Origin of the sequence: Protofrankia sp. Cr2 (assembly GCF_963555885.1) — a bacterium.
Taxonomy (GTDB): domain Bacteria; phylum Actinomycetota; class Actinomycetes; order Frankiales; family Frankiaceae; genus Protofrankia.
This window is the reverse complement of record NZ_CAUVXG010000025.1, coordinates 1-47,494: the sequence shown is the minus strand read 5'-3', so window position 1 is coordinate 47,494 and position 47,494 is coordinate 1. Positions and strand designations below refer to the sequence as shown.

General features: G+C 66.8%; 38 protein-coding genes and 1 pseudogene. 26 read left to right on the top strand and 13 right to left on the bottom strand.

Going from position 1 to position 47,494, the window contains the following annotated elements; all coding sequences use genetic code 11:
* The coding region (locus U9978_RS13450; RefSeq protein ID WP_322761448.1) for a hypothetical protein at positions 1–281 on the top strand (281 nt) is incomplete at its 5' end.
* Between the two features lie 1,005 nt (positions 282–1,286).
* On the top strand, positions 1,287–1,961 hold the full coding sequence (locus tag U9978_RS13445) for a hypothetical protein (protein ID WP_322761447.1): 675 nt from the start codon (positions 1,287–1,289) through the stop codon (positions 1,959–1,961).
* Positions 1,962–2,303: 342 nt separating this feature from the next.
* Here U9978_RS13445 and U9978_RS13440 read toward each other — a convergent pair whose 3' ends face one another.
* The 4 genes from U9978_RS13440 to U9978_RS13425 all read right to left on the bottom strand — a co-directional run bounded on the left by U9978_RS13440 (position 2,304) and on the right by U9978_RS13425 (position 7,392).
* Complete coding sequence (locus tag U9978_RS13440; protein ID WP_322761446.1) at positions 2,304–3,173, bottom strand: M48 family metallopeptidase; 870 nt, start codon at positions 3,171–3,173, stop codon at positions 2,304–2,306.
* Between the two features lie 137 nt (positions 3,174–3,310).
* Positions 3,311–4,018, bottom strand: coding sequence for a response regulator transcription factor (locus U9978_RS13435; protein WP_322761445.1), 708 nt, complete (start codon positions 4,016–4,018; stop codon positions 3,311–3,313).
* A complete protein-coding gene (locus U9978_RS13430) occupies positions 4,009–5,610 on the bottom strand; it encodes a sensor histidine kinase (RefSeq protein WP_322761444.1) in 1,602 nt (533 codons plus the stop codon). Before U9978_RS13430 ends, U9978_RS13435 begins: the two co-directional genes overlap by 10 nt.
* Before the next feature lie 303 nt (positions 5,611–5,913).
* Entirely contained in the window at positions 5,914–7,392 is a 1,479-nt protein-coding gene (locus U9978_RS13425; protein WP_322761443.1) for an ATP-binding protein, read from the bottom strand.
* A 188-nt stretch (positions 7,393–7,580) separates the two neighbouring features.
* Here U9978_RS13425 and U9978_RS13420 point away from each other — a divergent pair, with 188 nt between their 5' ends.
* The 3 genes from U9978_RS13420 (at position 7,581) to U9978_RS13410 (ending at position 10,112) form a co-directional block, all read left to right on the top strand.
* A complete protein-coding gene (locus U9978_RS13420) occupies positions 7,581–9,188 on the top strand; it encodes a phage tail sheath family protein (protein ID WP_322761442.1) in 1,608 nt (535 codons plus the stop codon).
* 82 nt (positions 9,189–9,270) lie between these two features.
* Positions 9,271–9,711, top strand: coding sequence for a phage tail protein (locus U9978_RS13415; RefSeq protein ID WP_322749273.1), 441 nt, complete (start codon positions 9,271–9,273; stop codon positions 9,709–9,711).
* Positions 9,708–10,112 carry a hypothetical protein gene (locus tag U9978_RS13410; RefSeq protein WP_322761441.1) on the top strand — a complete coding sequence of 135 codons (405 nt, stop codon included), beginning with the start codon at positions 9,708–9,710 and terminating at the stop codon, positions 10,110–10,112. The genes U9978_RS13415 and U9978_RS13410 overlap by 4 nt, the downstream gene beginning before the upstream one ends.
* Positions 10,113–10,209: 97 nt before the next feature.
* Here the strand turns inward: U9978_RS13410 and U9978_RS13405 are convergent, their stop codons facing one another.
* Both U9978_RS13405 and U9978_RS13400 read right to left on the bottom strand, forming a co-directional pair.
* Complete coding sequence (locus tag U9978_RS13405) at positions 10,210–10,695, bottom strand: hypothetical protein (RefSeq protein ID WP_322761440.1); 486 nt, start codon at positions 10,693–10,695, stop codon at positions 10,210–10,212.
* Between the two features lie 703 nt (positions 10,696–11,398).
* The gene (locus tag U9978_RS13400; protein WP_322761439.1) at positions 11,399–11,554 is read right to left on the bottom strand and encodes a hypothetical protein; all 156 of its coding nucleotides are present in this window, start codon (positions 11,552–11,554) and stop codon (positions 11,399–11,401) included.
* 117 nt (positions 11,555–11,671) lie between these two features.
* Between U9978_RS13400 and U9978_RS13395 the strand changes: the two genes are divergently transcribed.
* The 8 genes from U9978_RS13395 (at position 11,672) to U9978_RS13360 (ending at position 18,660) form a co-directional block, all read left to right on the top strand.
* On the top strand, positions 11,672–12,283 hold the full coding sequence (locus U9978_RS13395) for a hypothetical protein (RefSeq protein WP_322761438.1): 612 nt from the start codon (positions 11,672–11,674) through the stop codon (positions 12,281–12,283).
* Between the two features lie 32 nt (positions 12,284–12,315).
* Positions 12,316–12,741: a phage tail protein gene (locus U9978_RS13390; RefSeq protein WP_322761437.1), complete on the top strand. Its 426-nt coding sequence runs from the start codon at positions 12,316–12,318 to the stop codon at positions 12,739–12,741.
* Between the two features lie 28 nt (positions 12,742–12,769).
* On the top strand, positions 12,770–13,444 hold the full coding sequence (locus U9978_RS13385; RefSeq protein ID WP_322761436.1) for a LysM peptidoglycan-binding domain-containing protein: 675 nt from the start codon (positions 12,770–12,772) through the stop codon (positions 13,442–13,444).
* 4 nt (positions 13,445–13,448) lie between these two features.
* A complete protein-coding gene (locus U9978_RS13380; protein WP_322761435.1) occupies positions 13,449–15,176 on the top strand; it encodes a VgrG-related protein in 1,728 nt (575 codons plus the stop codon).
* A 73-nt stretch (positions 15,177–15,249) separates the two neighbouring features.
* The gene (locus U9978_RS13375; RefSeq protein WP_322761434.1) at positions 15,250–15,642 is read left to right on the top strand and encodes a PAAR domain-containing protein; all 393 of its coding nucleotides are present in this window, start codon (positions 15,250–15,252) and stop codon (positions 15,640–15,642) included.
* A gap of 5 nt (positions 15,643–15,647) precedes the next feature.
* Positions 15,648–16,082 carry a GPW/gp25 family protein gene (locus U9978_RS13370; RefSeq protein WP_322761433.1) on the top strand — a complete coding sequence of 145 codons (435 nt, stop codon included), beginning with the start codon at positions 15,648–15,650 and terminating at the stop codon, positions 16,080–16,082.
* A 7-nt stretch (positions 16,083–16,089) separates the two neighbouring features.
* Complete coding sequence (locus U9978_RS13365) at positions 16,090–18,105, top strand: putative baseplate assembly protein (RefSeq protein WP_322761432.1); 2,016 nt, start codon at positions 16,090–16,092, stop codon at positions 18,103–18,105.
* A gap of 9 nt (positions 18,106–18,114) precedes the next feature.
* Positions 18,115–18,660, top strand: a complete 546-nt coding sequence (locus U9978_RS13360) for a phage tail protein (protein WP_322761431.1) — start codon at positions 18,115–18,117, stop codon at positions 18,658–18,660.
* On the opposite strand, the gene U9978_RS13355 is transcribed toward U9978_RS13360, so the two are convergent.
* The gene (locus tag U9978_RS13355; protein ID WP_322761430.1) at positions 18,661–21,615 is read right to left on the bottom strand and encodes a winged helix-turn-helix domain-containing protein; all 2,955 of its coding nucleotides are present in this window, start codon (positions 21,613–21,615) and stop codon (positions 18,661–18,663) included.
* A gap of 653 nt (positions 21,616–22,268) precedes the next feature.
* Here U9978_RS13355 and U9978_RS13350 point away from each other — a divergent pair.
* Positions 22,269–22,853: a hypothetical protein gene (locus tag U9978_RS13350; protein ID WP_322761429.1), complete on the top strand. Its 585-nt coding sequence runs from the start codon at positions 22,269–22,271 to the stop codon at positions 22,851–22,853.
* 29 nt (positions 22,854–22,882) lie between these two features.
* Here U9978_RS13350 and U9978_RS13345 read toward each other — a convergent pair whose 3' ends face one another.
* Together U9978_RS13345 and U9978_RS13340 are read right to left on the bottom strand one after the other, a co-directional pair.
* Positions 22,883–25,237: an ATP-binding domain-containing protein gene (locus tag U9978_RS13345; RefSeq protein WP_416210957.1), complete on the bottom strand. Its 2,355-nt coding sequence runs from the start codon at positions 25,235–25,237 to the stop codon at positions 22,883–22,885.
* Between the two features lie 138 nt (positions 25,238–25,375).
* Positions 25,376–26,809, bottom strand: coding sequence for an ATP-binding protein (locus U9978_RS13340; protein WP_322761427.1), 1,434 nt, complete (start codon positions 26,807–26,809; stop codon positions 25,376–25,378).
* 168 nt (positions 26,810–26,977) lie between these two features.
* Between U9978_RS13340 and tyrS the strand changes: the two genes are divergently transcribed.
* Positions 26,978–28,375 (top strand): tyrosine--tRNA ligase, encoded by a 1,398-nt coding sequence (gene tyrS, locus U9978_RS13335; protein WP_322761426.1) that lies wholly within the window; start codon positions 26,978–26,980, stop codon positions 28,373–28,375.
* 21 nt (positions 28,376–28,396) lie between these two features.
* Here tyrS and U9978_RS13330 read toward each other — a convergent pair whose 3' ends face one another.
* On the bottom strand, positions 28,397–29,314 hold the full coding sequence (locus U9978_RS13330; RefSeq protein ID WP_322761425.1) for a prephenate dehydratase: 918 nt from the start codon (positions 29,312–29,314) through the stop codon (positions 28,397–28,399).
* A gap of 290 nt (positions 29,315–29,604) precedes the next feature.
* On the opposite strand from U9978_RS13330, the gene U9978_RS13325 reads away from it, so the two are divergent.
* The 6 genes from U9978_RS13325 (at position 29,605) to U9978_RS13300 (ending at position 40,929) form a co-directional block, all read left to right on the top strand.
* Complete coding sequence (locus U9978_RS13325) at positions 29,605–32,358, top strand: serine/threonine-protein kinase (protein ID WP_322761424.1); 2,754 nt, start codon at positions 29,605–29,607, stop codon at positions 32,356–32,358.
* A 338-nt stretch (positions 32,359–32,696) separates the two neighbouring features.
* Positions 32,697–33,257, top strand: coding sequence for a Uma2 family endonuclease (locus tag U9978_RS13320; protein ID WP_322761423.1), 561 nt, complete (start codon positions 32,697–32,699; stop codon positions 33,255–33,257).
* A gap of 273 nt (positions 33,258–33,530) precedes the next feature.
* A complete protein-coding gene (locus tag U9978_RS13315) occupies positions 33,531–34,295 on the top strand; it encodes an SDR family NAD(P)-dependent oxidoreductase (RefSeq protein ID WP_322761422.1) in 765 nt (254 codons plus the stop codon).
* Between the two features lie 1,183 nt (positions 34,296–35,478).
* Positions 35,479–36,894 carry a family 2B encapsulin nanocompartment shell protein gene (locus U9978_RS13310; RefSeq protein WP_322761421.1) on the top strand — a complete coding sequence of 472 codons (1,416 nt, stop codon included), beginning with the start codon at positions 35,479–35,481 and terminating at the stop codon, positions 36,892–36,894.
* Positions 36,895–36,943: 49 nt separating this feature from the next.
* Positions 36,944–39,175 (top strand): family 2 encapsulin nanocompartment cargo protein terpene cyclase, encoded by a 2,232-nt coding sequence (locus U9978_RS13305; RefSeq protein ID WP_322761420.1) that lies wholly within the window; start codon positions 36,944–36,946, stop codon positions 39,173–39,175.
* Between the two features lie 596 nt (positions 39,176–39,771).
* Entirely contained in the window at positions 39,772–40,929 is a 1,158-nt protein-coding gene (locus U9978_RS13300) for a hypothetical protein (RefSeq protein WP_322761419.1), read from the top strand.
* 22 nt (positions 40,930–40,951) lie between these two features.
* On the opposite strand, the gene U9978_RS13295 is transcribed toward U9978_RS13300, so the two are convergent.
* Positions 40,952–42,505, bottom strand: coding sequence for a glycosyltransferase family 39 protein (locus U9978_RS13295; protein ID WP_322761418.1), 1,554 nt, complete (start codon positions 42,503–42,505; stop codon positions 40,952–40,954).
* Positions 42,506–42,838: 333 nt separating this feature from the next.
* Here U9978_RS13295 and U9978_RS13290 point away from each other — a divergent pair, with 333 nt between their 5' ends.
* From U9978_RS13290 to U9978_RS13275, 5 genes and pseudogenes are all read left to right on the top strand, one after another.
* Positions 42,839–43,042, top strand: a complete 204-nt coding sequence (locus U9978_RS13290) for a hypothetical protein (RefSeq protein ID WP_322761417.1) — start codon at positions 42,839–42,841, stop codon at positions 43,040–43,042.
* Positions 43,043–43,162: 120 nt separating this feature from the next.
* Positions 43,163–43,948: pseudogene (locus U9978_RS24060) on the top strand (sterol desaturase family protein); the annotation flags it as partial.
* Between the two features lie 168 nt (positions 43,949–44,116).
* Positions 44,117–44,650, top strand: a complete 534-nt coding sequence (locus U9978_RS24055) for a DinB family protein (RefSeq protein ID WP_416210956.1) — start codon at positions 44,117–44,119, stop codon at positions 44,648–44,650.
* Between the two features lie 144 nt (positions 44,651–44,794).
* Positions 44,795–45,664: an SDR family NAD(P)-dependent oxidoreductase gene (locus tag U9978_RS13280; protein WP_322761415.1), complete on the top strand. Its 870-nt coding sequence runs from the start codon at positions 44,795–44,797 to the stop codon at positions 45,662–45,664.
* Positions 45,665–45,703: 39 nt separating this feature from the next.
* Positions 45,704–46,519: a mycofactocin-coupled SDR family oxidoreductase gene (locus U9978_RS13275; RefSeq protein WP_322761414.1), complete on the top strand. Its 816-nt coding sequence runs from the start codon at positions 45,704–45,706 to the stop codon at positions 46,517–46,519.
* A 221-nt stretch (positions 46,520–46,740) separates the two neighbouring features.
* Here the strand turns inward: U9978_RS13275 and U9978_RS13270 are convergent, their stop codons facing one another.
* Positions 46,741–46,989 (bottom strand): transposase, encoded by a 249-nt coding sequence (locus U9978_RS13270; protein ID WP_322761413.1) that lies wholly within the window; start codon positions 46,987–46,989, stop codon positions 46,741–46,743.
* A 286-nt stretch (positions 46,990–47,275) separates the two neighbouring features.
* A partial coding sequence (locus U9978_RS13265) for a winged helix-turn-helix domain-containing protein (protein ID WP_322761412.1) occupies positions 47,276–47,494 on the bottom strand: 219 nt, incomplete at its 5' end.

Sequence of the window (47,494 nt, the reverse complement as noted above, 5' to 3'; positions counted from 1 at the left end):
AAGCGATCTACCGCATCTCCAACGACATCAACGCCGCAGCTGCCGGATACCCCCGGCGGCCTGGATGGAATCGGCGATCTCCGGGTCGAGTGGTCCGGTTCCCTGGGCGTGCGGTGCGCTGTGGAAGAGTGCCGTACCGCTGGCTGAGGTCAGGTTCTGTGTTCCGCGGAACGCACTGGTTTCGTTACATCGGTGTCGAGCGCTACCAGGACACCGATCCGAAACGTTACCTGCGGGAACGCATGCGCGACCGGTCTCTGCCCGCCGCCACGCACCCCTGATCGGTCGTGTGCGGCTGATCGTGGAGCTGGTGATCGGCGTTTGTTTGTTGTTAGGTACGGTTTTCGGCCGGATAGGCGTACCTGACGACAAACTCGCGACGATCTTGTCGACGAATGTCAGATCTCAGCAGAAGCTGCACAGTCCGTCGGTGGACTCGACCGGTCAGTGCGTCGCGGTGAATCCAAACTGAAAGGGATGTCCTTCTGCCAGACTTGGGCAATAATATGACGGATCCCATTGGGGTAAGAGGTATGGCGGCGATGAGGCCGGAAGATGCCCGGGCTGTAACGTCGCGTGCGGACCTTGTCCGATATTTGATCGACCTCGCTGATCGAGTTCGTGATGGTCGCGTGCCGGTAGAGAACGCGTCTTCGTTGGAGTTCATTGAGGCTGCAGGGTACTGGATGCAGGCACTGGACGGTTTTTTCAAATCGGGGCGAAGAGATGCCGGACGCGCCGTCCTGGGAACTGATTGCTATGATCTTCTCGGCTGCTTTGGTATATGAATAATGGGCTCAACTGACCTCATCGTGGTCATCGACGAGCTGCCCCGGTTGTACCGAACTCGTCGACCTCGATGGGGAGCTCGCCTGGCGGGCCCGGACCACCCTGTGGGGCGCCGGCCCGCCATCGTCTTCCGCCGGTGGTGGCGTCGACTGCCCGCTACGACTCCACCGACCCCCTCGGCCTCACGCCCGCTCCCAATCCTCACACCTACGTCGACAACCCCCTGGGTTGGCTCGACCCCCTCGGCCTCGCGCCGTATAGTCTCCGCGGCCAGTGGCTGTCGCCCAAGGAGTTCGCTGACGAGGAGATACGAGAGGTCCGTAACACATTCCGAACGCGTGTGGGAGCTACGGAGACCGGCCGGCATGGTGCAGGGCTCAGAGCCGCTGGAAATGATCTTCGAAGAAGGGCGTCGGAAAATGGGTATCTGCCTGAGGTAAATCAGGATCTACTTGATGCTGCCAAGCGCTTCGAAAACAGGGCACGAGGTATAGATCATGGGATGCAGCGAGGGCGTTGAATATCAAAATCGATCGGTGAGGCGGCTGATTAACGACGCCGAAGGAGAGCCGTTCGGTGGAAATCGTAGAGGAATCCTGACGAGAGCCATTCGGGATCTTGATGCTTCACAGGAAGAGGACCCTGAAGCGCGTGCGATTGTATTGGCGATGCTCGCCCAAGAGAACCCCGGGTATCTCGCGGAGGCTGGCAAGGCGTTTGAAGAATCGGTCACGCGATGCGTGCAGCTGAATTGGATACGACTCCACCTTGCGGAAGCATGGCATAAGGCGGGTAATCTGGTCGAAGCTTTCCGATTTTCTTCGTCGGTGCAGCGCGAATACTTCGATGGACGTGATCTGCACTGGCGTTCCGTGCGAATGGGAGAAATTAACGCTGTTGCGTTGTTGCGCCTAGGTCGAATGAGTGATGGGGTTGCGGCGGCGCTAGCCATTTGCGATGAATTTTCTTTTTGCGGGGATATTGATGATCTTGCTCCGCCCTATGATCTCATGGAAACCGCGGCATTCATCGCCACCGGGGATTCGAATGACGAGATAAAAAGGGCTGGCTGCAGCATACTTCGCACCTTCTCTCGTTCCGTTGAACTAGCCTCCTGGTTTAATCCGGTTTTTGTTCAGCGGATAAGTGCCGCGATGGTTGGCTGTGAATAGTCCCGGTGGATCTTCGGGCGGGGATCGCCGCTGACCGTGAACGTGGGGAGACAGTCTCCTGGGGCGGCTTGTAGGCCGAGCTCGACCGTCCATGATCTATAAGGCGAATATGGGCGTTGCCCGCCACGGATGGCAGGATTTCGTTCGCGGGGCGGGCCTCCGGCGCACGCCCGACCTCGTTGCGGTGGGCGGTTCCCGTGGTCAGCGGGCCGTCCAGAGCCGTCCACCGTGTGAGTATGGACCGTCCCACGCTGGAAACCACCCCGCGTGGGACGACTGCCGGGGCACCGGTACCTGCCCGAATGGATACTCATAGGGTCATGCACGTGGCGGGACCCGCAGTCACGGCTTATCTGATTGCCCGGACTTCCGGAGAATGCGGTCGGTCGTCTTCTGCCGGCGGGTATCCTTCGCAGCCTCGAACTGCTCGCGCAGAGTACCACGCACCGTAGCACTGGAATCATCGGATCGCAGCGGGTACTGGCCCTGCTCGACGACGCGAGCGTATTCTCCGCGACGCACCCAGCGGTCCAACTCCGCGGCCCGCAACACCAGGATCGGATGGGTACCGGATGGCAGCAGATACTTGTAGATGCGGTTACGGATGCCGCCCGCATCCAGCTCGAACTCGGCAGCCTGCTCCATGAACTCCGCAACGTTCATCTGGTCGAAGTGTGAGCCGGCGGCAAGCTTCATCAGAGTCCTGATCGACGCCCCGAAATCCTGCGCAACGAGTAGTCCGGCACGGTCGCAGGAGAGCTCCGACTTGCGGGACCAGTCCATCAACGCGGCTTCCGCGGCGTCCAACGCCAGGCCGGCGATGGGAAAGGAACTCAAGCCCGCGCTCGCGATGATGCGCCCCATCGTCAGATAAAGCGAGTGCCCGGATACGGCATGCCCCAGCTCATGGCCGATCACGAAGCGCAGCTCGTTTTCGTCCAGCAGGTCCAACAGGTCGGTGCTGATCACTATGAAGGGTCGATCCATACCAACCGTGAAGGCGTTGACCTCGCCCATTTTACGGACATAGAGCTCGGGTTCGTCCGCCATATCCAGAATGGCGGCAGCCTCTTCCTTGATTGCATGTAACCGGCTGAACTGTCGTGGACCGACCCGGACCGCCGAGGTGAGATGCTGCATGCGCACGACCGGCTCGCCCACCATCGCGTGTATCTTCTTCAACAGCAGGTCGAATCCTCTGACCCGCCTCATCGCGGTCAGGGCGGTCAGCGCCGACGGGTGTTCGTACGCTCGGTGAGAAATCCCGGGAAAGCGTATCCGTTTCACCACAGGTGAGATAGGTGAGGAGGATCCCGTCACGGCGGGAGAGGGCGCAGGACGATATTCTTTCATTCGCTTCGACCCCATCTGAGGTATGCGAGCACGGCCATGACGCGTCGGTTGCGGCTATCGAGATCATCTTCTTGGCCCGCCTGTGACGACGGGGTGGTCACCGATATTTCGATCTTCTGATAAATCGAGCCCACGTGCCCCTCGACAGCGCTCTGGGTCAGATGCAGGCGCTTGGCGATAGCCTTGTCGGAATAGCCGTGGGCGATGAGGGTGAAGACTTCGAGTTGCCGGGGGGTGAGACGATCGATTCGGTCGTTGTGGCGCTTGCGCGCGACGAGTTTCGCAACGAGTGACGGATCGACCTGCGTGTCGCCTTCGGTGACTGCACGCATGGTGTTGATCAGTTCGGGGATGTCCTCGATACGATCCTTCAGAAGATAACCCGTGCGCGGTCCCAGCTTGATGATTTCTTCCACCCAGGGCACCTCGGCATACTGCGACACGGCCAGTAGCGCGATGTGCGGTCTCGTCCGACGGATCGTCCGGGCGACTTCGAGACCGACGCCTCGGTCTGGGATGCTGTCGGATTGTCCGCGAGGCATGCTGAGATCGAGCGTGACGATGTCCGGCTGAGTGGATTCGACGAGGCTGAGCACGGCCTCTGCTGTTCTGGCGACCCCGACGACATCAACTCCTCGTTCTACCAGACCGTCGGCGAGCATGGAGCTGAGAAGACCCCAATCCTCCGCGACGATCACTCGCATGGCAAGGTCACACGCACAGTGGTTCCCCTTTCTACTTCGCTCTCGACATGCAATGATCCTCTGTGTGCGGCCACGCGGTCATGCATTCCTCGAAGGCCGCCTCCGCGGTCTTTCAGCTCGGCTCCACCGATACCGTCATCCTGAATCTCCACCACCATGGCGTCATCGACCGATAGTAGTCGAATGGTTATGTGGCTGGCGGCGGCATGCCGCAATGCGTTTCCGACCGCTTCGCTGATGATGAAGAACGCGGTTTCCTCCACCTTCTCGGGCCACTGGCCGGAATCCGCCTCAATGATTAGTGGTATTGGCGATTTCTCAGCGAGCGTGTCGAGCGCTTGCGCCAATCCGTGCATGCGGAGTGTCGACGGATACACACCTTGAGTTACCTCCCGCAGATCCAGCACGGCATCTTGCACCATGGTATCGAGCTGCTGTAACCACTCACGCTCGTTCCCGGTAGCCGCGGTGCGTCTTTGTCCAATTATGATCTTGATCGCAGAAAGGTGATGCTGAGGCCCGTCGTGCAGTTCTGCGCCGATCTTCTTTCGAGTCTGCATCTCGACGTCTACAATACCTTGAAGGTGAGCCCGGTTCTCCACCTGCAGGAGGAGCTGGGCATTGCGGATGGCAAGCTCGGCGGCTCCCACGAGGGCGTCCAACTTCTCGCGTTGTCGAACATGCCGACTGAGGTATGGATCATGCGTGATGGCCGCGAGCGGGGCCGTCGAAGCGCCGATGTAGGTGATCGTCCGGCTGGTGTCGTCGAGGGGGAGCGGTGCTGGAGTTCCATGAAAATCCACGTAATCGCCCGAGTCTGCGCGTCGATAGTGAAGTGTCAGCGTGGGGTCGACGAGCGCATCGGCGAGCCCGTCGCGTAACCAGCCGTTGTCGTCGGATCCCGCCTGTAGGCGACCCAGCAGAATCGATACCTGGCGGTGGCCTATCTGCATCCGCACCGAATTGGTCACAGTAGCCAGGCCGAGCATCAGCAGCGCGATCGCGTATGCGACCAACAGCGCACCGGAAACGGAAATCGGTGCGCGCGCGAGCTGGGCCAGCGATAGGCAGACCAGGACGATGCCGATCATCGCTACCGCGGGCCAGAACAGCCCACGCGCATGGCGCAGCGCGGGAGACTCGGTACGCCAGCGCTGGACGACCAGGACAACGATGATCGCGATGATGATTACCGCCAGAACGCTGCCGATCGGTGCCCAGACGGAGATTGGCGCAGTGGGTCTGCCCCAGCCCTGGGGCTCCAATTGTCGTTCTGAAATCATTCGCATACCCTGTGTGATGACTGCAGCTCCGTAGCCGGCGCCCACGGCCGTTCGCTCGAGTCGACTCTTGAGGTGACCGTCGGGGGACGCCAGCAGGACATGGGCGAGTACCACTGCATTGAGATAGAAGCAGCAAAACCCGATCTTGAACAGTATGGTGTTGTGGCTCCACTGCAGGTCCCCCAGGTACCAGGTGAATCCAACCGCCCACAACAGACCGCCCATCCGGGCGACCTCGGGCTGTCGTACCCATACGTACAAGCCAAAAGCGAGAAATACCACGCCGACGGGTTGGGTCAGCAGGTCCACCCACCCGGGCAACGGGCTGCCGGTGCGAGGTAAGCGCACTGCGAATGTCGCGAACGCGGCTCCTGCCGCCCCTGCGACCACCGGGCCGACTACCCCGACGGGCCGCCCCGACCAGACCGGAACGCCGGTTCCGCCGCGGGGGGAGAAAGCCACGTCTCTTGATAAGGTGCCGTCACGCCCGTGTCCAGGGATTTTCCGAGCCGACCCTCGATTCCATGGAAAACCCCTGGGGCAAGCAGCGGATTACCCGCTGGAAACCGTCGGGGGGCAGCTGGGCGGCCGATGAGCCGATCGGGCTGGCGTTCAGGAGCCGGTGTAGAGGCGGTCGAGGTCGACCAGCTCGACGTCGGGGGCGGCGGCAGCGTCCGCGGTGAGGGTGGTGGTGAAGCCGGCGCGGGAGAACAGCAGGAGTTTCACGTTCTCGGGTGAGCCGGGCACCATCGAGCGGATGTGTCTGAGCCGGGCCAATTCGTCGACGTCAACCGGGGTGGCCCGCCACTTCGCTTCGCCGATGGCAAGTACGCGGTCCGGTTCGTTCGGCCGGACCTCGATGACGACCGTGTCGATCTCATGCTCGCGGGCCGGGCATGCGGTGTCAGGGCACCGTAGGGTCGCCGGGTGGACGCGGCTCGCCCGTCCACCGAGGGTTTCGGCGGAGGCATAGGCCAGCGACCAGATGCGGGCGATGTCCTCGAAGTGCGGTCCGTAGATACGGGTGGACACGGTGTCTGCGAGTTCGGCCCAGACCTCGGCGCCACGGCGCAGTGACAGCTGGGTCTCCTGGGGGCGGATCACCAGTTGGTGCAGACGCAGCACCGGTTCGGCGAGTGTGAAGCTCGCCCGGCGGGCATGGAAGGCGTCCTGGTGGACGGTGACCAGGTGCGCGTCGGTGAGCACGGTCAGGGCGTGGTGGATGCCACCGGTGTCCCGGCCCAGTTCGTTCGCGATCTCTCCGCGTCGGGTGCGGCCGCGGGCAATGGCGGCGAGTACGGAATAGTATGGCGCCGGGTTGGTGATACCGGGTTCCTCGGCGAGCAGCACCCTGCCTTCGCGGAACATCGCCCCGGCGGGGTTGAGCAGGCGGCGCACCACCCACGGGTCGACGTCGCCGGCATCCTCGGGTGCGTCGCGGGCACAGAAGTCCCGGTAGGCCGGGGTGCCGCCGACGAGAGCGTGGACGCGCACAGCGACGTCCGGTTGCTCGGTCAGGCCCCACAGGCCGGCGGCGTCGCGGAAGTCGAACGGGTGGAGCATGAGCTCGGTGATGGCCCGGCCGCGCAGCGGGGCTGATGCGGCGAGTAGCCCCCGCATGAGGGTCAGGGCGCTGCCGCACAGGATCAGTCGGGTGCGGGAGTGTTGACGGGCCCGGCCCCGTGGGCTGAGCGCCTTCTGGATCAGCGATGGGATGGCGCTGTTCTGGGCGACGAGGTAGGGGAACTCGTCGAGCATGACGGGAAGCGGGGTGTCGCGCTGTTCGCCTAGCCGGAACAGCGCGTCGACCGCCTGCCCCCAGTCGGTGAAGGCCACCGGGTAAGGGGAGTCGGTGAACCGGGTGAAGGCGGCGGCCAGATCGGCGAGGTTCTGGGCGTCGGACTGCTCGACGCCGGTGACCATGAACCCGCCGACTGCTTCACAGAGCAGTTCGAGGAGGAGGGTCTTGCCCTGACGGCGCCGTCCGTAGACGAGTGCGAGGGTCGCGCCCGGCGTCGGGTCGCCGGTGAACGCGGTGAGCTCGAACCACTCGGCGTCACGGTCGAACAACGCGGACGGCTTGACAGGCATGATCGCACAACCTTCGGCCATCTAAGGATCGTTGACTTATCATAAGTCTACGATCCTTAGTTTCCACACCGCCGGCTGCCCGTTCGGGCCGGGTTGTGTGCCCGGCGGACGGCGCTGACGGACGTTGGCGTGGCGGTGGCGGCAGGCCAGGCTTGATCCGGACCCTTCCCAGGCGAGGAGAGCGCGTCATGCCGAATTACCGGTCGCCCGGTGTGTATGTCGAGGAGGTCGAGGCCGGGGCACGCCCGATCGAGGGGGTGGGAACGGCGATCGCCGCGTTCGTCGGCTTCACCGCCCGCGGCCCCCGCAACGAGCCGGTCCGGCTTGCCAACTGGGGCCAGTTCACCCGCGTGTTCGGTGACTTCGTTCCTGGCGCCTACCTGCCGCTGTCGGTGTTCCACTACTTCAACAACGGTGGCGGTGCCTGCTACGTGGTCAGCGTCGGCTCCGGCGCTGCCGATCCGGCGGGTGTGCCGTTGGCCGAACTCACCAGTGCCACCCGGCCAGGTGTGATCACCTACCGGGTCGAGGCGGCCGACCCCGGCACACCCGCGAATCTTGCGGTCGAAGTGACCTCCGCCGAGCGGGCGGCCGGGGACGGCTCGTCGACGACGGGTGGCGCGCCGGGCGGCGCGACGAGCGGTGAACCGGCTGCCGAGCCGGAGGCGCCCGGCGGCACGTTCACCGTGGTGGTCAAGCAGGACGGCCGGCCGGTGGAGAGTTTCGAGAACCTCACCGCACGACGCGGCCGGCGCAATGTCACGACCATCGTGAACGAACAGTCCCGGTTTGTTCGGGTGCGGGAGGTCGACGGTGTACCCGTGGCCGACCGGGTGCCGGTTGTTGGTGAGGTCGTACTACGCGCGGCCGAGCCGGCGGCGACGCCGAGCGCCGGCTCGGAGGACTACGTCGGCGATGTCAGCGCCCGCACGGGTCTGGGCGGCCTCACCGCATGTGACGACGTCACCATCGTGGCGGCGCCAGACCTGATGTTCTGTTACGAGCAGGGCCAACTTGACCTGAACACCGTCCAGGCGGTCCAGCAGGCCATGATCGACCACTGTGAGAACATGGCCGATCGGATGGCGATCCTCGACCCGCCGCCCGGTTTCAATGCCCAGCAGATCAGGGACTGGGTGCGGGAGAAAGCCCGATACGACTCGAAGTTCGCCACCATCTACTGGCCGTGGGTAGCAGTTTTCGACCCGGTGGAGGGCCGTAACCGGTTCATTCCTCCGAGCGGTTCGGTCGCGGGTGTCTGGGGGCGCAGTGATGACAGTCGGGGCGTGCACAAGGCGCCCGCGAACGAGATCGTCCGTGGCGCGCTCGATCTGGAATCGAACATCACCCGGGCCGAGCACGACGCACTGAACCCGGCCGGCATCAACGTCATCCGAGCTTTCCCGGGCCGCGGTATCAGGATCTGGGGAGCCCGCACTCTTTCCTCCGACCCGGCCTGGCGTTATGTCAACGTCCGCCGCCTTTTCAACTACCTTGAGGCGTCGATTCTCGGTGGCACCCAGTGGGCGGTCTTCGAACCGAACGACCTGGAGCTCTGGCAGCGACTGCGGCGAACCGTGGGGTCGTTCCTGCTGCGGATGTGGCGCGACGGCGCGCTGTTCGGAGCAACCGCGGACCAGGCATTCTATGTGAAATGCGACGAGGAGACCAACCCGCCGGAGGTCGTCGACGCCGGGCAGGTCGTCATCGAGATCGGTGTGGCCCCGGTCAAGCCCGCTGAGTTCGTCGTGTTCCGCATCGCCCAGTTGAGCGGTGGCGGCGGCGTCGACGAATAGCGGCTCGAAGAATAGCCGGTCGACGAAATCAGGATAATGCTCCAGCAGGACGATGCTCCAGTAAGACGACAAGGAGACGCCGATGCCCATCGGTGAGGACGCGCTCGGTAATTACGCCTATCAGATCGAGATCCAAGGTGTGGCGATCGCCCAGTTCAAGGAGGTCTCCGGGCTGAGTGCGGAGATCCAGGTGATCGAGCACAAGGAGAACAAGAAGGGTGGCATCCCGGTCATCAAGAAACTGCCCGGAGCCCGCAAGTGGGGTGACATCCAGCTCAAACGGGGTAAGACCGATGATCCGGCCTGGTGGAAATGGATCAAACTGGTCCAGGAAGGAAAGATCGACGATGCCCGTAAGGACGGGTCGGTCGTTCTTTATGACTATCAGCGCGGCGAGAAGGTCCGGTTCAACTTCCGCAACGCCTGGCCGTCCAAGGTGAGCATCAGCAATCTTCAGGCCGGCGGGAGCGAGATCGCCATCGAGGAGGTCACGCTCGTCCACGAAGGGCTTGAGCTGGCATGACCACGGTGGCACCCACGGAGTCACAGCGCGGGCTGACGACCGAGTTCGCCTTCGAGCTTCCGCGTGGCTACGTGGACGACTCCGGTCAGCGCCACCGCGATGGAGTGATGCGGTTGGCGACCGCCCGTGATGAGATCATGCCGCTACGCGACCCCAGGGTCCGGGACAACGAGGCATACCTGACCGTCCTGCTGCTGGCCCGGGTCATCACCCGGCTCGGTTCGGTCGGGGCCGTCACCCCGGCGGTGATCGAAGGCCTGTTCGCCCCGGACCTCGCCTTCCTTCAGGACCTGTACCGGCGGATCAACCAGGAGGGCCATACCCACGCCGCCGTGACCTGCCCGTCGTGCAGCCACGCGTTCACCGTCGATGTGGCCGGTGATGCCCCGGGGGGATCCTGACGTACGCGGCCGACCGCCTGCTCGACGAGGTCGCGTACGTCGCCGCCTGCTTCCACTGGTCGCTGGAGGAAATCCTCGACCTCGAGCACCCCGACCGTCAGCACTTTCTCGCTGCGGCCCGGACCATGACCGACCAGCCGGTATCCGGAGAGGAGTAGCCGATGTGGGGACTTCCGTGGCGCCCACGGCAGCGCAGCGCCGCCGGGTCCGCGCCGCGGGCATCCGTGGCTGCCCCGCCGGCCGCGGCGACCTCGGGATGGGAGGGGCTTGCGCCGATCACCCGCTCCGCTGGGCCGCATCCGGTCACGGCCGATCCGGTCGGTTTCGCGCGTGGCCTGGGCAGCCGGGTGCCCGCGCCGGTAGTCCTGCAGAGACTCTCCCATGAGGTCAGTCCGATGGCCGCCGGTGGCTCCTTTCGGGCGATTACGACCATCCCCGTGCCGAGCATCATTCCGGTGCGTTCGGGGACGGCACCGTTGCGCCGGAAGGCCGTGGACCGCCGGAGCGGGGAGACGGTTGCCCGTGGGTCAGGCGGGGTAGGTGTGGCGCCGACGGTCGAGGTCCCGGCCACTGCCGTGGCCATCGATCCCGCGTCCGAGTTGCTGCCCGCGTCCGAGATGATGCCTGTGCGCGACGTGACGACCGGAACCGATGCTCTGTTCCCGGCGGCATCTGTCGGCGACGCACCCGCTGACGAGCATCACGGCGGGGTTGGTACCGCCTTCCCCGTCCGGCCGCTACCGACGGTGCGCGCCCGTCCCGCAGGCGAAAGCGCTGTCGCCGGTGTCGCAGGTGTCACGAGCGTGGCGCGGGCGGCCGCATCGCTGCCTGCTCCGCTGGTCCGCAGTCTCGGGCCACGTCCTGTCACGAATGATGGAGAGCCAGCTGCTGTCGATCCTGCCGTGCATCCGCCGGTGGCTTCCACGTCCGGGGAGTCCCCGGCCGGACTGTCGATCATGCGTTCCGCGGAGCACAACCGTTCCGCGGAGCACAACCGTTCCGCGGAGCACAACAGAGCAGAACGCGACGGAACCGAGCCCAACGGACGGCCTGACATCGGACGGCCTGACATCGGACGGCCTGGCTCTGGAGTTCCTCGGGTCGGATCCGGGCGTCCCCGGCGTGGCCGTGTGATCGAGGTTGCTAACGGCGGCGTGTCTCCCGCCCCGAGCGTCGCGCCGGTGCTCCGGCGGGGTCTCGGGCTACCTGTCACGGTCCGGCCTGAGGTCGCCTCACCTGACGCCGACGCACGCGGTCCGGGTAATACCGTCCGCTCTCGGCCGGTATCAGGCACTGAGCGAGCCAGCCCCGAGCGAGCCAGCCCCGAGCGAGCCAGCCCCGAGCTGCGGGCTGCGGCCATGCCGCCGGATGTCGCTGCAGATCGCTCCGACGACCGCGCCGGTGACGATCGTAGCGATGACGATCATGCCGATGACGATCATGCCGATCGCAGCTACACAGTTGGTGAGCCCGTCGGACCGACCGGCGAGACGCATGGTGTAGCCGCGAGTCCAACCGGACCATCTCGGTCGACAGCTGCCAGCGGTGCGCAGCCGTCGGTGGTGACGAAGCCGTCGGTGGTGACGCAGCCGTCGGTGGTGGCGAAGCCGTCGGTGGTGGCGAAGCCGTCCGTCTTCGCGGTGGCACGGAGCGCTCAGCCGTTGATTCCGGATGCCTACCGCGTGGTGCCGGCCGCGGTGATACCAGCCGCGGATCGTATCGATGGCTCGGTGGACGCAGGCAGCGACGGCCGCGACCCACGGCTGCCCGCTGAGCCGCTTGCAGTGCCAGACGTGCCGCGAGACCGGCGGCCGGTCGGCCTCGGTCCGATCGTCCGGGACGGGGCGATTCCAACCTTCGCGCCGAGGCCGGCTGTCCTGCCGAGGCAGAGTGTCGCCCGGTCGGCGGTGCGTGCGGGCATGCCTGTGGATACGGTTCCGGCGGTCGCACGGCAGGCGGATGTTGCCGTGCCACCGGTGGTCCCGTCGGCATCACCGGCACCGGCACCGGCACCGGCCACCCGCACTGCAGCGGGGGGCGGCGAGTCCGCGTCACCGCAGATCGACCTGCCCGCCCTGGTGGACGAGCTCTACGAACGCATCACCCGTCGGCTCCGGGCCGACCTACTTGCTGACCGTGAGCGTCGCGGTCTGCTCGCCGATCCCGCCTGACCAGCCTGACCTCGCATACCAGGAGTCCACCCGTGTCCGAGCCCGCGAACAGCCTCCGCTTCGATGTCGTGATCGATGGTGTCGACCTCGGCGCGTTCACCGGGATCGAGGGGCTGGAGGCCAGTTACGAGGTGAAAACCTACGACGAGGGCGGCGAGAACGGGTTCCAGCACCAGCTGCTCGGGCGCGTCCACTATCAGAACCTCAAACTCACCCGTCCGGTCGACGGGTCGACCAAGGGCCTGAGTGGATGGTTCAGCTCGTTCCGGCGGGAGGGCAGCGGTCGGCCGGCGGTCGCGACCGTCGTGGCCTTCAACGACAACCGGGAGCCGGTCGCGGAGTGGACGATGACGGGGGTGTGCCCCGTTCGCTACAGCGGACCCCACCTGTCCACGGACCAGGCGAAGGTCGCCACCGAGACGCTCGAACTCGCCCACCAGGGATTTCTGGCTCAGTGACCACCAGGCAGGCCATGAGGGGGTCGCGATGGAGTTTGCAAGGGCATATCTGTGTGAACGTGACCACCCGGGGACGAGGGTCACCTTCCACTTCAACCCGTCGACGGTACGGATGAGCAAACGCGCGGAGTTCCACCGCGAGCCGGTCCAGGCGGCCCGGGACTCGGCCCGCCCCCACTATCGCGGCCCGGGTGAAGTGGAGATGCAGTTCAGCCTGCTGCTGGACGCGAGCGCACGGCCGGGGCACAGCGTCATGGCCGAGATACAGCAGTTCATGGACTGGACGAACCCGACCGAGGACTCCCGCAACGGGCCGTCACCGAGCCCACCCGAGCTGCTGTTCAACTGGGGTGGTTTCGCGGTCGGCCTGGACCGTAAGTTCGTCGGCCATCTCACCAGCGTCGAGGCCAATTGCGTGCTGTTCAGCCGGTCCGGGGCACCAATCCGGGCCGAGGTGTCGCTCGGGATGAAGGCGACCCCGCAGCCGGTAGCCGGGACCAACCCGACGTCCGGGGCGCGCGCCGCTCGGCGTTCTCATGAGATAACGCTGGGCGACACACTTGCCGGCATCGCCTACCGGACCTACGGCGACGCCGCATGCTGGCGGGCGCTGGCCGAGGTCAACGGCGTTGATGATCCGATGCGGCTGCCGATCGGGCGGCACCTGCTGCTGCCCGCCCGGTCCGACCTGGACGGGCGGTGATCCGGTGCCACCCGAGAACACCTACGGGGCACTGCCCGCCCTCTACCTCGATGGTCGCCGAGTACCCCTTGATGTTGCCGAGTGTGTCCGCACGGTGGTGGTGAACAGCGATCTGGCCGCGCCGGACTCCTGTCGGCTCGTTCTCGACGACCCGGGGCGGGAGATGCTCACCCGGGCCGGTTTCGAATTCCGGGCGGCCCTGCGGGTGGCTGCGGTCCGCCCTGGTGACACCGCGGAGCAGACCCTGTTCGAGGGCATGATCTACAGCCTCGGCTTCGGTTATGACGAGCGGGGCGCCACCGCCACCGCGGTCGGCTATGACAGTTCGTACGCACTGTTCAACGGTGTGCACACGGCAACCTATGCCAATGTCACCGATTCCGATCTGGTCCGACGGATAGCCACCGAGGTGGGGATCGCGACCGGGACGATTCAGGCGACGTCCGTCGTACACGATCATGTAGGGCAGGTGAACGAGACTCACTGGGAGTTTCTCGGCCGGCGTGCCCGCGAGATCGACCGCCAGCTGGTCATCCGGGCGGGAAAGCTGGATTTCGTCCGGCCGACCGACGCGGCCGACGGGCCGGCGCCGGGCGATTACGACAGCCAGGACAGGCTCGCCCTGACGCCGGGTGGCAACCTGGAGGTGTTCTCCGCTCGGGTCACAGCAGCCCAGCAGGTCGCCGAGGTGGAGGTTCGCGGCTGGGACGACCGTAACAAGCGGGAACTGGTGGCCACGGCACCGGCGCGCACCCGCGCGGCGCAGGTCGGCGACGCGCCGGCGGACCTCGCCGCGGATGGTTCCGGTGGTACGGCGGCCCGGCACATCACCGTGTCGCTGCCCCTGGCGACACAGGCGGAATGCGACGCGGCGGCGCAGGCCGCGGCGGAACGGATCGCGAGCACCAGCCTGGGGGCCGAGGGAGTCGCGCACGGCGACCCTCGGCTGCTGGCCGGGGTGGCGGTGAGTGTCGGCCAGACCGGCGGTCGCCTCGACGGCAGGTTCACCCTTTCCCATGCCGAGCACGTGTTCGGGAGATCGGGTTACCGGACCCGGTTCACCGCGAGCGGATCACACGACCGTTCGCTGCTGGGGCTCACCTCGGCGCCGCGGCCACGCGGTCCGGGCGTCGCCGGTGCCGTGCCCGCCGTCGTCACGAACATCACCGATCCTGAGCACCGGGGCCGGGTGCGGGTGAAGTTGCCGTGGCTGTCCGGGGATTATGAATCCGGCTGGGCGCGGGTGGCGATGCCCGGCGCCGGTCCCGATCGTGGGTTGCTGGTGCTCCCGGAGGTCGACGACGAGGTTCTCGTCATCTTCGAGCAGGGTGACCCACGCCGTCCGTTCGTCATCGGTGGCCTGTACAACGGGGTGGACGCGCCGCCCTTCGACGGCGGCGTCGACGGCGCGGCCGGCCAGGTGGTCCGCCGGGGGCTACGCAGCCGCAAGGGCCACGAGATCGTCGTGAGCGACGCCGACGGCGCCGAGCGGATCGAGATCGCGACCAGCGGCGGCCGGGTCCGGATTCTGCTCGACCACGACGGGGGTGGCCTGACGGTGGAGACCGAGGCGGATGTGACGGTCCGAGCCAAGGGAAAGCTGAGCGTGTCCGCCGACGGCGATCTGGACATCTCCGCGCGCGGCAAGGGCTCGATCTCCGCGGATGCGGGTCTGACGCTGCGTAGCAGCGCAGATGTGACCGTGCAGGGTGCTGTGATCAAACTTAACTGACCGGAACCGTTCGAATGGGAACCATTCGGGTGGGAACTGCTCGCAGATTGATCGGATGGAAGGGAGACCGCAGGTGGGAGCCGCGGCTGTCGTCGCCGGTGACCAGGTCATCGGTTTCTGTGCGATTCACCAGGTGCCGAGCCCGTCCGGTGCTCCGATGCCCTCGCCTGCGCCGCTGCCGTTCGCCGCGCCGCTGACCGAGGGTCTCGCGACCCGTGTTCTCGTCGGCGGGCAGCCGGTCGCGGTGGCGGGCTCCGCCGGGACCAACACCCCACCGCACGTCGGTCTGCATGCCAGCGATCCGTTCATGGTGCCGACGGCGCAGCGCGGTCAGGTGATCGTGGGCAGCGGGACGGTACTGGCCCAGGGGCAGCCGATGGCCTACACGGGCTGTTCGGTGACCCAGTGTGGCCAACTGCCGGCGAACGTCATCGGGTCGGGCATTCGCGTGCTGGTCGGGCCGTGAGCGGCATGAGCATGAGCGGGAGCGGTATCGGACGGGCGGGTGTGGCGCCCACCGACTTCCTCGGCGTCGGATGGAGCTGGCCGGTACGCGTCGATGTCACCGGCGGCTTCGCGATGACCACCGGCGTCACCGAGATCGAGCAGGCGATGTACCTGATCCTGGGAACGACGCCGGGGGAGCGGCCGATGCGGCCCGAGTTCGGCTGCCGGCTCGCCGACTACACCTTCGCCCCGGCGGACGCGACCACCGCCGGGTTGCTCGCCTATGAGGTCCTCACCGCGCTGCGTCGCTGGGAGCCGCGGGTGGACGTCCAGGATGTCGATGTCACGCCCGACCAGGCTTCCTCGACGCTGTGGATCGACATCAGCTACCGCCTGCGGGGTCGCTACGACCGGCGCAATCTGGTCGTCCCGTTCTATGTGATCCCCGACCAGGAGTGAGTCCACGGTGAGTCTGCCTGCCCCGAACCTCGACGACCGTACGTTCCAGCAGCTCGTCGACGACGCCAAACGGTTCATCCGGGACCGCTGCCCGGACTGGACGAACCACAACGTCAGCGATCCCGGTGTGACTCTGATCGAGACATTCGCCTGGATGACCGACCTGCTGCTCTACCGGCTCAACCGGGTACCGGACCGGAACTACGTGAAGTTTCTCGAACTGCTGGGCGTCGGGCTGTTCCCACCGGTCGCGGCGCGCGCCGAGGTGTCGTTCCGCCTTGCCGCACAGCAGGAGTCGTCCGTGGGCATAGCACGCGGGACGGTGGTCTCCACCCGGCGTACCGCGGCCGAGCCGGCGGTCGACTTCACCACGGTCGACGATCTGGCGATCGTGCCGGCGAGGTCGGTCGTGGTCGCGTCCATGGTGGAACCCGACTCCTTACGTGATCATACGTCCATGCTCGGTCGTGGCGACGGTTTTGCGTGCTTCGACCCGCGTCCCAAACCGGGTGACGCCCTCTACCTCGGATTCGACCGGACGGCTCCGGCCACCATCGTGCTGCTGCGTTTCACCTGTGAGGTCGCCGGCCACGGAATCGATCCGCGGCGACCACCGCTGGCCTGGGAGGCGTGGGACGGCGATGCGTGGTGCCCGTGCGACGTCGAGCAGGACACCACCAACGGTCTGAACACAACCGGGGTCGTGGAGCTGCACCTGCCGCGCACCCACGCCATCCGCAGCGTCGGCGGTCGATCATCGGCATGGGTGCGCTGCCGCGTGATCGAGCTGTCAGATGACGACCTGCGCAGGGGGGTGAAGCCCTACCGTGAGTCACCCCGCATCGTGTCGGTCAGCGGCGCAACGGTCGGCGGCGACGTCGACGCCATCCAGGGCGCGCATGTCGCCGGCCAGGTGCTGGGTCGCTCGGAGGGGGTCGCCGGCCAGTCGTTCCGGCTTCCACATGCGCCGGTGCTCACCACGTCCGAACCGGTCGTGATCGAGGTCAGTGCCGGTGACCCCCGTCGGGACGACACGACCAGAACGACCAGCCCGACCAGCCCGACCGGTTGGCAGACGTGGCAGCGGGTGGCGTCGTTCGCCGACAGCGGTCCGACCGATCAGCACTTCACCCTGGATGCGACCAGTGGGGAGGTCCGCTTCGGACCCATGGTGCGCCTTGCCGACGCCACCGTGCGCCAGTACGGGGCCGTGCCCCCCAAGGATGCGGTGATCCGCGTCCGGCCGTTCCGGACAGGTGGCGGTCGCCAGGGCAACGTCACCGCGCGGGCGCTGGTGATGCTGCGGTCGTCGATTCCCTATGTCTCCGCCGTCTACAACCGCCGACCCGCCACCGGCGGCGTCGACGGCGAGAGCGTGGACGAGGCACGTACCCGCGGCCCGCTGGTCCTGCGCTCCCGCGACCGCGCTGTGACGGCAGCGGACTTCGAGGTACTCGCCCGGGAGGCGGCACCCGAGATCGCCCGGGTCCGGTGCGTCGTGGAGACCAGCGGCCGGGACGGCGGCGCCGTGCGGGTGCTGCTCGTCCCGCAGGCACCGTCGGACGCTGACGGGCGGCTCGTACTCACACAGCTCGTGGTACCCGAGCGGACGGGCGCGGCGATCAGGAGCTATCTGGACGACCGCCGCGTCGTCGGCGCCCGGGTCAGCGTGGAGCCGCCGACCTACGTGGGGACCTCCGTCGTCGCCCGGGTGGCCCCGGCGCACCTGGTGACACCCGATGCCGCCGAACGGGCCGCGCTGCGTGCGCTGTACCGGTATCTGCATCCGATCATCGGTGGTCCCGCCGGCACCGGCTGGCCGTTCGGCCGTTCGGTGCACGTCGGTGACATTTTCGGGGTCCTGCGAGCAGTGCCCGAGCTGAGGTTTGTGGACGAGGTGGTGCTGTTCCAGCGCAACCCGCTGAGCGGCGCACGCCTCGACTCGGTCGAGCGGATCGATCTGCCGCCGACCAGTCTGGTCTTCAGCTTTGACCATCAGGTCGACATGATGATGCGGGACTGAGGGCCGGCGATGCGCGGAGCCATCGAGGGGCTGGGAACTCCCTTTCCGCTGCGCGGCGGGCTTCCCGAGGTGCTGTTGAAGCCCGATGTCCTGCTGGAACCCGGCGTCATCGACGGCATGCTGGCCGCCTTCGACGACGTGCTCGCGCCCATCCTGGCGACCTTGGACAACTTCGACGCCTATCTCGACCCGGCGTTGACGCCCGCGGACTTTCTGCCGTGGCTCGCCGGCTGGCTGGCCGTCGGCATCGACGGCGGGTGGTCGCCCGAATGGTCACGAACGGTCGTCGCCGCCGCGGCCGAGGCACGACGGTGGCGTGGCACTCTGCGCGGGATCGTCGCCGCGGTGCGGGCGGCCACCGGGGTGGAGGCCGAGGTGTTCGACAACGGTGGGGTCAGCTTTTCCCCACGGCCGCACGGCGCGCTGCCCGGCAGCCCGGAGCCACTCCTGGTGGTGCGGGTACCGCCGGGCACCGACCTGGCCGCCGTCGGCGCGGCGGTTGTGTCCGCGAAGCCGGCGCACGTGCCGCACCGGGTGGAGCATCTACGTTCCTGATCACGTGTGGTGAGCTGGTGGGACGACGCCTGGTTGGGCGAGGCATGGTTGGACGATGCCGAGATCGGTGAGGACCGCCGCATAGCGCGTCTGCGCACTGGTTGCGGCGGCGTGGTGCCCATCCCCGCGTAGCGCGTCTATGAGCAGATGCCACAGCCCGTCCCGGTGAAGGTCGATCGCCAGGCCGCGTTCGGCCAGGCGCACGGCGTCAGCATGACGTCGGTCACCAGAGGCGATCTCCGCGGCGCGTTCGCAGGCACCGGCGACCGCATCCCGCAGTAGGGTGCGCTCCTCGACGATCAGATCGGGCAGGTCGTACTCGGGTAGCACATCGCCGGTGTAGAGGTCGACGGCGTCGATCAGGTGCTGGTATTCGGTTGTGGGATCGGGACCGCCATCCCGGCCCCGCCGGACCGATGCCGCCCGCCGCAGTCGCAGCCTGACCCGGTGGATGTCGAGGTCGCCGTCGTCGTGAAGGACCAGACGGTAGCTGCTGGCGACCCGGCGCAGCAGGCCGCGCTGGCCCCGAGGCGTGTCAGGTTCCAGTAACCGCCTGATCGCGCTGATCGCCACTTGAAGGCTGTGGCCGGCCTGTGCCGGTCCGGCGTCGGGCCAGATCGCATCCATCAGCCGGTCGCGCGGCAGGAGACGGTTGGCGTTCACCGCGAGTAGACCGAGCAACTCCAGGTTGCGTGGCTGAACCGCGCTGAGGTCCACCGGCCGACCGTCGAGCTCGAGCGCGAGACCGCCCAGACAGCGCACGACAAGGCGCGGCACCGGTGGGTGCGCTGTCACAGCCTGCGGTGTCGCGGCAGCGGGGGCATCGGTGTGGGGAGGATCGGCATCGGGCGCATCGGGGTCGGCCAGCAGGAGCCGCAGCCACGCTCCTGCCCCGGCATTCGTGGCGAGTGTGATCGCGACCGCGTGCGGATCGGCCGACCCGATCAGGGCGAGCGCGTGGGGCAGCGGGCCGACCGCCGTGGCCGCGCGCACAACCGCCCGGACCCGGGAGCCGTCGACGGGTTGGCCGCAGGACCGGAGCGCCACCAGGAGACCGGCATTCGCCCAGGCGACCAGTGCCGGGGCATCCAGGTCGGCGCATTCGCGTTCGGCTGTGACCAGCAGCGTGTGTGCAGCCTGTCGGGCGTTGGGCTCCGCGAGTCCGGTGAGGCCCGCGAGCAGGGTCAGCAGCGCCGCGCCCCACCGGTCGTTGCTGCGGCGGCAGCTTTCACGCAGATGCTCCACATGCGGGGTCGCGTCGACGGACATCGCAGCCACCCCGGCGCACAGGCGGAACAGCTGCGGTGAGTCCACCGCCTCCGCGGCCCACACCGCGTCGTTCGCGGTCATGCGTGCGTCGGCTTCGTTGCCGAACACCGCACAGATCGCCCGGCCCAGCAGAGCAGCCGCCTCGATCATCAACGAGGTGTCGCCCGCGTGGACGAGGTGCTCGAAGCGATGCCTCGCGATGGCGATGTCCCCGGCGACGAGGGCTGCGACAGCCCGGGCGAGGCGCAGCTGGGGGGTGTCTGCCGAACCGTGCATGTGAGCGGCCGGATCGTTGAACGCGGCGCGCATGATGTGCAACCATGATGCCGCGCGGCGAGGAGCGGGATTGAGCCATTCGTGCAGGGCGCTTGTTTCGCGCCCGACCTGCACCGGTGGCTGGACGCCGAACCTCCGGCCCGCTTCGCGGTAGGTGTCCAGCGCGGCGTCCAGGGATCCTTCGGCGACCAGACGACGGGCGAGCGCGAGTAGTACCCAGGGGTCGGAGTCGCGGATCGAGGGGGGCAGCAGGTCGGCCCATCCGGTGGGTTCGTCGACGAGGGAACGGCCCTGCTGACCGACCAGACGGTGCACTTGGTCCCAGTCTGCGCTGCGGCAGAAGGCACGCACCGCATCACCGAGCGCGCCGTCGGCTTCGCACAGCTGCGCCGCCTTGCGGTGGACAGCGCGCGCCGCGGCTTCACCATGGTCGATCACGAGCCGCTCCAGGAGATGGACCCGCAGTACCTCGTGGTAACGGTAGGTGCGGCCGTCCCCTTCGACGAAGGTGAACAGCCCGCGCCGCTCCAGGTCGGCGAGGCGGTTGGCGCTGTCGGTCCGTTCGAGTAGGACGTCGCAGCGCTGTCCGGTGAGCCGGTCGAAGGCGCTGGTCTGCACGAGGAAGGCGCGGTCGTCAGCGCTGACCGCGTTGAGCACGTGCGTCGTCAGGTATTCCCTGGTCAGTCGGGTCCCGCCGAGCCCGGCCAACAGCTTCGCCCGTTCCGAGGTAGGCCTTCCCTGCGTCGCGAGATGAAACAGCTGGAGCCCGGCGGCCCAACCCCCGGTGCTGCGGGCCAGCGCCGCGACCTCCTCAGGCCGTAACCGGACGCCGTGGCAGTCGTGGAACAGTTCCTCGACCTCCCAGGTGCGAAACCGCAGCTCATCCGCATCGACCTCGCGTACCTGGCCGGCGAGGCGGAGCCTGTCCATGCTCAGTGCCGGGCGCACCCGGGACGCGATGAGCAGAACCAGATTCCTCGGGAGGTAGTCGAGGAGTAATTGAAGACAGTTTTCGACGGTATTCCCGTTGATGGTATGCAGGTCGTCGAGAACAAGCAGGAGGGGGTCGTTGAGCCAGGCATCCAGCTCAGCCAGGGCCCGCTCCATCGTGGCCCATTCGCTGAAGTCGGCCCGTACGGCGTCGCCGACGGCCGTGCGTAGATGAGCCAGGAAGGGCGTGACCTCGCCGAGCCGGGTGTCCAGCGTCAACCAGGCGAGCGGGCCGTCATGTCTCTGCGCGACATCCGTGAGAAGTGTCGTCTTGCCCGCGCCGGCCGGCGCGACGACCAGCGCCAACCGGTAGCCCGCGGTGTCGCCCAGCATGTCGGTGAGACGTGGTCGGCGGATACCGCGCAACGGTGGTCGGCGTACCCGCGCGGGTACGACCGAGTGGAAGTCTGCGTCCCCCATTACTCCGCATTCCGCTTGACGCGACGTTGGCAGATCACCTGTTGACAGATCACCTGTTGACAGATCATTTCTTGAAAGATCGCCCGTTGAGGGATCACGTTGGATCGCCCGCATCATCATACGTTCATGCTGGTGCGGCGGCGGTAGGCAACGCGGGAACACGTTCCGCCGTGACGCATGATTGACGTGGATAACCGACTGTTGGATTGTTCTGGTATAACACCAGGCGTCGGATCGGCCGGAGCGTCCCGAACGGGAAGTGAGCGATGAAGGAGTGCCCGCGCTGCCACCACGCCAACGGCGATGACGTGGACTCCTGCGGTGGCTGCGGCCGGTTCCTGTGGTCCAGGCCGGAGCGGCGCGCCGGCGACAGGCGCAACGCCTCCCCGGAGACGGCGGTCCCCGCTCCCGAGGCGTTCCCGACCCCCGAACGCGACAATGACGTGCAGCCGCAGCCGCAGCCGCAGCCGCAGCCGCAGCCGCAGGTCCCGGACCCGTCGCCGGCCGTGATACCACCGGCCGTGGCACCTCCGGGCTTGACGCCCCCGGGCTCGGGGATAAGGGCCCGGATTCGGCCCGACAACCGTCCCGATCGACTCCGCGCGGTCCCGTTGGCGCCCGCCACAGATGACCGGACGCCGGGAGCGGGCGGCATGGACGGCCGGGACGGCGGCCCTGGCCGGGACGGCGGTGTTCGCCGCGAAGCGTTGCGCCCGGTGCGTCCTGATGAACTGCCGGTGTTACCCGGGCCGGGAGAATCGGCTGGCGGCCAGTTCACCGGAACGCCCGCCATGGCGACGTCGAGTCGTGGGTCGGCACCTGGCCGAGACAGTCTGATCTGTGCATGCGGCGTCCGAAATCCGCCGGATCGGCGGTTCTGCCGGTGCGGGCTGACCCTGCCGGCTGCTCGGCCCGCCGCGCAGCCGGACTCGGACGACGCTGACAAGCGTGTTGCCAGCTGGCGCCTGCTGGCGTCCGGGTTCGGTGAGCGCCGTGATTTCGAACGTCGGATCCGCACCGCGAACGGCGCCGGGCGGGTCCTGTACAGCCGCGGCCTGGGCGCCCGGGTGCTGTGCGTGCGCCTGGCTGTCGCCGCAGTCACCGCCGGCCTTGTGCTGGGGTTCGTCTGGCCGTGGGGCACCAGCTCGCGCGGCTGGGTCGGCGACCAGGTCGGGCGGGTGGTCCGCTCCGTCCAGCACACTGAGGCCGGGGCGTCACAGCCCTCTCGAAGCGGGTAGTGACGACGCGGGGTCAGTGCGCAACGGGGTCAGAGCGCAACAGGCGGGGCCGGTGGGGTGCGGGGAGTCAGGCGGTTGAGCGCGGGCGGTGGCGCACCGATGTGGATGACGCCGAGGCGTCGGGTGGCGCGGGTCAGGGCTACGTAGAGGTCACTGTGCCCACGCGGTGACTCGGCCACGATCATGTGCGGGTCCGCGACGAGCACGACGTCGAATTCCAGCCCCTTTGCCTGCCGCACGGTCAGTACCACGACCGGGTTCTCCAGGTCCGTATTCGTCCCGACCGCATCGGTGGCGACAGCCGCGGCCGGCACGGCGATCCGCACAGCCGGGCCCAGCTCGTCGAGGCGGGCCACCGGGACGATCACGGCTAGCCGGCCGCCGCCGAGTTCGCCCGCCTCCTGCGCGACGATCTGTGCCAGCCCGTCTGCGAGCCCGTCGGCGCTGACCTGCAGCCGCCATGGCGCGATGCCCGATTCCCGGACCGAGCGGGGTGGTTCGAGCGACGGGTCGATGTCCGCCAGCACCTCGGCAGCGACGGTCATGATCTCAACTGGTGTTCGATAGTTGACTGTCAGTTGCTCCAGGCGCCACCAGCCGGCGACGTACGGCGTGAGCATGTGCTCCCAGGATGACGTCCCGGCCAGCTCCCCGGTCTGGGCGACGTCGCCGACGACGGTCATCGACCGGCTGGGGCAGCGTCGCATCAGCATCCGCCATGCCATCTCGGACAGTTCCTGGGCCTCGTCGACGATGACGTGCCCGAACGTCCAGGTCCGGTCCGCAGCCGCCCGCTCGGCGGCCAGGCGCCCGTCGACCTCCGCGTGCCGCGCCGCCAACTGGGCGGCGTCGAGCAGGTCGTAGGCGGTCAGCATGTCGGGATCGGCGTCGTCTTCGAGGTCACGGGACAGGATGTCAAGGACACCCTGGGCGTAGGCGCGTTCCGCCCGCCGCTGCTGTTCGGCGAGCGCCCGTGCGACCCGGTCGTCTTCGCCCAGCAGTTCGGCCGCTTCGTCGAGAAGCGGAATGTCCGCGACCGACCAACCGTCCGACCAACCGTCGTTACGATCGGCACCGGGGTCAGTGCCGGCGTCGCGCGCCAGCAGGTCACGGTCGGCGTCGGTCAGCCCCGGGGCCGCGCGAGCGAGCCGGCCTGGCATCGAGAACAGGTCGCGCAGCAGCCGCTGCGGCGTCAGCGTCGGCCACAGTTCCTCGACGACGGCTGCGACATCAAGGTTGCCGCGTAGCTCCTTACGGATGTCGTCGACCTCGGCCTCGTCGAACAGATTGGTGCCGTCATGGACGTCGAGTCCGAGCAGGTCGGCGAGTTGCCGGGCGAAGGCGTCGACGACCAGCCGGGCGAAGATCGGGCGGGCGGCGTTGTGCAGCAGACCGCTGCGGCGGGCCCGCTCGCGCGCCCGCAGGCACGTCTGGCGGTCCAGCCGCAGCGGGTGATGGTCGACGACGATCTCGATGACGTCGTCGGGCACCCGCTGACGATCCCGCACGGCCGCGGCCAGTATCTCGGCCATCATCAGCCGCCCCTTGACCTCGGCGGTCTCGGGCGCCTCCGTTCGGCTGGCGCTGATGCCGGGGTAGAGGTCGCCGATGGTCGACAGCAGGACCCCGGTCTCTCCGAGCGAGGGCAGCACCTGCCCGATGTACCGGATGAAGGTCGGGTTCGGGCCGACGATCAACACGACCTGCTTGGACAGCCGTTCCCGGTAGGTGTACAGCAGATACGCGGCGCGGTGCAGGGCCACCGCGGACTTGCCGGTTCCCGGTCCACCCTGAACGACCAGGACACCCTGATGATCGGAACGGATGATCCGGTCCTGTTCGCCCTGGATGGTCTCGACGATGTCGCGCATACGGCCGGTCCGTTCGGCGTCGAGCGCGGCCAGTAGCGTGGCCTCGCCGGTCAGCCCCTGGTGCACGGTGTCACCGGTCGACCCCGCGGCACCCATCGCCTCCGCGTCACGGACCTCGTTGAGATCGAACAGGTCGTCGGTGAGGCCGACCACCGTGCGCTGGCGGGTTCGGATGTGCCGACGCCGACGCACCCCCTGCGGCGAGACGGCCGTGGCGAGGTAGAACGGTCGTGCGACCGGTGCGCGCCAGTCAATCAGCAACGGTGTGTAGTCGGTGGTCTCGTCCAGAATGCCCATCCGGCCGATATAGCGGCATTCGGCGTCATGGAGGTCGAGCCGGCCGAAACACAGCCCGTTTGCCGCGGCGTCGACCTGGGCGATCCGCCGGGCGTACATGAGGCTCGCCGCGTCCCGTTCGCCGCGCGCCTGATGATTGCCGCCGGCCTCCCGCCACGCCCGAGCGAGCTGGTTCGAGGTTTCTTCCCGGATGTCGTCCAGTCGTCCGTACAGCATCGAAATGTAATCCTGCTCGTGCCGCATGTCATCGTTGGACAATCAAAACCCCTTGCCGGTATACCGCCGTCACATCATTGAGATGGCATCGAGTATATCCCACTCGCATGAAGGTACCCGTGTGTGATCAGTTTGATATCATTGCCAGGCGCGGATCAGATCGTCCGGCCCCCAATGAGCCGCGAGGGGGACGTTGTCGGCGATGCCGCGGCGGGAGACCGCTATCAGCGGCGTCCCGGGTTCGGCGCCGGGGACGGCAAGCATGTCACGTACGAGGCTGTCGTAGTCACGCCGTCCGAAGGGCTGGTTTTCCAGCCATTTGATGGAACCCAGAAAGTGGACCTTCCCGGCGACGGGTTCGCGGTCGGCGCCGACGATATCGATCTCGGGGTTGTTCTGACGGTTCCACCAGCCGCCGATCGCCTCGGTATCGGGCCAGTCCTCGTCCGGCAACAGGCGAAGAAGGGCTTCCCGGACGACCGGTTCGACAGCGCGGCCGCGCCAGGTGGTCCACGAGCGTTCGATGCGTCCCAGGACGATGTCACCGCGGCCCCGCTCCACCAGTGGAATGCCACGGGCCAGAAAAGCCAACCAGAACCGAAGGTAGGAGTCCGCGACCCGGTAACGCTTGTTCTTCGTGTCAGGCCGGGTGGAAAGCGGGCTGTCAGCCGCGACAACCTGTTTGTCCACCAGCGTGGTCAGGATGGGGGAAAGCGTGCCCGACGCCAGGGGGTTCGCTCCACCGGCCGCCGTGGCGATCGCGGTGAAACCACGTTCTCCGCTGCCGACAGCCGCCAGCACGGCGCGGGACTGGGAGGCTTCTGGAAACTCGCCGAGCATGGTGAGCTCACCAGCCATGAGCAGCGGGGACAGCGGGTTGGTGAGCGCCTCCCGGAGGTAGTCTTCGCGGCTCATCCCGACCCGCCACGCCGCGACGACCTCCGGAAAGCCGCCGGTGATCAACAGGGCATCCACTGCCGCGTCGGCCGACAATCCGGTGATGGACCCGACGTCGGCCAGATGCAGTGGCCGGACGGTCATTTTCGGTGCCCGGCCGAAGAACGGACGGCCATAGTGCCCCAGCGCCTCCATGACGGACATGTCACTTCCCACGAGGACGAGCAGCACGGGCTTTGCGGACAGCTGCCGGTCCCACACCGTCTGCAGCGCACCCTCGAACTCACGGTCCTGCTCGACCAGCCACGGCACCTCGTCGATCACCGCGATGCTGGGCGTGGTATCGGGAACGGCGATCGCGAGGGCGCGCAGGGCGTGGTTCCAGTCCGCCGTGCCCATGCCCGCGGCGAGTTCCGCTCCGGGCAGGGTGGACTGGGCCAGCGTCTCACTGAAATCGGCCCGTTCCGCGGCCGGATTGCGACCTCGGGTCGCCTGGAAGATCACGTACGGCGCGCCCGAACGGTCGCAGAACTCCTGCGCCAGTCGGGACTTCCCCACCCGACGTCGTCCAGTCATGATCAGTGCGCGTCCGCGGGTGCCGTCCTGGCCGGTGCTCACCTGCCGTAGCTGCCCACGCAGGAGGTCGATGTCGGACATCCTGCCGCTGAAGTTCACCGCTGTCCGCCCCGCCAAACATAGATCGCATCTTACGTTGATCGCGTCTTACCTGGATCGCGTCTTACCTGGACCGGAGTTTACGTCGACCAGGATGACGGCGGCGTTCGGAGACAGCCTCGGGTTCTCCATAGGATGACGGTGCCACCCACGCCCCGGAGAGTTCTGATGACCCGATTGAGCCAGTCCGTTGACCGCGTCACCGCCCTGCTGACCGGTGCGGACCTCGCGGCCGACGTCACCGTGCGCGAGCTGCTGGAACTGACCACGCAGCGCCGCGGTCTGGACCTGTCGGATCTCGCCCCGGCCGAGCAGGCCGCGCTGGTCGCGGAGCGTTCCCAGGAGCTGCAGCCCTCGGTCGCCGCCCTGGCCGAGCGCATCGTCGAAGCCGGGAAGAAGGACCGGCCGTTCATCGCCAAGTTCGGCATCGACCCGACCGGCCGCGACGTCCACCTGGGGCACGCGGTACCGATGCTCATCCTGAGCCGGTTCCAGCGCATGGGCCATCAGGTGGTCTTCATCGTCGGCGACGTGACCGCCAAGATCGGTGATCCGTCCGGCCGCTCGGATGAGCGCCCCGAGCTGACCGACGAGGACATCGCCGGCAACCTCGTCACCTACCGTGACCAGGTCAGCCCCTTCTTCGACTTCGAACGCGCCCAGTTCCGCCGCAACGGCGACTGGCTGCGTGCGGTCACGCTGCCCGAACTGATCAGAATCACCGCCCAGATCCCGGTCTCGATGCCGCTACAGCGCGAGGACTTCCGCAAGCGGCTGGAGGCCGGCCATGGGTTGTCACTGGCCGAGCTGCTGTACTCCGTGGTCATGGCGCTGGACTCGGTGGAGATTAACAGCGACCTGGAGGTCGGCGGCATCGACCAGTTCCTCAACATGCAGATGTGCCGGCACGTCATGCACATCTGCGGGCAGGTACCGGAGGTGGTGGTCGCCACCTCGCTGATCGAGGGCACCGATGGCACCGGGGCGAAGATGTCCAAGTCAAAGGGCAACTACGTGCCCCTGACCGCTCCCGCTGGTGAGATCTTCGGTAAGATCATGTCGGTGGCCGACCGGCTGGTGGAGCCGTACTTCCAGGCACTGAGCGAGTGGCGCAACGCCGAACTGGCCATCGCCGGCGCACGGCTGGCGGCCGGATCCCTGCATCCGATGGACCTGAAGAAGATTCTCGCCGGGGAGGTCACCGCGGCCGTCCACGGCGTCGACGCGGCCATGAAGGCACGCGAGGAGTTCGTCGCCCGCTTCTCCAGGCGTGCCTTCGGCGAGGTCGAGGACCTACCCGTCATCATGGATCTGGGTCAGTCGGTCACCGATGCGGTCAGGGCGCTCGGTTTCGCCAAGAGCAACGGTGACGTCCGTCGGGTCGCCGAGCAGAACGGCCTGCGGCTCGTGGTCGAATCCGACGGCGTCCAGGACCAGATCCCGCTCACCGCCGATGAGGCCCGCGAGCTCCTCGCGGCAGTGGTCACCGACAAGCTCCACGGTCAGACCGGGGAGTACTACCTCAAGGTCGGCCGCAAGCTCGCCCGGATCGTCACCACGTCCTGACCGGCAGCACGACGTCCTGACTCAACCTGCTGTGCGGTCGCGCGTCTGGGTCAATGTGGCCGGCCCCGGGTAGCTGGCCGCACGGCCGTCGATGTTCTTGATCTGTTCACGGAACGGGTTGGCTCGGTAGACGCCGAGAATGCGGTATTCGGCGAAGTAACCGAGCTCGGTGAACGCGCGTCCCACGTGCGGCTCGTCGGGATGGCCTTCGATGTCGGCGAGAAACTGTGTCGCGATGAACTGGCCACCGACCATGTAGCTCTCAAGTTTGGTCATGTTGACACCGTTTGTCGCGAACCCCCCGAGTGCCTTGTAGAGGGCGGCCGGCAGATTGGATACCTTGAAGACGAAAGTGGAGACGATCGGGCCGATCCCGGCCGCAGCCCGCAGTTCCTTCGATGACAAGATCATGAACCGAGTGGTGTTGTGTTCCTCGTCCTTCAGGTCGGCTTTGAGGATCTGCAGGCCGTAGGCTTCGGCCGCCAGCTCGGATGCGATCGCTCCTCTGGTCGGATCCCCCGCCTCCGCGATTTCCCGGGCGCAACCCGCAGTGTCGGCACCGGCTACGGCGAGTAGCCCGAGTTCGCGCAGAGCGACCCGGCACTGGGCCAGCGCCTGAGGATGGCTGTGCACGGTCCGAAGATCGGCCAGGGTGGCTCCTGGTAGTCCCAGCAGCTGATGGTGGACCGGCAGAAAATACTCGCCGATGATATACACCGACGAGTCGGGCAGCAGATAGTGGATGTCGGCGACGCGACCTGCCGTCGAGTTCTCGACCGGAATCATTCCGAGGTCTGCGCTGCCGTTCTCAATTGCCGCGAAGCACTCCTCAAAGGTCTGAAACGGCACCGGTTCGTAGTCCGGATACACGTTTTGGCACGCCAGGTGCGAATTGGCCCCCAACTCACCCTGAAAAGCGATCTTCTTGCGCCCTGTCATCGCTGAAGCGGTCCATCTCTCATGATGAATTGTCTGGCGGCCGCGGTCGGCCCGGCAGTGATGATACCCGAGCGGTCGCCGGGCGAGCGCGACGGCGGCGATCTTCGCCCCGCCAGCCGCTCCACTCGTCGTCACTCCACGGTCCCCGGATCGGGCCGCACATCTGTGGATGGATGTCCGGGCGCGGTACTCGAGCGATCGGTGGTGGCCTGTGACCACGCCGTGCAGGCGCCGCTAGACTCGCGGACCGTGTCGGCGGTAATGGGCAGGTTCGCGAGGGTGACTACGCGATGTGGGCGCGTGGGAGCCTCCAGATCATGATTATTAATGAAAGGTCGGTGGCGGCGGCGCTCCCCGGCTATGACCTGGGCGCCACAGTCGGTACGGGTGCGTCCGGGCTGGTGCTGGCCGGCCGACACCGTGCCCTGCACCGCGACGTGGCCATCAAGATTCTGGCCGCGGGGCGTGACAGTGCGGCTGCCCGTTTCGCCGGTGAGGCACAGTTGCTCGCCGCCATGGATCATCCGCATGTGGTCCGGGTCTACGACTACGTCGAAACCGACGATCTGCGTCTGATTGTCATGGAGCTGCTGGGCGGGGGGACCGTGACCCGCCGTCAGGCGGATATGCCACCGGAGGATGCCTGCGCGGTGGGTCTGGCGGTGGCCGCGGCACTGGCCTACGCGCACGGCCGGGGGGTGCTGCACCGCGACATCAAACCCGACAACATCCTGTTCGACACCGCCGGCCTGCTCAAGGTCACAGACTTTGGCATCGCGAAGATCATCGAGGGGTCGGCGGCCACCGCCAGCGCCATCGTGGGAACCCCGGTCTACATGGCCCCCGAACAGATCATGGGCGGCCGGCTGGGCCCGACTACCGACCTGTACGCACTCGGGGTTCTGCTCTACCAGTTGCTGGCCGGGGCGCCGCCGTTCGACCCGACGTTGCCGTTACCGGTGCTGGCGCAGAAGCACCTCGATGCCATCCCGCCACCGTTGGTGGGGGTTCCCGTGCCGGTGGCGGCCGTGGTGCGCCGGGCGCTGGCCAAGGACCCCGCAGCCCGCCAGCTCTCGGCGCACGCCTTCGCCCTCGACCTGGCCCATGCCGCGGCCGACGCATACGGCCCGGGCTGGACCGCCCGCTCCGGGATCGTGCTGCGGCTCGACGACGACATCCGTGCCGTCGCCGATCGTCCCTCTGTGCGCACCGAGGTGTCGCCCCCACCAGCGGGCCCCCCACCGACCAACCTCGGGGGCTTCTCACCCCGGAAGGCATGGGCGGGTCGCCGAGCGCTTGGTCCGCTCGTGGTGGTCGCCGTCGTGGTCGCCGCGTTGGTCGCCGTGGGGATCGCCCATGTCATCGGGGCGGATCCGGTGCCTCCTGATTGCCATTCGCGGGCCGACGGTTCGGTCTCGCTGTCCTGGGTCCATGGTGACGGTGGCCAGTGCGTCGGCTACAGCGACGGCAGCTACCTGTTCGACAGCGGGGGGACCTCGCCCCACGCGGTTGACCTGCGCATCGTGCAAGGAAAAATCCACGACCAGAATCAGTGCGCAAAGGAACTCCACGACCGTTCGCCGGGGGAGTTCCCGTACCAGCTTATGACGCTGGTCTATTTCGTCGGTCTCACGGGGGAGACCGACGGTGACTGGACAGCCGCGCAGGTCGCTGAACTCGAGGGCCTGCTGACCTGGCAACGGGCGTTGAACCAGGTGAAAGGCTCCGCGAAGGGCTGCGCGAGCACGTCGGAGAACCCCTCACGGGTGGCGCTGCGTGTCCTGATCGCCAACGGCGGCAACACGATGACCTACGCGGACCAGGTGGCCCGGGAGCATCTCGTACCGCTGGTCTCCCGGCCCGGGGAGAACGTGCTCGGCGTCATCGGCATGGACCGCAGCACCACGGCGACCGGCCAGGCCGTCGCGACGCTCGGGAAGGCCGGCGTGCCCGTGGTCGCCACGACCCTGTCCGGGGACGGTATGGCGGACCACTCGCCGCTGTACTTCCAGATGGTGCCGGACAACCGGCGGGAAGCCCTGCTGGTCACCAGCTACGCGGTGCGGAACGCAAAGACGCGGATCAGCGTCTACTACCCGGAAGCATCCAGTGATCGCACCGGTCAGGGGCTGCCGGCGGTGGACGACCTTTACGTTTCCACCCTGGTACGCGACATCCAGGATGAGGTCCGTCAGGAGGCTGGCGCGAACCCCCCGGTGAAGCTCACCAGTGATCTGCATGGCTGGTCACCCGGGGGGAACACGCCGGACTGGTTCCGCGCGCAGTGCGCGGCGCAGCATCCGGATGATCTGATCTTCTACGCTGGCCGCTACAACGATTTCCCCGCCTTCGCGGACAGCATGCTTCCATGCCTCCGCGGTACCTCCCTGGTTCTCGCCGATGACTCGGTGTCGCGGTATGTCGTCCAGGCTGCGGGCCATCCCAGCACGGCTGTGTTCCGGTTCGTCGTCAAGGGCGCTTCCGTGCTGCTTGCAGGCAAGCCCTGTTTTCAGGGAGAGGTGAAGGCCGGCGGACCGTTCGTCACCCCGTCCCTGCAGAAATTCTGCACCGATCTGGCCGACATGTACAAAGTAACCGGGATGACCCCACCCGACACGTTGTGGCCGGACGAGCGGATCGGTCTGGCCTACGACGCGGCAAAGCTCTTCGTCGACATCGTCACCAAGCGGCGCGATGCAACCATGGCGGAGATCGGCGGGCTGCTTCGGGGGCCTTTCCCGGGCGACGAGCAGTGCATAGATACGGCCAGCCCGACTGCCGGTGCGTGGCCGGGTGCGACCGGATGCGTCGACTTCGGCACATCCCAGGTCGCGGTGGCCAAACGGCTGGCGATCATCCGCATCGCCCTTGCCCCGACGGACCTGCCGACCCCTCCCGGCCTGACGGGCACACCGCTCCAGGACGTGGAAGCCAACGACGGGTACCCGTGCAAGTATGCCATCAGTGGTCGGATTCCGAGGACGACCGACTGTCTCGGCAACCCCCTCAAACCGCTGGACACGGTTCGCCCAGGGCAGCGCTGACAATTTTCAGATCGTCCGGCAAGCCGCGCTGACCCGTGAGGGTAGTGTCCGGGAGACGGCGAAGGACACGCGGATCGCCGAGCTTGAGAGCGCGGTCGCGGACGGCTCGACGCGGATCGCGGCGTTGGAGGAACTGGTCGTCCGAGTTCGTTGACCTTCTTTGTGGTATCTGGCACCTGGTGTCTGCCCTCGAACCTCGAACATGTAGCAGGATGTCACGCCCGGCCTGGACCTCGCCGTACCGGGCCAGTTGGCGGGCGACCGCGGCTATCCTTGATTGCGCCCAGGCACCCCGGCCCCGCACCGGACCGGACCGGACCGCACTCTGGAGGACCGGCATGGCGACGAACCTCCTGCTCGACAAGCGGACGCCGTGGACCGCGGAGGACTGGCTTGAGCTTCCCGATGACGGCCGTCGGTATGAGATCACGGCCGGAGCCCTGCTCATGGCCCCACCGCCGTCGCCCCTGCATCAGGCCGTCACCGACGAGATCAGGCAGCTTCTTCGCCCTGCCCTACCGAAGCATCTGCGCGTTCAGGAGAACACCGGCGTCCGGCTCGGTGACAACCTGCGTATCCCGGATCTGGTCGTGCTGCGCGCGGAGGCGGTCTGGCGCCCGGGTGCGCTGCTCGCCGAGGACGTGCTGCTCGTCGTCGAGGTCGTGAGCCCGTCAAGCGCCCAGGAAGATCGGGTCGCGAAGCCTGCGCAGTTCGCGCGGGCGGGCGTTGCGCATTACTGGATGGTCGATCCCGCGGACGGCCCCTGTGTGCACGTGCTGCGCCTGACCGGGCCGGTGTACGAGCGGAGCCATCTCGGTCGCGGCGAGGACGTGCTGGCGCTGCAGGAGCCGGTGGAGGTGCGCTTCACGCCGGCGTCGTTGCTTCCGCCGGCGCCGTAGCCACCACCCAGCGGTAGCGGTCCGCCCCACCGAACATGCGGGCGAGAGCTGACTTCACCGGGCTCGATTCGTCCCAGTCCACTGCGACCATGGCAGATTTCGCCTCCGCCGTGCGCTCGTCGCCGAGCCGTAGAGAGTCATGCCTGCCGCCGCGGGAGGGAATGTTTCGGCGCTACGGCGAGTCCAATCAGGAGCATGTAGCCGATTGCGCTGCCTGCCACGACCACCTTGGACACGTCCCACCTGGACACGATCACGATGGAGCGGTAACCGATGGCAGAACGGCTGGACGGCACGGTGGCCCTGGTGACCGGGGCGAGCAGCGGCATCGGGGCGGCGAGCGGCCGGGAACTCGCCCGGCACGGTGCGGCGGTCGCGCTGGTCGCCCGGCGCAAGGACAGGTTGGAACAGCTCGCCGCCGAGATCACCGCCGACGGCGGCCGGGCGCTCGTCCTCGCCCACGATGTGACCGATCAGGCCCAGGCCGTCGACGCCGTCGAACGCACCGTCGCCGAGCTGGGTCGGTTGGACACAGTGGTCAACAACGCCGGCGTCATGTTGCTCGGCCCCATCGTCGGCGCGCCGACCCAGGAGTGGGATCGGATGGTGTCGCTGAACCTCCAGGGTCTGCTGTACGTCGCTCATGCGGCGTTGCCGCACCTGCTCGCCGCCGCTGACACCGGTCCCAGGCGGGTCGCCGACCTAGTCAACATCAGTTCGGTCGCGGGTCGGCGGGCGATGGCGAACGCAGGGGTCTACAACCTGACGAAGTTCGGGGTGACCGCCTTCACCGAATCCCTGCGCCAGGAGGTCACCGAACGGCACGTGCGGGTATCGGTCGTCGAGCCGGGCGCGGTCGACACGGAACTGACCGACCATCTGCGCGAGGAGATCCGCGAAGCGTCCGCACGGCGCTTCGCCGGGGTCGAGAAGCTGGTGGCCGACGACATCGCGGATGCGGTGGCCTACATCGTCACCCGCCCCCGCCGGGTCGCGGTCAACGAGATGCTCATCCGGCCCACCGGGCAGGTGGGGTAGCCGGCGGTCTGGATGCTCACGCTGGCGTACGTCTCCCGGCGAGGCGAGGGGACCCCGGGTGCGGCCCCCTCGCCTACCCCGTTCAGGATGCTCTACGGCAGGAGCCGGTCAGAAGACCGGTGTCGCGCCGACATAGGGGGCTTCGCCCTGCACCACCGTGAGAATCAGTGCTCCCGTCGGCCGGGCCACCGAGCTGGTTGTGGCCGCCGACGCCGGAATGGCAGCCACGCCGGCAGCCAGTAACGGTGCCAGGGCGAGTGTGCCCCAACGGGCGAGAATCCTTGTCGAACTAGTACCCGGCCGTGGGGCTACCAGCCTGAATCGGCCATCACCTGGCGTCGCGTGTTAGTCAATTTCACCCAGGTCAATACGGCTACCTGCTACCCTCTGTCATCTCGCGCCGTCGCAGAGCGTTCCGGTCCAGCGTCCCGCCACGCGCGGCGTCACGGTCGGCGCACCGTGGACCCGGCCGGCCGAGCCTTGCGCACAGGCGGGTCGATGCGATCGTCGGTGCATGCCCTGGCTGGGCACCACCGGCATCGGCACCGAGCACAGGCGGTGTCCACGGCCGGCCGAGCAGTGGATATCGGTAGTTACAACGAGTGATTGGGCGGGTTTACGGTTCGTGGTCAACGCTCAATCCTGAGCGGGCCAGACCACACCATCACGGTGGGCCAGCCCGGACTGGCACGTGGAAGTCCTTGCCTTTTCCGTGATTTCTACGGGAAGCTTCTGTCGGCTCGCCGCATGGAGCAAAGCTCGCGCCGCGGGTCGAAGGAGAATGCGCTGTACGCGGTGCGATGTCGGTGTGAAGCCTGCCGGCGGCACGCGAAACGGACGGGGGAGACGTGGCGGTATTCGGTTTGCGCCGGCTATTCTACCGGCGTTGTTCGATGCGGTCCGCCAGGGACGTCATCGCATAGTTACGGGCAGCCGATCACTTCATTCCCCGGTGGTGGGCGGAGCGTGATCCCGCGCGCTCGGGTAGCGCTTCGACCGTAATCACGGGGCGGGTTCAACGCCCGGCAACGTTTCTCAGCATGTTCAGCACGTTCATGGTGCTCGGCGTGCTCGGCGTGCTCGGCGCGGGAAAGCTCGCTCGTGTCGACCACGCCGGAGATGTTCCTCGAATGCACGTTCGTTGTTTTCCTGCTGTTACGACTAAGAATTGGTGGTGTCGGTCATGACGGAGTCGGCTGGTGTGGAGACTGGTACGGCGGACGGGCAGCCGCAGCTGAGCCTGGGTACGGCGGCTGCGCGCAATCTGGCGACAGTTACCAAGTCCGCGCCACAGATGCAGGAGATTTCCTCGCGGTGGTTGCTGCGGATACTGCCGTGGGTGCAGGTGGCGGGCGGCGTGTATCGGGTCAACCGTCGGCTTACATATACGGTGGGCGACGGGACGATTACCTTTGTCTCGACCGGGGCTGAGGTCCGCGTCATTCCCCAGGAACTGCGTGAGCTTCCCCTACTGCGGGAGTTCGACGACGCGGTGCTCCTGAGCGCGTTGGCGGATCGGTTCGTTCAGCAGGAATTCGCTCCCGGCGATGTGATCGTGGAATCCGGCCAGCCGGCTGACCGGGTGTTCCTCATCGCGCATGGGAAGGTCGACAAGGTCGGCGCCGGAAAGTACGGCGATCAGACCGTGCTGGGTGTGCTGGCTGACGGCGACTACTTCGGTGACCAGGTGCTGGTGGAGCCACAGAGCAGCTGGGAGTTCACGGTCAGGGCGGTGACCGGGTGCACGGTGCTGGCGCTGCCGCAACAGGTGTTCCAGGAGCTGGCTGGCCGGTCCGAGGCGTTGCGGACCCATGTCGAGCACTTCCAGAGCAGGCCCGAGCCCCCACAGAACAAGCACGGTGAGGCGTCCATCGCGCTGGCGTCGGGGCATACCGGGGAGCCTGAGTTGCCGGGGACCTTCGTCGATTATGAGCTTGCGCCTCGCGAATACGAGTTGAGCGTGGCCCAGACGGTGCTGCGGGTACACAGCCGGGTCGCCGATCTGTACAACGAACCGATGAACCAGGTCGAACACCAGCTCAAGCTGACAATCGAGGCGCTACGGGAACGCCAGGAAAAAGAACTGATCAACAACCGGGAATTCGGCCTTCTGCACAATGCCGACCGCAGCCAGCGTATCAACACCCACGCCGGCGCGCCCACCCCCGACGATCTCGACGAACTGCTCAGCAGACGGCGCGACTCCCGGTTCCTCCTGGCCCATCCGCGCGCCATCGCCGCGTTCGGCCGGGAATGTAACCGCCGTGGCATCTACCCGACCGGAGCCGTGATCGACGGCGCCCAGGTGCCGGGCTGGCGCGGCGTACCCCTCCTGCCCTGCAACAAGATCCCCATCTCCGACACGCAGACCACCTCCATTCTCGTGCTCCGCACCGGCGAGGACAACCAGGGTGTCGTCGGCCTCCACCAGACGGGCATCCCGGACGAGTTCGAGCCCGGCCTGTCCGTCCGATTCATGGGTATCAACGAGAAAGCCGTCATCTCCTACCTGGTCAGCACTTATTACTCGGCCGCGGTCCTCGTGCCGGACGCGCTCGGTGTCCTGGAGAACGTCGAGGTAGCCAGATCCCGCGACTAGCCGTGGTGTTGTCCGCGGAGCAGCCGAAGAGGAAGGTTACGTGCGGTTCATGGTGCCATTCGAGCTACCGGAGTTCTATGTGCCCCATCCGGCACGGCTGAATCCGAACCTGGAACGAGCTCGTGAGCACAGTAAAGCCTGGGCTTACGAGATGGACATGGTCGACGCGTCGCAGAACGGCGCCGTGATCTGGTACGAGCGCGACTTCGACGCTCACGACTACGCACTGCTCTGTGCATATACCCATCCGGACGCGACAGGTCCCGACCTTGACCTGGTGACGGACTGGTACGTGTGGGTGTTCTACTTCGACGACCACTTCCTGGAGCTGTACAAGCGAACGCACGACCTGGCCGGCGCACAGGAATATCTTGACCGGCTGCGGGCGTTCATGCCGACGGATGGCGCGATCACACAGACGCCGACCAATCCGGTGGAACGCGGTCTTGCGGACTTGTGGACCCGGACCGTCCCGGCCCGGTCCGCGGATTGGCGGCGTCGGTTCGCCGCCAGCACCGGGAACCTCCTGGATGAGTCGTTGTGGGAGCTTTCCAACATCAACGAAAACCGGATTGCCGACCCCATAGAATACATCGAGATGCGGCGAAAGGTCGGCGGAGCTCCCTGGTCGGCGAATCTCATCGAACACGCGGTGGCCGCCGAGGTGCCCGCCGAGATCGCCGCGACCCGGCCTATGCAGGTACTGCGGGACACGTTCGCCGACGGCGTGCATCTGCGCAACGACCTGTTCTCCTACCAGCGCGAAGTCGAAGAGGAAGGCGAGCTCAGCAACGGCGTCCTGGTCTTCGAACGATTCCTGGGGTGTGGTACCCAGGAAGCCGCCGACATCGTCAACGACCTGCTTACCTCCCGGCTGCACCAGTTCGAGCACACCACCTTCACCGAGTTACCCCCGCTCGTCGAGGAGCATGGCCTTGACGTGGCGGCCAGAGCGGATGTCATGGCCTATGTGAAGGGGCTGCAGGACTGGCAGTCGGGTGGTCATGAATGGCATTTGCGGTCGAGCCGCTACATGAATGGCGGGGCCCATGCGGGCACCGGCGCCCTGGGCGGTCCGACGGGCCTGGGCACCGCAGGAGCGCGCATCGGGTCCGCACTGGTCTCGACGGCACCGCAGCGATTGCGGAGCTTCACCCACATCCCGTATCAGGTCGTCGGTCGGCTTCAGCGTCCCGATTTCTACATGCCCTATTCCACCCGGTGCAGCCCGCACCTGTCCGCTGCACGTCGTCACATCGTGGAGTGGGCTGGCAAGATCGGGATGCTCGACCCGGTGCCCGGAATCTGGGACGAACACAAGCTCAGGGCGTATGATTTTCCGTTGTGTTCGGCGGGGATCCATCCGGATGCGACGGCGGACCAACTGAACCTGACCACGGGCTGGCTCACCTGGGGAACCTACGCCGACGACTACTATCCGGTGATTTTCGGCCGGACGGGTGATCTAGCCGCCGCGAAGGCGTGCACCAGGCGGCTGTCGGAATTCATGCCGGTGGAGTCCGCCGTCATTCCGGTCCCCGTCAACGCGCTGGAACGCGGTCTGGCCGATCTGTGGTCCCGTACCGCGGGGCCCATGGCCGTGAGCGCGCGTCGCATGTTCCGCGGCGCGATCGAGGATATGACCGGTAGCTGGTTGTGGGAACTCGCCAATCAGCGGCAGAACCGGATTCCCGACCCGATCGACTACATCGAGATGCGCCGGATGACCTTCGGTTCCGATCTCACCATGAGCCTGTGTCGACTGGCTGCGGGGCCGACGGTGCCACCGGCAATTTACCAGACCCGACCGATGAGGGCACTGGAGCACGCGGCCGCGGACTACGCCTGCCTGCTCAACGACGTGTTCTCCTACCAGAAGGAAATTCAGTTCGAAGGTGAGATCCACAACTGCGTTCTCGTCATTCAGAATTTCTTCGACTGTGATCGTGAACGCGCTGTCGGGGTCGTCAATGATCTGATGACGTCCCGGCTGCGCCAGTTCGAACATGTTGTCGCCATCGAACTGCCCGCGCTCTGTGACAGTTTCAACCTGGACGCCGACGCACGGGGCGCGGTGCGGGGATATGCCGAGGAACTGCAGAACTGGCTGGCCGGAATCCTCCGTTGGCATCAGGGAACCCGTCGATACGAGGAAGCTGAACTGCGACACCATCCGGCAGCCGGGACACCGCCGTTCGGCGGCCCCACCGGACGAGGCATCTCGGGGGCCCATATCGGCCGGCTCCGCTCGTCGGACGGCCAAGGTGCGGCCAGCCGGTAGAAATACCTTAGAACATCAGAAATATGAAGTAAAGTGAACAATATGCCGCCCGGGTTAGAGCCCGAGCCCGGACGGTCCATACCGGCGGCATATTGCGACCAAATAGTAGCTGCAAATTATTTGCAATAGGTGCCGCGTATCTGAACAGAAATTCACCGAAGGAGGGATAATCAAAACCGGACGCCGCGCTGTCGCCGTCCGAGCTGAACCGGCGCAGCCTGCTGCGCAGCGCCGGCCTGTTGGGCGCTGGGTCGCCGCGGGGAGCGTCCTTGGCGGACAGGGTGTCGCACTCGCCGGGTCATCCGACGGATCCGACCGGCGGGAGCCCTCCGACGGCTTCCAGTGGCTCGCCGGCGACCACCACATCCACACCCAGTACATCGATAGCCGGATCGCAGGAGGGTATCGAAGGAGGGGTATGAATAGTCGGTGCGGCGCAGTCGAGCCGTACCAGACATGGAAACGTGATCAATCGAACGCGACAGGTGGTGCCCATGACTCATAGATCAATCAATATCCCAAGGGTTTCGGGAGCATCGTCTTCGGGTCTGTCGTCTTCGGGTTCGTCGTCTTCGGGTCCGTCGGTCACGGAACTGGTGGCCCGCAGCGGAGACCTCAAGGGTGAACTCGTCCATTTTGCGCAGGGTCCGCGATTCGAACGTCAGCTGACGGCCCAGCTGCTGGAAGCCGCCGACCGACACGGCGGTGCACTCGACGAGAACATGGCGGTCCTCATCATCGATCATTTCGCGCTCCAGCAGCGCCTGAGTGATGGTCGTACCGTCGTCGAGCGTTTTGTTGCCCAGCGCCGTCCCCCACTACCCGAGGACGAGAAGGCGATGGTTCTCGGCTGGCGCGATGTGGTCGAGGGGAGCTTCGAGGTGCAGCGGCGCGATGGTGATGCGTTGGTCGTGCACAACCTCGTCGACGATCTCGTCTACCAGATGTACTCCAACATGGGCCGCGGTGCCTTCGCCGAGCTGCAACCCGGTATGTTCGTGATCGGCCGGATCGTCCCTGTCCATCCGGCGCTGGACGCCTGGCTGGTCAGCGGACATCTCGCCGTGTATCCCGGGTCGGCGGGTCCCCAGCTCGCGCAGGCCGTGGCCGCGGCGGTCGCTACCGTCCCCGAGCTGCTCTTCCGTAATCCGGAGAAACTGGAGCGGGCCTGGGAGCTGCAGGCCGAGGACCGGGCCGACTTCATCGCGTACTTCGGCTGCGATCTGGTCATTCTGCCGCCGGATGAAGCCGAGTACGGTATGCGGGAATACCAGCGGCGTCGTCAGGAGAAGCTTCTGGAGGGCTTGGAGGGGAAGGCCGCTGAAAGGGCACGGTCGCTGGCGCTCGCTCCCGAGCAGCTGTTCCAGTTGCCTGACGATCTCCGCTCGGCCGACACCGTCGCCATCGTCTATGACGAGACCGAAGGACTCAGCTTCTATGGTGATTACGGCCATCTCGATGCCCTGTTCGCAGATCCCTTCCTCGCTCGAGACCGGGACCACGCGGCGCGGTTGCGTGCATACCTGCGGGACGACAGCGTGTCACCGTCAGCCATCCGGCGCCTTGTGGCGCGTCATCCAGCGGAGGTGAATCGGGTCTTTCGCGCGGTCCTCGGCAAGTCGCAGTTCAGCTGGGAGCGGGACGGGGAGGCGTTGTTGCGTCGCAGGAAGAAGGAGTTCTTCGAACGGGAGCCGCGTCCCAGCGTCTCGCCTGTCGGTGACCGCGTGGCCGAACTGCTCCGTGCGGGCCGCTGATCCCCTCGAACATGGGCATCCGTCACTGGCAGCGTCGGTCGGGCTCCCCACGGATGTAGCTGCGCACTGTCACGCCCGGGACGGTCTCGGTGCTGTCCAGTCGGAAACCGTCGGCGTTCATGGCCCGGATGAAGTCCGCCTGGATGGCGCCGACCCAGGCGGTCCGGTCATGGCTGCTCACCAGCCATATCCGGCGGTAGCGGCACAGCTCTGCGGCTGCCTGCCGGAGTTCGGCCGCCGGTCCGCCGGGGGTGGGTCTGTCGTAGAGGGATCGGCCGCCCTCGACGCGCGGGATCAGGGAGCGCGGCAGACGATCGCGATGATTCCTGGCGTAGAAGGTGAACGGCGCATATCCGGCCGGGTTGAAGAAGGCGATCGCGTCCTGTCGGTCCGACCGGTCGACGATGAGTCGTGCGGCAGCGCGGAAATCCTCCGGTGCGGGCGTGTCGTAATAGGCGTGGACGGATACCAGCGCAAAGGTGATGGTAGCGGCGAGGAGCGAGCCTCGTGCGACGAAGCGGGGGAGTCGCGCCAGACCGAATGCGGCCAGCAGGGTCAGGCCGGGAACGGTGACGATCAGGTAGCGCGGGAGAAACAGGGGCGCGAGAAACAGGGATGCGATGATGTTGGCGAGAAGCGAGCCGAATCCCACGACAAGTGTGAACCACATCGGCCGGGAGCGCCATCCCAGCAGTACGCCGAGGGCCATACATGCGCAGTAGAGCCAGAGCAGCGGCGAGGTTCCGACGGCTCCGACTGTTTCGGCGACGGTTTGCGTGATACGGGAAGCACGCAGCGGTGGCACCCATGACAGCCGGGTCGAACCCTGGCGGTTCAGCACCCAGACCAAGGGTGCGCATCCGACGGCCTGCACCACGAGGCCGGGCCACAGGTAGACGATTCTGGCCCGGAACACAAAAATCACCGCGACGATTTCGCACATCACGGTGAAAGCAGCGAGGACGTGTGAATAGAGGGCGGCTGAGCAAGCCAATCCCCACGCGACGGACAGGCCCGGACCGGACGTGTCGAGCAGCCGGCACACCAGGTAGAGCGTCAACGTGACGAGAAAGAGAGTCAGGCTGTAGGAACGAACCTCCTGGCCGTAGTGAATGGCAAACGCATTGACCGCGATCAATATTCCCGCAATGATCCCGGTCGTTTCGCCGAGGAGGCGTCGTCCGGTCGCCGCGAGCAGCGGTATCGTGGCAACGACCGCGATACCGGAAAAAGCCCGTGACCATGCTACGTCGTCTCCGGCGGTGGTCCACAGCTTCAACAGGACGGTATACAGCCCCATGTTGGTCTCGTGGTCCCGGACGAAATCCCACATCGGTCCCCAGTTGGTGGAGACCAGCCCGACCGTGACCCCCTCGTCGAACCAGAGACTTTTCCGGCCTGTGTCGTGGAAGACGAGGAGCGAGGAGATAACGGTTGTCAGCACCACGCAGACCTGGAATCGGGCGGTCGCCCGGCCGGGTAGATCCCGCATGCTCGCCGGGTCCGACCCGCGCCCCCTCGCATTCGCCTTCGCCACGACCATCGGATCATCGGGTACGACGAAAGGGCTTCTCATCGGGTACGACGATAGGGCTCCGGGAAACCCGCCCAGTCTCAACGCGCCGACACGATAAGAGCGCCCGGCAACAGGGTCACGGAACGGACACGGGCCGGGCGCGGTTGTAGGTCAGCAGGTCAGCAGGGTGCGTAGTTGCCAGGTAGCGCGGACGGTGTGGTGTTGTCGTCGAAAAGTTTATGTGTTCGATACCTTTTGTACATGTGGTGGATACCAGGTGGCAATCTGGCGATGTGACGGTTTTTTCGCCACAGATGCACCTTTTGGTGTTTTGTCGGAAGTAGATCGCCTCTCACCGGGCCGAGGAGTTCGTCGGCCGCGGAAAGGACGCACATGATCGCCATCCAGCACGTGACCCGGCAGGCAGCTGCGCGCCTGCTAATGATCGCGATTCTCGCCCTCGGGGTCGCCGGCGCCACACTTTCGGTCACCCATCCCAACTGGTTCAGCGGATCCACCGCCGACGCCGGGGTCATGCCGATCGGCCCGGTCAAGCCGGGCACTCCCACCGGCCCCATCATCGTCAGCACGAAGTGACCTTTCCGGGTCGCTGATCCGTCGGGGAGCCGGGGACTGGGAACCTTGCCCCGACTCCCCGACCAGCTGCGGCGGGAACGGAAACGATGGACGTCCGGGGGGCATGTGGTGGGGGCGGTCATGGTGGAGGCGGTCATGGTGGCGTCAGCCGATGCCGGCTCCGAACACCCGACGAGCACCATCCCCGAACGTGTTTCGCCTCGCCGTCGGCAAAGAATCCCGGCTGCCGTGGTTACCGCGCTGGCCGTGCTGGTAGGCGTTGTCGAACGGCCGCAGCTCCTGGCCGGTTTCTTCATCTGCGCGCTGCTGTTCATTCCGCTTGAACAACTGCTGCCTCTCGTCCGTCGACGACGGCGGGAGGACTGGTATGTAGACGTCGCGCATACCTTCGCGAACCGGCTGCCGATCACCGTTGTCTCCACCGCTGTTCTCACCGTCCTTGCACCTGGCGTGCACCACGCCTGCCCGCAAGCCGTGCGGGAGCTGCTGCTGCGCCAACCCGGCTGGTGTCAGTTCATCATCATCCTGTTGCTGGCGGACCTGGCGAATTACGCCGGACACCGGGCACTGCATGAGCTGCCCCCGCTGTGGAGGCTGCACGCGGTCCATCACTCCAGCCGCGAGCTTGACTGGTTGTCCACGAGCAGGGGTCATCCGCTGGATCAGATCATCAACCTGACGGTCACCGTTCTTCCGCTGTACGCCGTCGGCTTTGATCTGACGTTCTCGTCGCTGTTCGTCGCCTTCCAGTTCTACTTTCCGTTCCTCGCCCATGCCAACACGCGGCTAACTCTGCGTCCGCTCAGCGTCGTTTTTGTCACGCCGGCCTTCCATCACTGGCACCATGCCGATACTCCCGAGGCGGTCAACCGCAACTACGGCGCCGTCTTCTCCTTCTGGGACACCCTGCTGGGCACCCGCTACCTGCCCGCGGGGACCCCATCGTCCTACGGGATACCGCAGGACATGGCGGCATCCTGGGTCGGCCAGCTCATTGCGCCGTTCCGACCACGTCGAACGCGCGCATCGAACTTGTCGGACGTCGCCGCTACGGTGCCCTGTGTCGTCACATCGATGGAAGGGGAAAGCGTGACCCGAACCGAGAGGGCCGTGACCAGCGAGCGCGCAGACCTGCTGGAGACGTTGGCCAAGCACCGGTACTTCCTGCGCTACACGGTCCGCGACCTGACCTACGATCAGGCCGCGCAACGCACCACCGTGAGTGAGCTGTGTCTGGGTGGTCTGATCAAACACGTCGCGAGCGTCGAGCGGGGTTGGATCGCCTTCATCACCGAGGGCCCGTTGGCGATGGAGCAGTCGCCCGCGAAGCTGACGGAGCGGTCCGAGGGGTTCCGCATGCTGGCCGGGGAGACGCTGGCCGGTCTGCTCGACGAGTACGAGCAGGTGGCGCGTCGGACCGATGAGCTCGTGGTGACGTTGCCCGATCTTGATGTCTCCCAGCCGCTACCCGAGGCTCCGTGGTTCGAACCGGGCGCGCGCTGGTCTGCGCGCCGGGTGTTGCTCCACGTGATAGCAGAGACCGCTCAGCACGCTGGTCACGCCGACATCATCCGCGAGGCCCTGGACGGCGCCAAATCGATGGGGTAGTCGCTGGGTAACAGTTCGGCTCCCGCGGATCAGCGGGCGGATCAGCGGGCGGATCAGCCGCGGCGCGGCCCGTCCCAGCCGGTGGGTCGCTGCGTTCTAGAGTGCATCCAATGAGCCTAGGGGTGGGATCCGATGTTGGTTTCGATGTTGGTACAGACAGACGGCGGAGGTCTCCCACTCCAGGGGCGAGTCGCACTCGTGACGGGCGCCGGGCGTGGGCTGGGCGCAGCCCACGCCCGGGCACTCGCGGCGGCCGGCGCCGCGGTGGTCGTCAACGATGTCGGTGCCAGCGTGGACGGCCTCGAACGCGGTATGGCCGTCGCTGACGGCGTCGCTGCGGACGTCGTCGCACAGGGTGGGCAGGCTGTCGTCGACCATTCGGACATCTCCACGTTCGCGGGAGCGGCCGCTGCCGTTGCGTGCGCGATGGACGCCTTCGGCCGGATCGACATCGTGGTGAACAACGCCGGGATCGTGTCACCCGGCACGGTCGAGGACATCGAGGAGGCAGCGCTGCAGCGGCTGCTGGCCGTTCATCTCACCGGCAGTGTCGGTACGATCAGGGCTGCGTTCCCGACGATGCGCGCCCAGCGGTACGGCCGGATCGTGAACACCATTTCGGAGGCCGCGCTGGACACCCGCATGGCAGACAGCGCCGGGTACAGCTCCGCGAAGGCCGCGATCTGGGGACTGACCATGGCCACCGCGAAACAGGGCGCGCCGTACGGGATCACCGCCAACGCTGTCTCGCCGGGGGCGCTGACCAGGATGTCGGAGAACTTCCTCGCGTCGGCCGGACAGCAGGGCAGTGCTGCTGCCGCACTCGACCTCTCCCCGGAACATGTCTCCCGCGTCGTCGTGCGACTCGTCGCGCCGGACGCGGCCGACGTCACCGGACGGGTGGTGCACGCCGCCGGCGGTCAGGTACGCGAGTACGTGCTTCGCCGGACCGGCGACACCGACCTGGTCCGTCGTCTCACCACCCCCTGGCCGCAGCCCAGCCCCTCGGGCTGAGCCGACCCTGGACAAACGTCACAAGACGGGATCACGATCATGGGATTACTGGACGGCAAGGTCGCTTTCGTCACCGGCGCGGCTCGCGGTCAGGGCCGCAGCCACGCGGTGCGGCTCGCCCGCGAAGGTGCGAAGATCATTGCGGTGGACGTCGCCGGCCCGGTGTCGCCTGCCAACGTCTACCCGGCCGCGACATCGCAGGATCTTGACGAGACCGTACGTCTGGTTGAAGCCGAGGACCAGCCAATCCACGCCCGGCAGGCCGACGTCCGCGACTCGGGCGCGCTGGTGGCCGTGCTCGCCGACGGTGTCGCCGAGTTCGGCGGCCGACTTGACGTCGTCGTCGCCAACGCCGGGATCAGCAACTGGAGCCGGTTCTGGGAAATGCCTGACGAGCAGTGGCAGACCGTGATCGACGTTAACCTCACCGGAGTGTGGCGGACCCTCAAGGCCGCGGTTCCGCACATGATCGAGGCGGGCAACGGTGGGTCGATCATCACAGTCAGCTCGGTGGCGGGGATCAAGTCGTTACCGGCTCAGGCCCACTACAGCGCGGCCAAGCATGGCGTCGTCGGACTGACCAAGGCCGCGGCCATCGAACTGGGGGAGTTTCGCATCCGCGTGAACTCGGTGCATCCCTGGGGAGTCGCGACTCCGATGAGTGAGGATCCGACGATTCACAAGGTCCTGGCCGACCACCCGTCGTACGCGGCGTCGTTCGCCAGCCTCTTGCCCGACCTGCCCATCGCAGACTCCGATGACATCTCGGATGCGGTCGTCTGGCTCGCCTCGGATCTGTCCCGGTCGGTCACCGCAACGCAGCTCACCCTCGACATGGGGGCGACCAAGGTTTGACCAAGGTCCGATCAAGATCGGGTGGTGATCACCTCGGGCACCGGTCCGGGCAGGCACGGGATGCTGCAGGACAACGAACGGCGCTCGCCCCAGCTGGCCAGACAGCCGGGGCGAGCACAGATCGGAGCGGATTCAGTGGCATTGAGCCTGGACTCCCGCCTTGGCAACGGGTTAGCTACTGAGCTTTAATGCGTGACGTCGTTGGATCACAGCGTTGCAGATCATGACGGTTCCCAGGTCAGGCCGGTGGCGGCGAGGCAGCCGTCGAGGAGGTCGGGCCGGTGCTGGAACCCGGTCATGTCGTGGCGGATCAGGTCGTTGAGTTCGTCGACACCACCGAAGACCCGGTTGGCGATGTCCCCGCCCTTGAGGACCGACCACGACATCTCCACCGGATTCAACTCAGGGGCGTACCGCGGCAGCTGCACTACGGTCAGCCACAGCGTGTTCGCCGCGGCGAACGCGGCCATCTGGGCGCACACATGCCGGTTCAGGTTTGTCCCAGACCAGCACCACCGGCCGGCCCAGCCGCCGGTGCACGGCCACGATCAGATCCCGGTAGTCCCGCCCCAGGAGAACACCTTCGGCTCGTCCGTGCGGCCCCGGTGCCGCAAGGTCCGGTAGAACAGCCGCGACCCCTGACCGGGCCGGTAGCAGACCATCCCCGCCACCGAGACCCGTCCCCCGACCCGTTCCCACGCACCCGGACCAGCGGAGTATGCCCACGCCGGCCCCAGCTGGTCACCCGTGGCGGTCTCAGGGTCTGCCCGGCCTCGTCCTCGAAGACGAGCCAGGCCCCGGTGACCGCGGCGATTTTTTTACCCGCGGCCACACCTCCCGCCGCCACACCTCCCGCCGCCACACCGCTACCTCCCCGTCGTCACGTTCCACCGCCCGCCGGGCCGGCAGCTGACACGACCAGCCCCGCCGCCGCAGCAGCCCCCACACCCCCGGAACCGTGTAGACCACCCCGAA

What these genes read in the sequence shown, in the direction of transcription:
- U9978_RS13445 (WP_322761447.1), top strand. Translation starts at nt 1,287, where the DNA reads ATGGGATGCAGCGAGGGCGTTGAATATCAAAATCGATCGGTGAGGCGG.
- U9978_RS13440 (WP_322761446.1), bottom strand. Translation starts at nt 3,173, where the DNA reads ATGAGGCGGGTCAGAGGATTCGACCTGCTGTTGAAGAAGATACACGCG.
- U9978_RS13435 (WP_322761445.1), bottom strand. Translation starts at nt 4,018, where the DNA reads ATGCGAGTGATCGTCGCGGAGGATTGGGGTCTTCTCAGCTCCATGCTC.
- U9978_RS13425 (WP_322761443.1), bottom strand. Translation starts at nt 7,392, where the DNA reads ATGCCTGTCAAGCCGTCCGCGTTGTTCGACCGTGACGCCGAGTGGTTC.
- U9978_RS13420 (WP_322761442.1), top strand. Translation starts at nt 7,581, where the DNA reads ATGCCGAATTACCGGTCGCCCGGTGTGTATGTCGAGGAGGTCGAGGCC.
- U9978_RS13415 (WP_322749273.1), top strand. Translation starts at nt 9,271, where the DNA reads ATGCCCATCGGTGAGGACGCGCTCGGTAATTACGCCTATCAGATCGAG.
- U9978_RS13410 (WP_322761441.1), top strand. Translation starts at nt 9,708, where the DNA reads ATGACCACGGTGGCACCCACGGAGTCACAGCGCGGGCTGACGACCGAG.
- U9978_RS13405 (WP_322761440.1), bottom strand. Translation starts at nt 10,695, where the DNA reads ATGGCCACGGCAGTGGCCGGGACCTCGACCGTCGGCGCCACACCTACC.
- U9978_RS13400 (WP_322761439.1), bottom strand. Translation starts at nt 11,554, where the DNA reads ATGATCGTCATCGGCATGATCGTCATCGCTACGATCGTCACCGGCGCG.
- U9978_RS13385 (WP_322761436.1), top strand. Translation starts at nt 12,770, where the DNA reads ATGGAGTTTGCAAGGGCATATCTGTGTGAACGTGACCACCCGGGGACG.
- U9978_RS13370 (WP_322761433.1), top strand. Translation starts at nt 15,648, where the DNA reads ATGAGCATGAGCGGGAGCGGTATCGGACGGGCGGGTGTGGCGCCCACC.
- U9978_RS13360 (WP_322761431.1), top strand. Translation starts at nt 18,115, where the DNA reads ATGCGCGGAGCCATCGAGGGGCTGGGAACTCCCTTTCCGCTGCGCGGC.
- U9978_RS13355 (WP_322761430.1), bottom strand. Translation starts at nt 21,615, where the DNA reads ATGGGGGACGCAGACTTCCACTCGGTCGTACCCGCGCGGGTACGCCGA.
- U9978_RS13350 (WP_322761429.1), top strand. Translation starts at nt 22,269, where the DNA reads ATGGACGGCCGGGACGGCGGCCCTGGCCGGGACGGCGGTGTTCGCCGC.
- U9978_RS13345 (WP_416210957.1), bottom strand. Translation starts at nt 25,237, where the DNA reads ATGCTGTACGGACGACTGGACGACATCCGGGAAGAAACCTCGAACCAG.
- tyrS (WP_322761426.1), top strand. Translation starts at nt 26,978, where the DNA reads ATGACCCGATTGAGCCAGTCCGTTGACCGCGTCACCGCCCTGCTGACC.
- U9978_RS13330 (WP_322761425.1), bottom strand. Translation starts at nt 29,314, where the DNA reads ATGACAGGGCGCAAGAAGATCGCTTTTCAGGGTGAGTTGGGGGCCAAT.
- U9978_RS13325 (WP_322761424.1), top strand. Translation starts at nt 29,605, where the DNA reads ATGTGGGCGCGTGGGAGCCTCCAGATCATGATTATTAATGAAAGGTCG.
- U9978_RS13320 (WP_322761423.1), top strand. Translation starts at nt 32,697, where the DNA reads ATGGCGACGAACCTCCTGCTCGACAAGCGGACGCCGTGGACCGCGGAG.
- U9978_RS13315 (WP_322761422.1), top strand. Translation starts at nt 33,531, where the DNA reads ATGGCAGAACGGCTGGACGGCACGGTGGCCCTGGTGACCGGGGCGAGC.
- U9978_RS13310 (WP_322761421.1), top strand. Translation starts at nt 35,479, where the DNA reads ATGACGGAGTCGGCTGGTGTGGAGACTGGTACGGCGGACGGGCAGCCG.
- U9978_RS13305 (WP_322761420.1), top strand. Translation starts at nt 36,944, where the DNA reads ATGGTGCCATTCGAGCTACCGGAGTTCTATGTGCCCCATCCGGCACGG.
- U9978_RS13295 (WP_322761418.1), bottom strand. Translation starts at nt 42,505, where the DNA reads ATGAGAAGCCCTTTCGTCGTACCCGATGATCCGATGGTCGTGGCGAAG.
- U9978_RS13290 (WP_322761417.1), top strand. Translation starts at nt 42,839, where the DNA reads ATGATCGCCATCCAGCACGTGACCCGGCAGGCAGCTGCGCGCCTGCTA.
- U9978_RS24055 (WP_416210956.1), top strand. Translation starts at nt 44,117, where the DNA reads ATGGAAGGGGAAAGCGTGACCCGAACCGAGAGGGCCGTGACCAGCGAG.
- U9978_RS13280 (WP_322761415.1), top strand. Translation starts at nt 44,795, where the DNA reads ATGTTGGTACAGACAGACGGCGGAGGTCTCCCACTCCAGGGGCGAGTC.
- U9978_RS13275 (WP_322761414.1), top strand. Translation starts at nt 45,704, where the DNA reads ATGGGATTACTGGACGGCAAGGTCGCTTTCGTCACCGGCGCGGCTCGC.
- U9978_RS13270 (WP_322761413.1), bottom strand. Translation starts at nt 46,989, where the DNA reads ATGGCCGCGTTCGCCGCGGCGAACACGCTGTGGCTGACCGTAGTGCAG.